This is a genomic window from Streptomyces sp. NPDC045470, assembly GCF_040646595.1.
Taxonomy (GTDB): Bacteria; Actinomycetota; Actinomycetes; order Streptomycetales; family Streptomycetaceae; genus Streptomyces.
On sequence record NZ_JBEZAN010000036.1, the window covers coordinates 1 to 42,744 of the forward strand.

Genomic DNA, 42,744 nt, shown 5'->3' on the forward strand with positions numbered 1-42,744 from the left:
GCACCGCCCTGGCCGGCACCGCACGACGGCACCTGACGGACGCGATCGCCGCGGTGAAGGCGAACACGCCCGGACCACCGAACTCACCTGCCCACAACAACACCACCCCCGGACAACGCACCGCCCCACCACCCCCGTAGCCGCCAGGCCCTCTCGGCATCGCCGTCTGCGGCACCCACTGAAACCGGGCCCGGCACACAGAAGTTCGCCGACGGCACGCTGGAAAGAGTCCATCGGCCTGGCCGAGGGAGATCGCGGGGCCGATGCCCCGGGGACCTGGCACACCAGCTCGGGGACCGGGCGCAGCAGGGGACGGGCACATGGCATCAGCTGGTGCTGGGGGGCGCGGCCGAAGGGATCGTGGCGCGAAAGTCTACGGCTGCGGCCTGCTCACCCTCGTACCTGCCCGCGCCACCTGATACCCAGACCTCTCACTTCAACGGAGGGCGGCCCACCGCCCACCACAGTTGATCAAGCACGCCGCCCGTCACGGCAAGGGGACCCGACACGGTGCCCAGCTCACCCGGCCCGGAACCCGCCTTACCATCAGCTGGTGTCCCAGCGGGGCCACCGGCACGCTGCCCGGTCGTCGCATCGCGTTCGCGGCCGCGGGCGGCCGCGAACGCCAGGACGTGCAACCTCTGCGTCGTCCGGGTCGACAAGCTCGGCCAGGCCGTTTCAAGTCGGAAGTCTGCGAAGTGGGCGCGGATGCGGTCTTGGGCATTGATCAATCATGAGGGTCCTCTGGGTGGGAGGTAGGCGATGCCGTGGGCGCCCTGCACATGTGCGGGGTCGCCGGGGTCGATGTCCAGGCGCCGCGTGTGGGCGCCGGTGGTGAGGTCGACGATGTCGAGCGTTCCGGAGCGCAGGTTCGCGACGAACGCACGGGAGCTGTCGGGGGTGGTGCGGATGGTGAGCGGCACTTTGCCGACCTCGGTGGTAAAGCGGTGGCTGAGCACGCCGGGCTCGGTGCCTGGCTGGAAGGTCTTCAGCAGGCCGTCGGCGGGAACGCCGGGTGCGCTGAAGCGGACGAGGCCGGTCAGGACCTGGCCGTCGGCTGTGACGTGCACCGGTGAGGCGGGGTGGTCCAGGGGCACCGTGTGCACGATCAGGTCGCGCTCGGTGTCGATCGTCTTCAGACAGGCCGGGTGCTGGTCGTCGTCCCCGCCGGTGTAGTCGATCATCGCGGCGGCCACGTAGGCGAAGCGCCCGTCCGGGGAGAGGGCCAGTTCCTCCGTTCCGTATGGCATCGGGATCTGCCGGGTGAGCTGTCCGCGTTCCAGTTCGATGACGGAGATGAACGGGGCCTCCTTGCCGGCGGTGTACGCCTTGGTCCCGTCCGGGGTGACGACAACCCAGTGGGGGCCCCTGGTGCTGACCTCGATCCGGCGGACCGGCTTGCGGGTGGTGGTGTCGATCCCGACGAGCGCGCCGCCACCGGCCGGACCGGCCTCGACGGTGACGTACAGCAGGCCGCCCCGGTGGTCCAGGGCGAGGCCGTGCGGGGCCTGTTCGGGCTCCAGGGGGATGACGTCGACCAGGTCGCGGCGGTACGGGTCGATGACGGAGATCTCGTGAGCCTTGGCGCCGGGGGCGGTGTAGACGCCGGAGCGGTAGGTGTGCGAGACGTACAGCAGACCACGTTCGGGGTCGGCGGCGATCTCGTGCGGCTGCGCGGCCACGGGCAGGTCGCCGAGCGGCTCGTAGCTGTGGCCGTCGAAGAACCGCAGGGCCTGTCCGGTGGACGTCACCACCGCCAGCACCGGGCGCCGGGTCGTGGCGGCACTCACTGGTTCTCCCCGGGGAAGTCGGGGCGGCGGAGGAACTCGATGACCTCGCCGTCCGGGCCGTAGACAAAAGCCATGCGGATCGTGACGTCGGGGCTTTCGTTCAGGCCGGTCTGGGGCAGGTCGGCGGGTGCCTGCATCTCGCGGGCGCCGTGCTGGAGGGCGTGGGCGTATGCCTTGTCGACGTCATCGGTGCGCAGGCAGATGTGCAGCAGCGCGTTGTGCGCGGCCCGCTGCTCGTCCGTGGGTGCCGGGGCGGCGTGCGCGTGCCGGTCGGGGCCGCCGGGGACGGTGTCGCCCGGGTCGAACAGTTCCAGGAACGTGCCGTTGCCGCAGTCGAGGAACGCCGAGCGGGACACCACGCCGGGGGAGGTCCATTCGTAGGCGACGGTGAAGCCGAGCGCCTCACGGTAGAAGCGGACGGTGGCTTCGAAGTCGTGGGCGCGGATTGCGAAGTGGTCGAAGCCCGAGTGCAGGCGGGAGGTGCTCATGGCGGGGGTGGTTCCTTCCGGGGTTCGTTTCGGTGCGCCCTCCACGCTAGGAACACTCCGGACATAGGGCAAAGACGAAAACTCACACGGCCCCATAGGCTTGCCCTATGTCTGCGTCTCTTCGGCAACTCGAATACCTCCTGGCCGTCGTCGAGACCGGCTCCATCACTGAGGCCGCCGCCCACCTGCACATCAGCCAGCCCACCCTGTCCCAGCAGCTCAAGGCCCTGGAAAAAACCGTCGGGACCCCGCTGCTCGAGCGCACCCCGCGCGGCGCCCACCTCACCCCCGCAGGCCGCGCGTTCCTGCCCGGCGCCCGTCACGCCCTCGCGGGAGCCGACCGCGCCACGGGAGCCGCACGGGCCGTCGCCGGAATGGCCCACGGCCAGTTGCACCTGGCCACGGTCCTGTCCGTCGCGATCGGCGTGGTCCCCTCCGTCCTGGCCGCCTGGCACAGGACACACCCACACGTCGATGTCGTCCTGCACGAGTACGGCGACCTCGACTCGTTCACCACATCCATCACCGGCGCCACCGCCGACGTCGCCCTCGGCCCCCTGCCCGACGGCTGGGACGGACCCCGCTGCCCGCTGGGCGCCGAGGAGTTCGTGGCCATCGTCCCGCCCGGTGACCGGCTGGCCGGACGCCGCACCGTCCGCCTCACCGAGTTCGCCGACCGCCGCTGGGTGCTGTACCGACCGTCACACGGCCTGTCCGCAGTCGTCAGTCACCTGTGCGCCGAGGCCGCCTTCACGCCGAGCGCCGCGATCCGCACCACCCAGACCGCCGTCCTCCCCCGCCTCGTCGCCGCCGGCCTGGGCGTTGCCGTCGTCCCCGCCAACATCCTCACCCCCGACTTCCCCGGCACGGTGCTACGCCTGAACCCGCGCTACCGGCGCCCCTTGGATGTGTTCTGCCGCCCCGCACCGCACCCGCTCATCAGCGAGTTCCTGGCCATCGCCCAACACAGCGCGCGCCTGCACCCCGAGCACCTGGCAGAACCGCTCACCTGACGCAGCCGCCGGCATCCCCCGACACAGCGCCAGCGGCCAAGGTTCACCCGTTTATTCACCGATCGTTTCGGAGGAACCGCAGGAAAAGCCAAGGATGCCGCCTACGAGATGATGACCACCGAAGTAGACCTGATCTCAGCGGTACGGACAGGCATCATTCAGGACAAGGTGAAGGGCGCGGCATTCCCCTCCGCACTACCCTCGGACAAACTTGTTGAATACTGTCAAGGATTCACTGACACGCTACAGGAGAGAGTCGGAACGGAGCAGAAGAACCCAGACCCTGAGGCGCAGTAGTTGCAGGCACTGAAGGTAATTGACGCCCCGAGGAGGCCCCTATCCTTGAAACAATGACGACGATGACCGCGTTGCTCGCCATCCCTCTCATAGCGCTAATTGCCATCATGTGGGTGTTCCGGTTCCTGATGCGATCCTGGGTGAGCGCACAGGTGAGCCGCTGGATCGAAGGCGCCCTTTACGCTCTGCTCGGCACACTCATTACCTATACCTGGGGCCTCTTCACCGGTTTCCCTTGGGATATCGAGGAGGCGTGCAAGCTGGATCACCAGCAGCACTGGGACCGCAGTTCCGCGGGATCAGCAAGCTATTTCCCGCTCTCCAACAAGTGCAACGCCGCTTTCGACCTGGTTCCCGGTTATATCAACCCGCTGGTGATCGCAGGGGTGAGCGTCATGGTGTTCTGCAGCGGCATGGCCGCATACCAGGCATTGAAACGAAGAAATCGGGTAGTGAGATGAATGGCACCGAGGCATACTCACTCGGCAAGGCCCGCCCGAAGACCGCACGGACTACGGGCGGCGACAGCACGAGGCGCATGGGACATGTGGTCTGCCATGGCCAGGGGGTGCGGCAAGGCCCGACCGGGACCTGGGATGCAACACCCGGCTCGTACGGCGCACCGCGCCGCTCAGCGGCTTGACGCGGATGGCCGGTAAGGGCCTGTTCCTGTCATCCGGGCGTGGCAGGCTGCTGACCGTCCTGCCCCCTCTGGACCGCAGGCCGCCACCAGGCGAGGGTGACCCGGGCGTGAGGGCGACTCCCCCGGACGACCTCACGCCCGCCTTCGGGCGCTGCTGTCAGCCGCAGCGAGGCTGCCGGCCACCCCGGCCGGCTTTCGGTCGGTGCTCAGCTTCGCCCGGACGGTCTTGCCGCCGCCCGGATCGAAGCGGACATCCAGCGTCTGGGCTATGGCGCCGACCAGGGCCAGGCCACGGCCGTCTTCCGCTTCCCCGCCGGCTGGCCGGGGCCGGAGCCGGGCCGGGCTGTCATCGTGCACTTCGACGCTCAGGTGCCCGCTGTAAAGGCATAAGCGCAGGCGGCAGGCGCCATGCGTATGGCGGACGGCGTTGGTGACCAGTTCGGAGACCACCACCGCAGCGTCACAGGTGTCGACGGGGTGCTGGTGGCCCATGCGGCGCCGTGGGCGGACGGCATGTGCGGCAAGAGGGGCCGGTACTGGCCCGTCGAGCATCCAAGCACACTTCCTGCTGTGGTCCGTGCGGGGACATCAGGGACAGTTCTTGGGTGCTCGACGGGCCGTCGAGGGGCACGGTGTGCCTGGTGTCGGCGGGTACGGAGCCGCCCGGGCTGATGTCAGTGGACGGTCGTGAGGTGGAGGGCGTCTTCGCCGGTTGCCGGTGCCGGTGCGGCGGGGAGAGGGCGGTGGTTGAGAAGGAGGGCTGCGAGAGCGGCGGCGAGGGTGAGGAAGCCGGCCGCCCACCATATGGCGGTGGCGTAGCCATGGACCGTGGCCTGCAGGTACAGGTGTCCGGTCGCTGCGGGGTCCGTGGCAACGTGCTGGTGTGTGTAAGTGGCGGTGGCGCTGGCGGCGATGGTGTTGAGCAGGGCGGTGCCGATGGCACCGCCGATCTGCTGGGAGGTGTTGACCATGGCGGAGGCGACGCCGGAGTCCTGGGACACCACGCCGTGGGTGGCCAGGCTCATGGCGGGCATCATGGCGGTGCCCATGCCGAGTCCCATGACGACCATGCCGGGCAGGACGACGGTGGTGTAGGAGCTGTCGGGGGTGATCTGGGCGAGGATGACCAGGCCAGCGGCGGCGACGAGGTAGCCGGGGGCCATCAGCGCGCGGGCGGGCAGGCGGGGGGCCAGGCGGGAGCCGATCTGGGTGGCGCCGATCATCATGCCGGCCGTCATCGGCAGGAACGCCAGTCCGCACTTGAGAGGGCTGAAACCCTGGACGGCCTGGAGGTAGAAGGTCAGGAACAGCAGCAGGCCGAACATGCCGATGACGGCGGTGGCCAGGCAGGCGAAGGCGCCGCCGCGGTTGCGGTCGAGGATTACGCGCAGGGGCAGCAGCGGGGCCCGCACACCGGCCTCCAGGATGACGAAGCCGATCAGTAGGACCGCACCGGCGCCGGTGAGGCTGAGGGTGGTGGCTGCGCTCCAGCCGTCGCTCTCGGCCCGGGTGAAGCCGTAGACCAGGCAGGCCAGGCCGCCGGAGGCCAGGGCGACGCCGGGCAGATCCAGGCGGCGGCCGTGAGGATGGCCGGTGCGAGCGTCGTGGACGTAGACGAGGGCTCCGAGGGCTGCTGCGGCGGCGAAGAAGATGTTGACCAGGAGGGTCCAGCGCCAGGTGAGGTACTCGGTCAGCACGCCGCCCAGGATCAGGCCGAGGGCGGCACCACCGCCGGCGATGGCCCCGTAGATGCCGAAGGCTTTGGCGCGTTCCTTGGCCTCGGTGAAGGTGACCGTCAGCAGGGACAGGGCGGCGGGGGCGAGCAGGGCGCCGAAGACGCCCTGCAGGGCGCGGGCTCCCATGAGCATGCCGGTGTTGGCGGCGACGCCGCCCAGGGCGGAGGCGGCGGCGAAGCCGATCACGCCGGTGACGAAGGCGCGCTTGCGGCCCCACAGGTCGGCGATGCGGCCGCCGAACAGCAGCAGGCTGCCGAAGGCCAGCGCGTAGGCGGTGACCACCCACTGCCGGTTGGCGTCGGAAAAGCCCAGGTCGTGCTGGGCGGAGGGCAGGGCGATGTTCACGATCGTGCCGTCGAGCACGACCATCAGCTGGGCCAGGCAGATGAAGACCAGGGCTTTCCAGCGTCCCGGATCCCGGGGCAGGGGTGTGGATATGGACATGAAACGTGCTGCCTCTTGTCTGGAGGGGATGGCGGCGGCGGCCGTTGCGGAAGGCAGCGGCCGCCGTGGTGCCTCGGCAGTGGACTGCCAGGCCGCCGACAATGTACTTCCATTTTCGAATGATTCCAAAATGGAACGTTAGGATGGTGCGAGGATGGCGGAGCAGAGTGCGGCCATCGCGGTCGGATGAAGGGATCAGGCAGTGACAGACCGGAGCGAGCAGGGCCTGGGGGCCCAGCACGAGAGGCTGCTGGAGAGCCTGGGGGCCTACGCGGCCGATTACGCGGAGTTCGGGCGGCGTTTCGCTGGCTGGCTGGGCCTGCACACCACCGACGGCACTGCTCTGGTCGAGATCATCAACAATGAACACCGCGGCGCGCCCCTTACGCCCGCCCGGCTGAGTCAGCGCATCCAGCTCTCCCCGGCCGCCACGACGGCTCTGCTCAACCGTCTGGAGAAGGCCGGCCACATCGTGCGCAGCCGCGAGCACAGCGACCGGCGCGTGGTCACCCTGCGCACCGGCGGACAGGCCCAGGCCCTCGCCGACGAGTACTTCACCCCCGTCGGCGTCCGTCTGGGCGCCATGATGGCCGACTACCCTCCCGAACTGCTCCAGCAGTTCGAAAGCTTTCTCGGACACCTGCACGACACCTTGCGCACCCACCTCGTCGAGGAGGCCCACAGCCGGGGCGGTCGCACGAACGGCGACGCCCGCAGCCCTCACGGATGAAGCGGAGGACAGTCGGGGCCGGTGAAGGCGGCATCGGACTGGCCGGTGCCGGTGAGCTGCAGCGGACCGGCGAGCACCTCCCGCCTGCCGCCGCCCCCGCCCACTGGGCGTCTCGACCATGAACAGGCGCCTGAGTACATCCGGCGTGGGTGGGACAACGGCTGGAGCGTGCGCGCCACTGCCGTCGGCGCTACGCGCAGCTCAGGTTACGTCGGCCACGTCTCCAAGCGGCTCGCCGCGCTCTCGGAAGGCGACAATCCGGCTGTCAGGCCCCCCAAGCCGCGGGCAGGAATCACGCGCACCTCGGGCAGACCGTGACCGCCTTCCGCCCCTTGCCAGGAGGGCCCCGTGGTGAGCGCCTCACCCTGCACTACGGTCCCGGCCGTGCTGCTGATCGATGTGGAGAACGTGATCGGCGCGAACGCCCAGCCGGCAACCGCGACCCTCCGGGTGGACGCCCTGCTGCGGCACACCGGCCCTTTGGACCAGACGATCGCCGGATGCGCCCGGGACCGCATCCGTTCCGTCGTCGCGAGCGGTCTGCAACACCCGGTGTACACCTGCTGCTGGTCGATGCCGGCAAGAACGCTGCCGACCGCCTGCTGCTCGATCAGGCGCATGCCGCTGCGGCCGCCGGCACCCGGCGCTTAGTCATCGCCTCCGCCGACGCCGCCTTCGCTGCCCTGGCCCCACTCGGACACGTGGAGATTCTGGTCTGGGAAGGGCAGCCCGTCGCCAAGACCTTGTCGAAAGCCGGAACCGTACGACGCCTGCCGCGCATCCGGCACCTCTGCGTGCCTGGCCCTGCGGCACCCACTGAAACCGGGCCCGGCACACAGAAGTTCGCCGACGGGACGCTGGAAGGAGTCCGTGGACCTGGCCGAGGAAGGATCGCGTCCGGCCCGCTGCACCGCGCCGTGCCCTGCCGGGCGGGCCTATCGCCGCTGCCGTTTCCCCGACGGCAGCGACCGCTCACCGCGGCCTGCCTGCCGGCTGCGGTGAACATTCCCCGACCTGGCGAAACCGATCAAGGTCATGGCCGAGTGCCCCCTTCCCCCGGCCGTGTACCCGCCGCCCTACGCCAGTCGCCCAACCGCACCCGATGCGTAGGCGATTTCATGCAGGCGATCTGGGATGCTGCTGTGGTGCAGGGGTATGCCAGGGGCACGGTGAGTGCGTCGGACACCGTGGAGCCGCGACGCTCCCGGGTTCGATGCGCCCGGCCCTGCGCGCGGAAAGGTCTCGTACCTCTCGTCCCGACTCGCTCAGGACCTGCTGTCGCTGCCGGACGGATCGTGGGAGACGGTGAGCTGCCTGGCATCGGTCATCCGGTGCCGCGCCACCACCCCCACCGTGATCGTCGATGTGCCGGCGGTGGAGCGGCTGACCATCGACGCCCTGTCGGTCCTGGTCCGCAAAGCCATGCGTCTGCGTTCGGCCGCCGGTGAACTGCTGCTCGCCGGCCCCGGCCCGGCCCTGCGCAAGGTCAAAGAACGCACGGGAACCGGACCTCTGCTGTCCGCCTTCCCCGACAGCGCGGCCGCGCTCCGCGCGCTCGCCGGCGACGGCCGCACCTGGCAGCGGGTGGGCCTGGCCCCGGGCGCAGTGCCCTGTTCACCGAGCCCCCGCCACCGTGACGCCACCGACCGTAACCATCTGGTGAAGGAACTGCAACGGTACGTGACCGACTGGGGGGGGCGGTTCGTTACTCCGTCCAGAAGACCGAGCGGGCCACGAAGGGACAGCCGGTGAAGCACGACGCACTGTCGGGGAACGGAGGCGAGACACGCCCCCGTGTACCGGTCCGGTGCCGGCCGGCCCCCGCACCCGAGGAGGAAAGCCCGCTTGGCGGCCCTGGGCCGGGAACTGCCAGGCGCGGCTTCTCACGCCGTACCGAAGACACCCTCATCAGGCGCGAAGGCTCCGCCACCGGCGCACGAGCGCCACGCCGCCGAGCAGCAGCACACCGCTCGCGGCAGCCGCGGCACCAAGATGCTCGCTGCCGGTGTGGGCCAGCGCCGGAACAGGGGCGGCCTGCCCGACCACCCGGCCCTCGCCGCCGGCGGTAGACGCGGCCGGCGGGACACGGGAGTCCACCTCTCCGGCGACATCCGTCGGCGGACGATGCCCCGGCCCCGGAGAACTGGGGACCTCATGCCCCGTCGGACGGTGACCAGGAGGCTTCTGGCCGGGAGGCTGGTGGCTCCCAGGCGGCTTGTGCCCCGGAGACTGGTGGCCGGGTGGGTGGTTCCCGGGTGGCTTGTGACCGGGAGGCTGGTGGCCGGGTGGGTGGTGGTGACCGCCGAGATCGGCGCAGTGGTTGCCGAAGACGGGGTCGAGCAGGCCGATGACGTTGACGGTGTTGCCGCACAGGCTCACCGGCAGATGGACGGGGGCCTGAAGCAGGTTGCCCGCGAGGACGCCGGGGACGGCCGCGGTGCGTCCTGCGGCACCTGAGTCGGCGTGCGCGCCCGCCTCCGCGCCGGCCAGTATCCCGGGCGCCGTCGCGGCGACCAGCACGCTGTGTTTCACCAGATGCTGCACGTGTGGTCCTTCACCTTGTCGAAGATGACGAACCGGGCACGTGGTGGGGACCAGGTGCCCGCATCCCGAAGAGATATCACCCAGCCCCTGCGGCGGGCGCCACCGCTCAAGCGGCGAACACCCCTTCAAAGCCACTCCGGTTGGACAACCACGACGGCAGCGGACCCGGACGCTGAGCGCGTCGTATCGATCCAAACGATCGTCACGCCAGGAGGAAACGCGCGGCGTTTCGGGATCCCCGCTGTCTGAACGGTACTGCGCCCACCCGCGGAATTCTCAAAGGCCACTTTCGGCATGAACATGCGTTCCCAGCAACCCACGGCCTGCGCACACCCGTACGCAGCACCATCCTCACAAGCCCATACCCCGGAAAATCCGCACTTCAGCGCCGTGTTCGGTGTGCTGTGCCGGGGGCGCGTGACCGATGGCTAGGCGCGGGGGCGTACACGGCGGATCGAGAAGGGTTGTGCAAATGTCTGTGTTCTGTAATGGACCGTCGCATCTTCAACCACGGCCTGAGCGGCGGGCGCACAGTGAGGGCGCCCGGCAGTCGTCCGGGCATCTCGTCCTACTGGCCCCGCCGCTGGCGGGGCCGTCCGCAGGAGGTTGTTCATGTCCCGTTCCGCCCGTCTCGCGGCCGTCACCCTCAGCTCGGCCGCGGTGGTCACCGCCGCCGCCCTGCCCGCCTCCGCCACCGGCGCCCACACCCTGCCGGCCCACCACCGCTCCCCCGTGGTCATCGGCGCGGTCCAGGCCGACTCCCCCGGGCGCGACGACGGCTCCAACCGGTCCCTGAACGCCGGGTCACCGTCAAGAACACCGGACTGCGCCCGGTCAACCTCAAGGGCTGGACCCTGACCAGCGAGCGCACCCACAAGACCTACCGCTTCAACCACCTGCGCCTGGGCAGCCGCCAGGAAGTGCGCGTGCGCACCGGCAACGGACGTGACACCTGGCACGACGTGTTCCAGGACCGCCGCAACTACGTCTGGGACAACCGGCGCGACACCGCCACCCTGCGCAACGACCGCCGCCACGTCGTCGACACCAAGCACTGGGGCCGCCGCTGACCGGGCCGGGCCGCCTCCCAGCGGCCCCGCCACCAGGCGCGCCGCAGCCCCGGGGAGAGCTGCGGCGCGCCGCCCTGCCCGCCCTGCTGCACTGCACGACGGCCGGTTATCGACATTCTGGCCCGCCGCCCGGCACCGGCACCGTGCCCCTGCTAGCCTGCGCCCAGCACGGCCGCAGGCCAGCAGGAGGGAACAACACGCTTCCGACCATGACCCTGCACGGGTGTGCTGTGCAGCACCACCGCACCCGCCTGGAGAACGGGATCACAGTCCGCCAGAAGTGTGCACGGCGCGGGTACCGGATCACCTACGAGGCCACCGGACGCGACCGCCGAGTCCTTCCTCCCAACCCGACTTCACTGCCGCCGGCTGGCACCCCGCGAACCTGCTCACGCCGCAGCCGGGCAGCGGCAGGACGGCCGCAGGCGGCCCGGGTGCGGGACGGCGCCTGAGTGCGCCGCCCCGCACAGGCTATGCGCCTGGCACCGTGCGCATTCCCGAGCAACATGAGCATCGCCGACCGGTGCCCCGAACGGGTAACCGCAGACGCCTCGGCCAGGCTCGGCCGTCCGGTGCGTGTTCAGTTACGACCGCCTCCGGCCCGGCCTGCCGGGCCCTTTCTCGCCGGTGGCAAGCCGCTGCGGTACGAGCGGTCGAGCTGCCCGCGCACCGGATGGGACCATGGACGGATGCCCAAGATATCCACTTGCGTGACAGCGCGATGGCCGCTGGCCCGTCCTCTGCAACCGACTGGCTCCATGAGCTGTGCGGGGACGACATCACCGGATTCATGCCACCGGCGATGCCCGACGCGGCCTGGGTCCTCAATGCCATGGACGAGCACGAACAGGGCCCGGCGGCAATCTCGCATCACGAGCACCACCAGGCTCAGCTGACAGAGGGAAGCGTCGAACCACACGTCGTGGCGGGCATCGACCTCCACGCCATAGGGGTCGCCACCGGTGGTGACCTGGGCCGCGCCGAGCACCCGGGCCCCGGCTGGCAGCGCCTGCGCTGGGCGGACCTCGCCCACCGCATCGGCGACCCGGTCGTCCCGGAGGGGCTGCTGCCCTCCTACCACTGCTTCCCATCGGCGAAGAAGGGCGGAAGCTAGCCGCGGAGCATCGTCCCGCCGACCGAAGGCAGCATGGACCGAGATACCTGGAACCGGCTGATCGCCCTTCTCGTCGAGTACAGCCCGGACGGCACAGACACCGCGTGCTTCGCCTACTACAACCCGCTGATGACCGCGGGCTGCGACTTCGAGAACCTGCACGTGCGTGCCGGCCGCCTCGGCGACGCCAAGCTGCTCTACGACAACCCCGAGATCGACTTCAGCCCGTCCAACCTGTGGGCCGCCGACCGCTCCTGGGTGCTGTGCACCGACTACGACCTGTGGGCCACCAAGGTCTGCGGCCCCGCCCCTCATCGACACCCTGCTGCACGACACTGAGAACGAAGCCGTACAACTGCCCAATGACCCCACTGAACCGGCAGGTCAGACGTTGTCTCCACTCACCTGAGCCCCGACCCGTCAGCACGTCCGGTCATGACCACCGCGTCCGTACGTCCGCCGCACCCGAGCAGCCTGCCGTCCTCGAGGTCGACGGCCACGATGTCGCCTCGTCGGTGGAGGCGTACCGGATCACCCGGACCGTGGACGAGGGCCCCGAGGTCACGCTGTACATAGCCAAGGGCTGGAGCGGCATGCGGTTCGAGGGCTTGGCGGACGTAGTGGTCGAGCCAACGGATGTGCGGCACGTCGTGGCCGGGTTCCTGGACGCGGTGGACTGGCGCAAGCTCGACGAAGCCGTCCTCGGACGTGATGGTCCCGACGGCGGACCTGGGGAGTTGACGCGCGGGGTGCTGGCGCAGCTTCGGGAGTGGGCGCTGAGTGCTTGATCTGCACGGTCTCGCCCGGTTCGCTGAGCGGCACCTGGTGCTGGGGCGAGGGGTGCTGGTGCTCAGCCCGAGGGCAGTTGTCGGAAACCGCCGAATCGCCGTCGCCTCTTTAAGACAGCGTTTCCTTTGGTGCTGGTGAGTCGTTGAGCCGCTCATGGTGGGCTTGGTGGAACGGCTGGTACCCGATGAGTTGTGGGAGTTGTTCCGGCGGGTGGTGCCGCCCACGGAGGTCAAGCGTCCGCAGGGCGGTGGCCGGCGGCAGTCCGGGGACCGTGAGGTGCTGGCCGCGGTCATCTTCGTGGCGACCTCGGGCTGCACCTGGCGGCAGCTACCGCCGGTCTTCGGTCCGGCCTGGCCGACCGTCTACCGGCGCTTCGCCCACTGGAGCCGGGGCCGTGTCTGGGCAAAGCTCCACCGGGTGCTCCTCGACGAGCTGGGCGCCCGCGGCGAGCTGGACTGGTCGCGGTGCGCGATCGACTCCGTCAGCCTCAGGGCGGCAAAAGGGGGCCGCTGACCGGACCGAATCCGACCGACCGTGGCAAGAGCGGATCGAAAATCCACCTGATCACCGACCGCAACGGGCTGCCGCTGTCGCTGGGCATCTCCGCCGCCAACACGCACGACAGCCTGGGCCTGCAGCCGCTGGTGCGTGGCATTCCGCCCATCCGTTCCCGCCGCGGGCCTCGCCGCCGACGGCCGGCCAAGCTGCACGCCGACAAGGGCTACGACTACCCTCACCTGCGAAGGTGGCTTCGTGAGCGGGGCATCCGTCACCGCATCGCCCGTAAGGGTGCCGAGTCTTCACAGCGGCTGGGCCGCCACCGTTGGGTGGTTGAGAGAACCGTGTCCTGGCTGGCCGGCTGCCGCCGCCTGCACTGCCGTTACGAGCGCAAGGCCGAGCACTTCCTCGCCTTCGTCGGCATCGCCGCAGCACTCATCAGCTATCGCAAGCTCACCAACTGAAACAACGTCTAAGAGGTCGTTTTCTGCTGCTTTGTTCCTCATCATGCGTCTCAGTGTTCACGGGTGTCGCTGGCTTCCCGGATCTGCCGTGATGGAGGAGGACGGAACGGTGCGTACTGCGCCTCTTTGAATGAGACAGACTCTGCGTGGCGAGACAGGCAATACGGTCCTCCCACGAAGCTCAAGAGCCGCTTACGCTCCTGACAGCTCCATAGTGCCGCGCCGTCACAAGGGCATGTTGGGATAAAACAGACTCTGCCGATGAAAACGACCTCTTAGAGGTCGTTTTCTCCTGTTTCATTGCAATAGACACGTTTTTGTGAACTGCGAGAACGTGATGCTGAGGGGATCTGAGGCGCGGTTGGTTCCTGGGAGCCGGAGGGGGTGACGCCTGGGGGGCGAGGCGGCTTGCGCCTGTCTCATCCCAGGACGCCCGTTCCGCGGCCGCGCTGCCACAGGTGCGGACGCGCGCCTGGGCGCGCGCCCGCACCGGCGGTACGCCCCAGTCATGAGCGCACGACGCCCCTACCCGAGCGATCTGTCCGATGCCCGCTGGAAGCTGATCGAGCCTGTCCTGACAGCCTGGCGCTTCGAGCGCCGCGGCCGGGCCCTGGACATCGGGCGACCACCCGAACACGACCTGCGCGAGATCATGAACGCGATCCTGTACGTCGACCGCACCGGCGTGCAGTGGCGCTACCTGCCGCACGACTTCCCGCCCTGGGAAACGATCTACGGCTACTTCGCCAAGTGGCAGAAGGACGGCGTCTTCGCCCAGCTCAACGGCCTGCTGCGGGACCTGGTACGCCAGCAGCAGGGCCGGAACGCGGAACCATCGGCCGGCGTGATCGACGCGCAGAGCGTCAAGACCGCCACCAGCGTCCCCGCCAGGAGCCAGGGCATGGACGCGGGCAAGAAGATCGTGGGCCGCAAACGGAGCATCATCACCGACACGCTCGGCCTCCTGTTTGCGGTGCTGGTCACCGCGGCCGGCGTCCAGGACTCCACCGCCGGCACTCAGCTGCTCGACCAGGTCGCCGCCGACCACCCGCGCCTGCGCAAGGTCTGGGTCGACGGCGGCTACCGCAAGCACCTCGTCGAGCACGCCGCCGCCCTCGGCATCGATATGGAAATCGTCGAACGCGCCCCCGGGGCCAGGGGGTTCACCCCGTTCCCGAAGCGGTGGGCGGTCGAGCGCACCTACGGCTGGCTGATGCTGCACCGCCGCCTGGGCCGCGACTACGAAACCCTCCCGGCCCGCTCCGAAGCCCTGATCCACCTGGCCATGACCGACCTCATGGCCCGCCGCCTCACCGGCGAGAACACCATCTCCTGGCGCGACCCGACATCACCGGATCAAACACGCATGACGGGATGAAACAACGGGAGAAAACGACCTCTAAGAGACGGTCTGCAGGGGGCGACGAAGACCTCATCGTTCTTCTTTCCTTCGCGTGGGCAGGTTTTCGCGTCGTCTTTCGGCTTGGCGTACAAGGGTGCTGTGCAGGTCGTGCACGGCTGTGCGTGCCGTGTGTGCGTGGCGTTGTTGCAGCATGACGCGGAATTCGGTGTTGTCGTCGGCGAGGGGGCGGTAGGTGATGGTGCCGCTTCGCTCCAGTGGGTCGCCGTGCACGCTGTAGTCAGGTAGGACGGTGGCGCCGAGCCCTTCTGCGACCATGAGTTTGCCCATTTCGGCGCCCTCGGCCGAGTAAGAGAAGGGCGGTGTGCTGCCGCTGAGAAGGCAGTGGATGTAACGGTGCATGACGTAGCCGGCTCGCATCGTGATCAGCGGGTGGGCCAGCAGGTCGGCGACGGTGACTGCTTTGAGTGCGGCCAGAGGACTGTCCTGACGGATGCATACAACGGGTCGTCCACGCAGCAGCTCAGTAGTGTGCAGGTCAGGCGGGAGGTCGTCATCGAGTAGGTAGCTGACGATTCCAAGATCCAATCCGCCCTCGATGAGGTCTTGTTGGATGCCGTCGTGCCGGTCAGCGACAACTTCCACCTGGGTCGATGGGTGGGTGGTGCGGAACTCGCGGATGGCTGGTGTCAGGAGGGCGACGGTGGCCGCGTTGACCGTGCCCAGCCGTAGCCTGCGGTTGGTGTGGGGCTGTTCGTCGGCTGCTTGGCGCAGACGGTCGACTGCGCCAAGCACCGCGGTGATGTGCGGCAGCAGTTCCAGCCCTTCGCGACTGATTTCGGCTCCCGAGCGTTTGCGCTCCATGAGCTCCACTCCAAGTTCGCGCTCCAGTTTGCGCAGCGTCTGGCCCAACGCTGGCTGAGACATATATAGCGACTCTGCAGCACGGCGCAGCGACCCGAGTCGTTTGACTGCCATCAGATATTCCAATTGTTCTACACGCATGGCAAGATGCCTCCGGCCCACATCGTAAGCTGTTCGCAAGAGATGGCGAGGTGAGAGTTATTCCCTACCACCATATCTGAAGTTCGAGGTAGGTCTCGATTTGAATTCTCTCGCGTGCAGCTTGAGCGAGGCTCGTTTGAACTGGCGCAGCGCTGGCTGTCCGCGCGGATAGGGGCGAAGGCCCACTAGGCTCTGTCTGGAAGTCCCGTAGTTTCAGGCCCTTGGTCCTCACCATTGAAACGTCAAGCCTTGTGACGTCGGGGTGAGGTAGACCAAATCCCCAGTGGAAGGGTGCTGTGCCCAACGCGGCGCAGGCGTCGATTCCATGGCGTGTACTTCTACCTCATTCCCTGCCGCTGACTCGATCTCCCGAACGCTTGTTCGTGCAGTTTTGATCTGGTCTGCCGCAGTTGGGACTCAGGATCGCCAAACTCATCTGGAATGTACGCCAGCTGTCATGGACCATGACGGGGCTGCATTGCTCACTTTGGAATCGGTACGAATGCAGTCGAGTGCACCACGGCACGAGCTCCATCCCAATCGCTCTTGAGGTTCAGCATCAGGGATGCCGTGACGAAATTCGGGACCATGCTGCAGCGCTCTGAGAAGAGCTGACGACTGGTGGTAAACCCTGCCACGGGCCCGACCGGCTGATTGTTAGCGGCCTGGCCTCCTTCTTGTTCGCGAGCTCGGCTCATCAGCTAGGTGCAGCATCAGTGAAGGGGGCACAGTCGTGTGGATCATCTTTCATCCGGCCATGCCTAAGCGCATTGCCGCTGCGTTATCGGTGTCATCGGTGTCGAGTTCATGGTGCGTGGATGACGATGGCGTCGGTCGGGGGTCTGGTGGGCTGCAGCTAGATGTTGCGTTCTATCTATTTGGGCCGATAGTTGGACATCTGGCGTTTGACGACACGGGGCCGGCTGCGAATCCGTCGGGGCGGCAGGAGCCGGGCGAGAAGGTCGTCCCGGAGCTGCGCGAGGGCGGCGACCAGCAGCTCAGGGGGAAAGGATATCCGGTGTGGTGGTGGCCGCTGGCCGGGGCGGTAGCAGGCCGAAGCGGCGATCGAAAATCGGTGCTGGGAACGTCCCCGGAGCCGGATGAGCGGCATATGCCGCGCCGGGCCCAGATGCGGCGTGTGGGCGGCGTCACCGAGAAGCCGACCTCGTCGTCGAAGCGCAGCCAGGCCCCGCGCGCCGCCGCACCGCTTAGGCTGCGGGCCACGTGCCCTTCACCCAGCCAGCCAGCGCATCCGAATCGCGTCCGGCGGCCGGCGGGCCGGCACCTGGTGGGACCAGCCGGGCCGCCTGAGCATCTTCGTGATGCCCGAGAGGGCGAAGCTCTTGTGGAACCGGCGTCCGATGAGCGTGCGCATCCGTGCGTGCCAGGGTCCAGGTCTGGACCGGCCAGCCATGTGCCACCGGCCCCCAGACCAGTTCCTGCTCCAGCACCGCGAAGAGGACCCCGTTCAGCCCCGGCCGGGCTGGCTGGCCCCTGCGAGCACAGACCCCGTCGCCCCGTGGCTTCCCAGGCCTGGTGCCACCGCTGCACCGAGCAGACGCTGACCCGCAGCCGCTTCGAGATCACGTCATTGCCCTGCCCGGCGGCGAACACCCTGCCGCTTCCACCCGAATGCGCTCGCGAGAACGCCCGCCGCTCAGCGGTCAGGCCACCGCCTCGCGGATATCTCATGACTCCGGCGTACTGCGACGATCACCAGACGTCAGCCCTCACGACACCACCCGGACAACGTCAGTAACTGGCCCTCTCCCGCGACGCGACGGCCCGTGCCGGAGACTCAGCGAGGAGCGGTACCCCGACGACCTGGGGGCCGGTCGGCCCGGAGCCGCTCATCCCCGTCCCGCGAACGGGATCTGCACGTCAGTCTCCGTCTCCGTTTCCCCCGGCCGCCGCCACAACTTCTCCTTCGCCAAGCGAGGCAGCACACCCTCCCCGAACCAGTACGCCTCCTCGACGTGCGGGTGGCCGGACAGGACGAACTCTTCGATGCCGAGCTGCCGGTACTCGACGATCCGCTCTGCCACCTCAGCGTGGCTGCCCACCAGGGCGGTGCCCGCGCCGCCGCGGACCAGCCCGATGCCCGCCCAGAGGTTGGGCGCGACCTCCAGCCCGTCCGTGCTGCCGCCGTGCAGCGCCAGCATCCGCCGCTGGCCCTCGGACTCGCTGCGGGCCAGCCCTTCCTGCACGGCGCGGATCGCCTCCGGCGCGAAGCCGTCCAGCAGGCGGCGCGCCTCCGCCCATGCCTGGTCGGCGGTGTCCCGTGTGATCACGTGCAGCCGTATCCCGAAGCGCACCGTGCGCCCGGCGTCGGCGGCCAGCTTCCGTATCCAGGTGATCTTCTCGGCCACCTGCGCGGGCGGCTCGCCCCAGGTCAGGTACACGTCGCTGAAGCGGGCGGCGACTTCCCCCGCCGCTGCCGAGGACCCGCCGAAGTAGACGGGTGGTACGGGGTCGGGGACGCGGGCCAGCCGCGCCTGCTCAACCCGCAGGTGCTCCCCGGCGAAGTCGACGGTCCGCCCCTGCCACAGGTCCCGCACGATGCCGAGGAACTCGCCGGTGCGGGCGTAGCGGGCTTCCTTGTCGAGGAAGTCGCCGTACGCGCGCTGCTCGTGGCTCTCGCCGCCGGTGACGATGTTGAGGAGCAGCCGGCCGGGTGCGTGCCGCTGGAAGGTGGCCGCCATCTGGGCGGCGAGTGTGGGCGCGATGACGCCGGGCCGCAGGGCGATCAGGAATTTCAGGCGCTCGGTCTCCCGGGCGAGCATCGCCGTGGTCAGCCAGGCGTCCTCGCACCAGGCTCCGGTGGGGGTCAGCGCGCCTTCGAAGCCGAGCTGCTCGGCGGCGCGGGCGATCTGGGTGAGGTAGCCGAGGGTGGCGGGGCGCTGCCCGCCCGCGGCTCCGGCGGGCAGGCCGTGGCCGCCGCCGACGATGTGCCGGCTGTCGCCGTAGGTCGGCAGGAACCAGTGGAACGTGAGGCTCACGAGGTCTCCGGAAGCAGGGGGAAGAACGGTGGAAATGGGGTCAGACGAGGCCGTGCCGGGGCGGCCTGGTGCCGTCGAGGACGTACCGGCCGAGGTGCTGCACCTTCCAGCGCACCGGGTCGTGCAGCGTGTGGGTCCGCGCATCACGCCAGTACCGGTGCAAGTTGAGCTCGTCCAAGGCGGCCCGGGCGCCGGCCACCTCGAAGAGCGCGCTCCCCGTGTCCACGGCCGTCTCCGCCGCATACGCCTTCGCCGCGGCGACCGCGATCGACGCTTCGGCGGCCGTGTCGTCGGTCAGGCGGGCGGTGGCGGTGTCCACGGCCCGTGCTGCGGCCTCCAGGAGAGCCCGTGCCGCCCGGACCCGCAGTTCGAGCCCGCCGAAGCGCTGGACGAGCAACGGGTCCTCGGCGGCCGTCTCGGAGCCGCTTTCGAACCAGGGGCGGCTCTTGGTCCGGACGAACCTCGCCGCTTCGGCCAGTGCTGCCCGGGCGATGCCGCTGTCGATGGCCGCGTGCAGCAACTGGGCGAAGGCACCGTGCAGTTGCGGCCCCTCGAAGGTCAGGTGATGCGGCAGGACGTGATCGGCCGGTACGACGACGCCCTCCAGGCGCACCGTGCCGCTGGCGGTGGTGCGCTGCCCCATGCCGTCCCAGTCGTCCACGACCATCATGCCGGGCGCGCCACGCGGTACGTACGCGACGTACAGCTTGTCCTCGGCGCCACGGGCCAGCACCGGAATCCAGTGGGCGAACAGGGCGCCCGTGGAGTAGTGCTTGGTCCCGGTCAGTACATGTCCGCCGATGCCGTCCGGCTCCAGGCGGGTGCGGATGTCCTGGGCGTGCTGGGTGCCCGCCTCCGCCTGCGCGTTGCCGAAGCGGCGCCCGGCCAGCACCTCGCGGAAGAAGAACTCCTGCTGGCCGGCGCTCCCTCGGGCGCGCAGGACGTTCACGTACACGAAGTGGCTCTGCGGGATCTGGGCGATGCTGGGGTCGGCGGTGGCCAGCAGCCGGAAGACCTCGGCCAGTGTTCCGGCGGTGACGTCGGCGCCGCCGTGCGCGCGTGGCACGGTGATGCCGAGAAGGCCGCTCGCTGAGAGCCGGCCGAGTTCCTCGCGCGGCAGCCGTCGCCGGGCGTCCCGTTCCGCCGCGCCGGGGCGGAAGGCATCCGCCAGTCCGGCCGCGACGGCGAGCGCTTCGGCGTCGTCGGCGATGACGTGGGCGGAGTCGGGTGAGAGGTCGGGGGCGGTGCCGGGTGCGGGGTGGTCCGGATGCGCCGGTGGGGTGGGGGCGGAGCTGGTCACGGAGGTTCCTTACGGTGGTGGCTCAGCTCGCGGCGGCGAGCAGCGGGGTGCGGCCGAGGGCGCCGGAGAACTGGTCGAGTACCTGGTGGAGGGCTTCGGCGGTGCCGGTCTCGATACCGAGCGTGCCGTCCTCCTGTACGTCGAGGTGGCGGTCCAGGACGAACCAGCCCTGGACGATGTGCGCAGCGCCCATGGAAGAGAGCACCGGACGCAGCGCGTAGTCGATGGCCAGGACGTGGGCGGTGCTGCCGCCGGTGGCCAGCGGCAACACGGTCTTGCCCGCCAGCGCGTACTGGGGCAGCAGGTCGAGCAGCGACTTCAGGAGCCCGGAGTAGGCGGCCTTGTAGACGGGCGTACCGATGACCACCCCGTCGGCCTGCGCGAACAGCCGGACGGCACGGACGATGTCGGGGTGCTGGAAGTCGGCGCCGAGCAGCGCTTCGGCGGACAGGGTGCGGACGTCGAGCTCGATGACGCGGTGGCCTTCGGCGGTGAGCCTGCTGTCCAGGTGACGCAGCAGGTGGGCCGTACGGGAGGTGGCGGAGGGGCTTCCGGAGACGGACAGAACGGTGGACATGACGGTCACCTCGGGTCGAGGGGGGGGCAGCGGTACCAGGCGGGTCGGCCGACGCGGCGGGCGGGCCGGTCAGGGCACGGCCGGGGCCGGGGGCCGCGCCTGCTCGTCGGACGCTTGGGCCTCCAGCTCGCGTACGAGCGGCAGGACGCGCTTGCCGAAGTACTCGACCTCCTCCAGGTAGTGCAGGAAGCCGAGCAGGAAGAGGTCCACTCCGAGCCGCTTGTAGGCGACAATGCGTTCGGCGATCTGTTCCGGGGTGCCGATCAGCCCCGTACGGAATCCGTCGTTGTACTGGACGAGGTCCTCGAACGACGAGTCCTGCCACATGCCCTTGCCGTCGGCGGTGGAACGGCCCGCCTGCTTCACGGCCTTCCCGAAGCCGTGTACGGCCTCGGTGTCCGCCTTGGCGACGATCTCCCGCAGCACCTCGCGGGCCTCCGCCTCGGTGTCCCGCGCGATCAGAAAGCCGTTCAGCCCGAAGCGGGGCGCGGGTCGCCCGGCCGCCGCGGCCGAGGCCCGCACGTCGGTGAGCTGTTCGGTGACGCCGGCGAAGTCAATGCCGTTGCTGAAGTACCAGTCGGAGGCCCGTCCCGCCATGGCGCGCGCTGCGGTGGAGTTGCCGCCCTGGAAGATCTCCGGGTGCGGGCGTGACGGTGAGGCGACCGGCTTGGGCTTTAGCGAGAAGTCGCGGATTCGATAGAAGTCGCCGGCCAACCGCGCATGGTCCTCGGTCCAGATGCTACGCAGCGCGGTGATGAACTCCTCGGCCCGCCGGTAGCGTTCATCGTGCTCCAGCCAGGGCTCACCGAGTGCCGTGAATTCGCCCTTGAACCAGCCGCTGACCACGTTGACCGCGAACCGGCCGCCGGACAGCTGGTCCGCGGTGGCTCCGAGCTTGGCCAGCACGCCGGGGTTCCAGAGGCCGGGGAGGACGGCGGCGATGACCTTCAGCCGCTCGGTGGCGAGCAGCAGCGCGAGGCTGAAGGAGGTGGATTCGTGCTGGTACTCGGCTCCGTAACTGGCCATGTACCGGACCTGGGTGAGCGCGTAGTCAAAACCGTTGTTCTCGGCCAGGACAGCGAGTTCACGGTTGTAGTCGTAGCCCCAGTCGGTGCGCTGCTCGACGGTGCTGGTGACCAGGCCACCACTGACGTTGGGCACCCAGTAGGCGAAACGCAGCGGATCGGAGAGGGAAGAGTCGGGCATGAGGTACTCCCAGTGGGTCTGTGAGGGCGGAGCCAGCGCCCCTATGGGCACACGGCCGCTCCACGGAAAGATCAAGCGAATACGGCACCTGTCCACATAAGTCCCGCATGCCTCCGGGATCGGAGAATCGGCGCACGAAAGCAGTGGACGGGCCAAGCCTTGAGGCAACCCTTCCGAAGGTGAGGCAGAGGGATTGCGGCAGGCAATGGGCGAGCCAGGAAAAAATAAGCCAGGTGGCTCGGGAGAAGCAGGGCCAGAGACTTCGCTACCGGCCGACGCGCCGACACAGAGCGCTGGAGACGCGTACGAGGTCCACATGACGCCTTTGAGTGAGCCGTTCGGGCTTCTTCATCAACACGTCACCTCCTCGCAACATTTGGACAGCGCGGGCGCCTCTGGTCGGCTGTTGCCCGCTACGTCTAGGACGAGCTTACCGAGGTTGCCCCCCAGGTCGGCAACTTATCCGCGAGACAGCGATAGGGTTCACCTTTCACCGCGTGGGAGCCAGGAATGCACCGGGTCCCGTCCCCACGAGGATGCGAGGGTGTCCCCGCCACCACCACAGGTCGGGCCCGGACAGCCTTTGGAGCTGCTCGAGTGTCTGGCCGTCATCGTCGACGGTGGTGGCTCCGTAGTGGTCGTCCAGAGTTTTGACCCGCGGGGCCCAGAGCTGGACGCGATGTGCTCGTCCAGCAAAAGCCACGCATCATGCAACCCGTTTCGGCAGTAGAGGTCGTTGGTGTACTCGTAGATGTCGTTGCCGTAACCACGCTCGATGACACTCACCAGAGCGGCCCACGCAAGCACTCTTTCAACGACCGTGAATGCCGTCCGCCAGCCGCGCTGGCGCAACGGCTCTCCCATCTCAGTCTCCGTAGCCGGAGTAATTGTCGCATTCTGCGGACGGCTTGGGTAGGCGGACAGGGTTGGGTTCGCGGTGAGTGTGTGGCGTCGTAATGGCGGTGGCTGTGGTTGATCTCCTGTCGGTGTGTAGTGGCCCATTCACCGAGGCTCACCATGGAGTCCAGGAGTGTTGTCCGCGTACTCGTCTGAGTGGCTCCGGCAAGCATTTCGCAGACGGAGATCAGGGTGAGACTCTGGCTATCGGGATGCAAGTCAGCGGGCACCCTCCCCTTGCGTGACAACGAACTGCCCGAGCTGTTACCGCACTTGGCGTCGGTGGTCGTCGACTCGGTGGATGCCACGGGCCCCACCATGGTCATCCAGGCCCGCACTCACGGCGATGTGTCCGCGTGCTGTACGGGTTGTGGTGTCGTGAGCGACTGGGTCCACAGCCGCTATGTGCGCCACCTCGCCGATACCGCTCTTGGCGGCCGGCCTGTCCGCATCGACTTGAGCGTACGGCGCTTGTACTGCGAGAACCCGACCTGCGTGAAGGTCACCTTCGCCGAGCAGATCGACGGACTGACCGTGCGCTACCAGCGCCGCACGCCGGTTACTTCAGCACCTGGTGGAGATTCTCGGCATTGTCCTGGCCGGCCGCGGCGGTACGAGGTTGCTGTGCATCCTGAACACGACGCTGTCGCGCACGAGTGTGCTGTTCCATCTGATGAGAGTGCCACTCCCGACCGCGATCACACCGCGGGCGCTTGGCGTGGACGACTTCGCCCTATACGCGGGCACCTACGGGACCCTGCTGGTCAACGTCGGCACCCGGCTCCCGGTCACCCTGTGGAAGGGCCGCGACGCCCAGACCCTCAGCACCTGGCTCAGCGAGAACCCCGGCGTGGAGATCGTGTGCCGGGACGGCTCGCCCTCCTACCGGCAGGGCATCACCGCCGGCGCACCGGACGCGCTGCAGGTCAGCGACCGCTTTCATTTGTGGCAGGGACTGTCCAGGCGGGTACGGGAGATAGCCACCGCACACCGGAGCTGCTTGCCCGCCGCGACGCCCGATCCCGAACCTGTCAGCTCTGAGCCTGCGGAGGCCAGGAATCCAGAGGCGGCCGATACGCCCGCCAGACGACACGCGAAGCGACTGTTCGAAGCGGTGCACGCGGTGACCGACACCGCCCGCGGCCGCAGCTACCACTCCATCGCCCGCGAACTCGGATTTAACCGGCGCACCGTCCGCAAGTACGCGCGGGCCACCACCTGGCAGGAGTGCGTCCGGTGTCACTACCCGCACAGGCCCACACCGCTCGACCCGTATCTCGGCTATCTGCGCCAACGCTGGGAGGAGGGCGAGCACAATGCCTTCGTCCTCCACCAGGAGATCGCCGCCAAGGGCTACCGGGGCCACTACCAGCAGGTGAAGCTCGCTGTTCAGCCCCTGCGTCGTGGGCTCCCCTTGGAAGAAGTGCACGATCGGGCAGCCACACCGCGAGAAGTCGCCCGCTGGATCGCCACCGCCCCTGACCAGCGTGGCCTTCACGTCCGTGAGCGGCTCTGCCGCCTCCTGGAACACTGCCCGGAACTACAGCACACTCACGAGCTGGTCCGCGAGTTCGACACCATGCTCGACGCCCAGGATGCCGCCCTGCTGCCCGCCTGGCTCGACCGGCTCACCGCCTCCGGCCTCCCGGCCCTGGCCAGCCTGGCCAAGTCCATCCGCGAAGACGAGGCAGCAGTCGTGCAGGGGATCACCACATGCTTCAGCTCGGGAGTCAACGAAGGGCGCATCACCGACGTGAAGCTCCAGAAGTGAATCATGGGAGGGCGAGCCGGTATCCCCCTGCTCCGGCAACGAGTCGTTCTGATCGCCCACCTCCGCCGCCGCTGCCCACGCTCCAACCCACCTACCTCGCCCTGATCTCCGTCTACGCAATTCTTGCCGGAGCCACTCAGACGAGTACGCGGACAACTCGCTCCTTCCGTCCCCGCAACTTTCCCAGGTCCGGGCCGCGGGACGGCGGGCGGCCCTGTGCGCTCACTGGTTACCGCTGGGCCGGGCCAGTGAACTGGCGCCGCAGGCGGTTGCGGGCCAGGGCCTGGACAACGGGCCAGTTGGTCGCGGTGTTCTCCAGGCTCCCGTGGGCGATGTGCAGGGCGTGCCGCAGTCCCAGCAGGGTGTGGAGGCTGGCGTTATCGCACCAGGTGACGGTGGACAGGTCCAGTCGTAGATGGGTGCGGATCCTTTGAAGTGATGGTCGGGATCAAGCGGTGAGGCTGTACTTCTGCTGGTCAGGGTTGGGGTAGAAACGTTGCTGTTCGCGGGCTGCGTGGAAGATCCAGTAGTCGTCGAAGCCGCCGTTCGTGATCAGTGCGCGGAGTTGGAGGACGGCTTCGGCGCCGGTCAGGCCCCAGCGGGCGCCGGTGATGTCGAGGCGGTCGGCGATCAGGCGCCTGCAGGCGCCTTCGACGGCGCCGGTGGCGATCGGCCAGCCGTTGTTCAGGGCGGTGTCGTAGTGGAGCTGATCGAGATGGCCGGTGAGGTAGCGGGCGCAGGTGGCGACGGCGTCCCGCCGGGTGGCGGACAGCTGTTCGGCCTCGGCCTGGGCGGTCATCTCCTGGGCTGCGCGTCCGGCGTGTCCGGCGAGGATCGCGGTGAGTTTGTCCGCGGCCCAGGTCTCGGCCTCGCGGCTGCGGACCGGGTGGAAGGCGTGCGCGGCCGACCAAATGTACTCGGCGACGTGCACGAAGTCGAGCAGAATATGCAGGTGGGTGCCGCGACGGGCGGCTTCGCTCTGGATCAGGTCGAGCTGGTTGCGGGCGCCGTCGACGAGCACGCAGTTCGCCCGACACTTGGAACAGGCTGGCGTGCGCACCGACGAGGCCGCCGTCCCGCAGCCGCACGGTCACCGTAAAGCAGCTGGTCACACTCGGATACGTGATCACGCCGCCGGTGCCACCTCCCTGACCTGACCCTCCGTGACCGTCGCGCGGTCGGGTGCCATCACGCCGCTCACCGCCGCGACCCCGCGCCGACGGGCCCCTAAGCCTGGGCCACGGTGCCGAGGCCGAGTTGCAGGGCCAGTAGTGCTGTCGGCAGGCCCACGGCGCACACCACGGCGCCCCTGCCCCTTCGAGCCGTCATCCCGACGACTGGCTGTTCGTTCACCGTGCTCAGACGGATGATCACTCAAGGAAGGTCATTTTGTTGCGGCCGCATTGCGAGTCCTACAGCGATGTTGCTGGTTCAACGACAACGTTGCGAGCTCATGGCGGAACCGGTCACAACCTGGCGTGACCGCTTAGTACGGACCAAACTGACATTCGCCCCTTCGCGGCACCGTTCCGTACTCGTACGACCCCAGAAAGCTCCACCAGCCATGCACTCGACCTGTCTCTCCGACGCCGTCGTACCGGCGCCCCTCACACGTGTGGTGAGGGGGTGGACCACCCCATGCGCTACGTAGTGCGCAAGGCGGGCGGCTGGCTCTTGATGATCGTGGTCGCGACCAACGCGACCTACTTCCTGTCCAGTTGGTTTCTGGACCCCCGGTCGAACTTCAAAGAGCTGCGTCCCGCCCGCAGCGAGGCACAGATCTCGCGGGCCCTCGCCCCGTACAACCTCGACCCCGGCGTGCCACTGGTGCGACGATGGTGGCACTGGCTCACCTCCGTGACCCTCGACTTCGACTGGGGGAAGTCGCCCACCGGTGTCTCCGTCAACGGCGAGGTGGGTTACCGCGCGCTGGTCAGCGCCCAGTTGGTCGTCACGGCGACCATCCTGTCCGTCGTCATCGGTGTCGCGCTGGCCGTCTACACCGCCGCGCGCCAGTACGGTCTTGCCGACCGCGTCTCCCAGGCCATCTCCATCGCCGTGTTCAACGTCCCGACGTCCGTCGCCGCACTCGCCGTCGTGTTCGTCGCCATCTGGCTCAACCAGCACGCCGGCCTCGACTTCCTCTACGTCGCCGGGGAGAGCTCCCTCAACGTCGAGGGGCTGCTCCCGACGATCGGTGACCGTCTCCTCCATCTGATCCTGCCGACACTCACCCTGACTCTGATGGGCTACGTGGGCTATCACCTGACGCAGCGTTCGCTGCTGCTCGACACCATCAACGCCGACTTCGTGCGCACGGCCCAGGCCACCGGTCTGACCCGCGGCCAGGCCGTCCGCAGGCATGCGCTGCGCGCCGCGCTGATCCCGACGGCGGCCTCCGTGGCGTTCAGCGTGCCCGCCATCTTCACCGGAGCCATCATCACCGAGACGATCTTCGGCTGGAACGGCATGGGCCGCTACTTCATCCAGACCATCAGCAAGAACGACGTGCACGGCACGGTCGCGACTGCCGCCTTCGCCGCGGTGCTCACCGCGATCGGCGCGATCCTCGCGGACATCGCCACCGTCTTCCTCGACCCGAGAGTGCGGGTGAACTGACATGGCGACAGGGATTGACACAGTGACCGATGCCGTCCAGCCGCGGACCGACCAGGCCCGGCCGCACGCCGAGCTCGGGCGCGGCCGGCTCTATCTGAGGCGCTTCCTGCGCAACCGCCTCGCCGTCGCCGGCGTCGTGATCTTCGCGCTGCTCGTGCTGTTCAGCGCCTTCGGCGGCCTGTTCACGTCCTACACCCACACCGACGCCGACTTCACCGCCCTCACCCAGCCACCCAGCGACGTGCACTGGTTCGGCACCAACCAGGGCGGCAACGACATCTACGCCAGCGCGGTGCACGGACTGCGGCGCTCGCTGGTGATCGCCGTGAGCGTGTCTGTCCTGACGGTCGTCGTCGCTGCGGTCATCGGCTCCAGCGCCGCATACTTCGGCGGCCGCGTGGAAAGGCTGACGCTCGCCGTCATCCACTTCCTGCTGATCGTCCCCTCGTTCCTCATCCTCGCCTTGGTCTCCAGCCGGCTGGCCGGCGACTGGCGCGTCCTCATCGTCGTCCTCACCGTGTTCGGTTGGATGTCCACCGCCCGGGTCATCTGGTCCGTCTCGACCTCGCTGCGCGAACGGGACTACGTGACAGCGGCGGAGTTCATGGGCGTCAGCCCGCTGCGCATCATCCTGCGCCACATCATCCCCAACCTCGGCTCCCTGCTCATCGTCAACCTGACGCTGGGTGTCGTCGCGACCGTACTCAGCGAAACCGCGCTGTCGTTCCTCGGCTTCGGCGTCCAGACCCCGGACGTCTCCCTCGGCACGATGCTCGCCGACGGGGCGACCACCGCGACCAGTGCCCCGTGGCTCTTCGCCTTCCCCGCGGCCCTCGTCGTCCTGCTCACCGTGTCGATGACCTTCATCGGCGACGGGCTGCGCGACGCCCTCGACCCCACCTCTGTGACCGGCGCGGCGGGAGGCCGACGATGACACTCACCACCACCCCTGTACGCGACGGCAAGGCCTCGCCCACCGGCGCCACCCCCGTGCTCTCCGTACGCGACCTGCGCGTCTCCTTCCCCTCCGAGGCGGGGCCCGTCGAGGCGGTGCGCGGCGTCAGCTTCGATCTGCTGCCGGGCCGCACCCTCGGCATCGTCGGCGAGTCCGGCTCAGGCAAGTCGGCCACCGCGATGGGCGTCATGGGCCTGCTGCCGCCCACCGCCGAGCTGCACGGTCAGGTGCTGCTCGGCGGTCAGAACCTGATCGGCCTCGACGACCGCGCGCTGTCGCGGGTACGGGGCAGGTCCATCGGCATGGTCTTCCAGGACCCCCTGTCCGCGCTCACCCCCATCTTCTCCGTGGGCCGACTGCTCTCCGACGCACTGCGGGTCCACCAGGGCCTGTCCAAGAAGGCTGCCTGGGAGCAGGCCGTCGAACTGCTCGACCTCGTCGGCATCCCCGACCCCCGCCACCGGTCCTCGGCCTTCCCCCACGAGTTCTCCGGCGGCATGCGCCAGCGCGTGGTCATCGCCCTGGCGATCGCCAACCGGCCGAGCGTCCTCGTGGCCGACGAGCCCACCACCGCGCTCGACGTCACCGTGCAGGCGCAGATCCTCGACGTCCTGCGCCTCGCACAGCGGGAGACCGGCGCCGGGCTCGTCCTCATCACCCACGACCTCGGCGTCGTAGCGGGCCACGCGGACGACGTCGCCGTCATGTACGCGGGCCGCTTCGTGGAGAAGACGGACGTGCACTCCCTCTTCCGCCGGCCGACGATGCCGTACACCGTGCGGCTCCTCGCCGCGGTGCCTACCGTGGACGGCGGGGTGCGCCGCCCCCTCGTCTCCATCGGCGGCGAGCCACCCGCCCTCGCGGACCTGTCCGACGGCTGCCCCTTCGCGAGCCGTTGCGCACTCGCGCTCGACGCTTGCCGCACCGAGGAGCCGGAGCTGCGCCATGTCACGGGACATGGGGACGTGGCGTGCCTGCGCGCGGCCGAGGTGGCCGATGGGACCCTGGACCCGGCCGGAGATGCCGCACCCGTCGACCGGCAACCGGGCACGGTGAGTGCCGGGCTCGGCGATGGCGATGGCAACGGCGATGTGGTGCTGCGCGTCGAGGACCTCGTCAAGACCTTCCCCGTCACCAAGGGCGCGTTCCTAAAACGCCGGGTCGGCACTCTGCACGCGGTCAACGGCGTCAGCTTCGAACTGCGTGCCGGGGAGACGCTGGGCCTGGTCGGCGAGTCGGGCAGCGGCAAGACGACGACGTTGATGGAGGTCCTGCGGCTCAGACGGCCGGAGGGCGGCCGGATCGAGATCGCGGGAGGGGAGGTCGGCGCGACTACGGCCACGGACGCCGGCACCGGTTCCAACACTCGTACCGGTACAGGCGCCGACCCTCGTACCGGAACCCGTACCGGAACCCGTACCGGCCCCGCAGCTGGGCGCGCTCGCAACCTGCGCCACGACGTACAGATCGTCATGCAGGACCCACTGGGCGCGCTGGACCCGCGCCTGCCCGTCCACGAACTGCTCGCCGAACCCCTGCGGGCCGTCGGCCGCGACCGCGACGCGATCCGCTCCCGCGTCAACGAACTGCTGACGCTCGTCGGGCTCGACCCCGCGGTGAGCGACCGCTTCCCTGCCGCGCTCTCGGGGGGCCAGCGCCAACGCGTCGGCATCGCCCGCGCCTTGGCCACGGGCCCAAGACTGCTCGCCCTCGACGAACCGCTGTCCGCACTGGACGTGTCGGTCCAGGCCGGGGTGATCAACCTCCTCGGCAGGCTCAAGCGTGAGCTGGGCCTCGCCTACCTCATGGTCGCGCACGACCTCGCCGTGGTCCGCTACATCTGCGACCGCATCGCGGTGATGTACCTGGGACACATCGTCGAGACCGGCGACACGGAGACACTCTTCTCCTACCCGAAGCACCCCTACACACGGGCGCTGTTGTCCGCGATCCCCATCCCCGACCCTGAGCGCGAGCGCACCCGCGAACGGATCGTCCTGAAGGGCGAGCAGCCCAGCGCCACGGACCTGCCACGCGGCTGCGTGTTCATCGACCGCTGCCCGCTGTACCGCCTCGCCGACGACGACGTCCGGGAGCGCTGCCGCACGGAGCGCCCCGAGCCCACGCCGGTGCCGGGGCAGCCAGGCCACACGTACGCCTGCCACGCCGCGTGAGCGGCACCCACTCCCCCTCCATGTTCCACCCCACCTTCAACACAAGGATGCTCTCCCATGCGTGCAAGACTGGCCCTGCCCGTCGCCCTCATAGCAGCCATCTCAGTCACCGCCACCGCCTGCCGGTCCTCGTCCGGTGGCTCCGCCGGGAAGGGCACCCCGTCCGCCGCGTCGGGAGCCGCCGACTACAACCCGACGGCGTACGACAAGCTCAAGGACGGCGGGACCTACACGACGGCGGGGACGTTCGACGATCAGGGCAACCCGTTCAACGTCAACGGCGGTCTGACGGCGTCCCGGGTGTGGGCCTGGTACAACGCGAACGCGATCACCTTCTCGCCGACCGGTGAAGTCCAGTACAACCCGGACTACTTCAGCGATGTGAAGGTGTCCGTCAAGGGCGGCAAGCAGAAGGTCGTCCTGACGATCAACAAGAAGGCCACTTTCAACGACGGAACACCCATCGACTGGACCGCGATCAAGGCCACGTGGAAGGCCAACAACGGTTCCGACAAGGACTACGCGGCCTCGAACACGGACGGCTACGACCAGATCACCGAGGTCGCGCGGGGCAAGGACGACAAGCAGGCCGTCATCACCTTCAAGGGCGTCAACGCCTCCTGGCCGAGCCTGTTCTCCACGTTCCTGCATCCCCAGGCCGCGAAGGTCGACAACTTCAACAAGGCGTACGTGAAGAAGGCGCATCCCGAGTGGGGTGCGGGCCCGTACACGGTCGGCAAGTGGGACACCCACTCGGGCGACATCACCTTCGTCCGCAACCCGAAGTGGTGGGGCAGGAAGGGCAAGCTCGACAAACGTGTCTACGTGAACCTGGAGTCGACCGCGGCGGTCAACGCCTTCAAGAACGGTCAGCTCGACGACGTCCCCGCGGCCGACGCCGAGAGTCTGAAGCAGGTGAAGGGAATCAAGGGCACCGAGATCCGAAGCGGTGGCAGCCCGTTCGTGTATTCGCTCTACTTCAACACCAAGACGTCGGTTCTCGGGGACAAGGCGGTGCGCAAGGCGATCCAGGAGAGCGTCGACCGCAGCCAGATCGCGAAGATCCAGTTCCAGGGGCTCGACTACAAGGAGCCGCTGCCCGGCTCGGCGCTGCTCTACAGCTTCCAGAAGGGGTACGAGGACAATGTCTCGGCCGTCCTGAAGTACGGGCCCGACCAGGCGAAGAAGGACCTCGACGCGGCGGGCTGGAAGCTCGGGAGCGACGGGATCCGGGAGAAGGGCGGCAAGAAGCTGGAGGTCGGCTACACGCTGCCGGGCGACGACCCGCTGGGCAAGGCCACGGCCGGCGCCCTGACCGCGATGCTGAAGTCGGTCGGCGTACGCCTCACCGTCAAGAAGGTTGGCCAGGCGGACTTCGGCGGCATCCTCAACGAGCGGAAGTTCGACCTGATCCTCTCGGGCAACCGCTCCATGGACCCCTTCGGGGCCCGCTACTTGTGCGAGACGTACTGCTCGGACCGTGACTCCAACCGCACCGGGGCCGGGTCCCCGGCGCTGGACAAGGAGATGCGCGCCACGGCGGACATCGCCGACCCGGACAAGCAGGCAGCGGCGGCGAACAAGGTGGAGCAGAAGGCCCTGCAGGACTACGCCCGGCTCCCGATGTTCAGCGGCCCCTCGACGTACGGCGTGAAGAAGGGCCTGGCGAACGTGGGCGCGACCATCTTCCACAACCCGCTGCCGGAGACGGTGGGCTGGGAGAAGTAACCGAGGGACGTCGGCGGCGCCGCCATTCACCCGGTCTACGGCGCCACGGCCGCAGCCGACCTGTACCTCAAGAACGCCTGATCCCCGCAACCATGACCCGTTACCTCCTCAGGAGGGGCGCGCAGGCCGTGGCAGTGCTCATCGCCATCACCGCCCTGGCCTTCGCGCTCTTCTACGCCGCCCCCTCCGATCCGGCGCTGATCGCCTGCGGCCCCAAGTGCGACACCGCGCAGATCGAGGCGGTCCGCGTGAGCATGGGGCTCGACCGACCGCTCCTTACCCAGTTCCTCGACTACGTCGGCGGCATCGTGACCGGCCGCACCATCGCGGACGTCGACGGCACCCCGATCCCCTGCCCGGCCCCCTGCCTCGGCTACTCCTACCCCCTCCACCAGCCCGTGCTCGCCGCCATCGCCGACCGTCTGCCGGTGACCGCCTCCCTCGCGGCCGGCGCCCTGGCGGTGATCATCGTCCTCGGCGTCGGCTCGGGCCTGGCGGCGGCACTGCGCCGGGGCCGGACGACGGACCGTCTGCTGTCCGGCTTCAGCCTGCTGGGCGCGAGCGTCCAGATCTACTTCCTCGGCTACGTGCTCCAGTTCCTGCTCGTCTACACAACGGGCCTGTTCCCGCCGCCCCGCTACGTCCCCTTCGCCACCCACCCCGCCCAATGGGCCCTGGGCCTGCTCCTGCCGTGGCTGGTCCTCGGTTTCGTCAACGCGGCCATCTTCGCCCGCCTCACCCGCTCACAGCTGCTGGAGACCATGCACCACGGGTATGTGCGCACGGCCCGCGCGAAGGGCCTGGGCACCTGGCGCACCCATCTGAAGTACACCACGCGCGGAGCGGCCGGCCCGCTGGTGCAGCTGCTCGGCCTGGAGGTCGGGGCGCTGCTCGGTGGCGCGTTCATCACGGAGACCGTGTTCGGTCTGGGCGGCGTCGGCAAGCTGGCCGTCGACGCGGTGAACGGCAACGACCTGCCCACGGCCGTCGGCACCGTGCTCCTGGCCGCGTTCTTCGTCGTCGTGTTCGTCGCCGTCGCCGATGTGGTGGTGGCCTGGCTTGATCCCCGAGTGAGGCTCGCATGAGCAGACAACCCGCGCTGCGTATCACCAACTTGACGGTCACCTTCGGCACGGAACTCGCACCGGTGCCGGCGGTCCGGAACATCTCCTTCGACGTGGCACCGGGTGAGGTGCTGGGACTCGTCGGGGAGTCCGGCTCGGGCAAGTCGACGATCGGCCTGGCGGCACTGGGCCTGCACGATCCGGCGCGCACCCGTGTCGAGGGGAGCATCCGGCTGGGCTACGACGGAACGGAGTTGGTGGGTGCGCCGGAATCGGTCCTGAAGCGGATCCGGGGCGCCAAGGCCGCGATGGTCTTCCAGGACGCCCTGGACGCCCTGTCGCCATACCACACCATCGGTGCGCAGATCGCCGAGGCCTACCGCGTCCACCACCCGAAGGCGGGCCGCAAGGCGGCGCTGCGACGGGCGACGGCGATGCTGGAGCGGGTGGGCATCCCGGCCGCCCGGGCCTCGGACCACCCCCACCACCTCTCGGGCGGCATGCGCCAACGCGTGGTCATCGCCATGGCGTTGATCAACAACCCGGACGTGCTGATCGCCGACGAACCGACCACGGCGCTCGACGCCAGGGTCCAGCGCCAGGTCCTCGACCTGATCCGCGAACTCCAGGCGGAAACCGGTACCGCCATGGTTCTCATCACACATGACGTGGGCGTGGTGGCGGCGACGTGCCACCGCATGCTGGTGCTGCGCGCCGGCGAGGCCCTGGAGGAAGGCCCCACGACGCGCCTGCTGACCTCCGCCGCGCACCCCTACACCCGGGCCCTGGTACAGGCGGCCCCCACCCTGCGCACCCCGCCCGGCAGCCGACTGCCCACAGTCGACGATCCGGAGCCGAAGCCCCGTGCCGCGAAGGCCCGGCCTGGCACGGCCCCTGCCCCCGGTGTGCTGGCCGAGCTGCGCGACCTGTGCGTGGACTACCCGGGCCGTCGCCGCTCCCGCCCGCACACCGCGGTCGACGGCGTGAGCCTCCACGTCAGCCGCGGCGAGACCCTGGGCCTGGTCGGCGAGTCCGGCTCGGGCAAGTCCACGATCGCGAGGGTCCTGGCCGGCCTGCGCAGCCCCACGGCCGGGGAGGTCCTCTTCGACGGCCGGAACATCTCGCGCGCGTCGACGAACGCGCGGCTTCGCCGCGAGCTGAGCCGGGACGTCCAACTGGTCTTCCAGGACCCGTACGCGTCGCTGAACCCGCGCCAGACGGTGGAGCAGTTCGTCACGACACCACTGCGTATCCACACGGACCTGGACCCGGAACGGCGCAGGGTCAGGGCGGCGGAACTCCTGGAGCTGGTGGGCCTGACCACATCGCACCTCTCCCGCCACCCACACGAGTTCTCCGGCGGCCAGCGCCAGCGCATCGGCATCGCCCGCGCGCTGGCCGTCCGGCCGCGCCTGCTCATCGCCGACGAACCGGTCTCCGCGCTGGACGTCTCCGTGCAAGCGCAGGTCCTCAACCTCCTCATGGACCTGCGCGAGCAACTGGGCCTGTCACTGCTCTTCATCTCCCACGACCTCGCGGTGGTAAGGCACTTCTGCGACCGGGTCGCAGTGCTGAAAGCCGGCCGGCTGGTGGAAGCGGGGCCTCGGGACACGCTCTTCGACACACCGGGCGCGCCCTATACGAAGGAACTCTTGGCAGCCGTCCTGTAACTGGGCGGCGCCCTTGGCCGTCCCCTAGTACTGCAGTCGTGTTTCTCCATTTGGCCTGATCATAGGGCCTTTGGGGAGTCTATCGAGCTGACTTGCCGTCAGGGTGACGGTGGTTCGTGACTCACCCGTTCGAGGTGCGTTGAACTCGGTATGGAGACGAAGAGTGATGTCGAAGTTGGCCTTTGGGACACCGAGTTGGACGCGTTGCTGCTACGGGTGGGAGAGCGGTTCGGCCGGGTGGAGCCACGGCGACGGATGCGGGACTACGTGCGCGGTCTATTGGGTCCGGTGGGGCGCAAGAACAGCTGGCAGCTGGCCGAGCACGCCGGCCGCTGCACCCCGTACGGGCTGCAGCGGCTGCTGTCGTGGTGCCAGTGGGGTCCGGACGAGGTCCGCGAGGACCTGCAGGAATACGTGGCCGAGCGGCTCGGCCGACCGGACGGTGTGCTGATCGTCGACGACACAGGTTTCCTGAAGAAGGGCACGGTCTCTGCCGGGGTGGAACGGCAATATTCGGGCACCGCTGGACGGACGGAGAATTGCCAGATCGGGGTCTTCGCCGCCTACGCCTCCGCCAAGGGCCGGGCGCTGGTGGACCGCGAGCTGTATCTGCCCAGGTCCTGGACCGAGGATCCGGAACGCTGTCGTGCCGCACGCATCCCGTAGGACAGTTCCTTTGCGACCAAGCCAGAGCTTGCACGCGCCATGGTCCGACGGGCCCTGAACTCCGTGCTGCCGATCGCCTGGGTGACCGCCGATGCGGCCTACGGGCAGGAGTGGCACTTCCGGCGGATGCTGGAGGAGGCTGGTGTCGGTTACGTCCTGGCGGTGCCCAAGTCGCAGCAGGTCAAATCCCCCTTGGGCAGCTGGCGCATCGACCATGTCCTGACCGGCGCCCCGGCCGATGCCTGGGAGCGGATCTCTTGCGGGGACGGCGCGAAGGGGCCACGGGTCTACGACTGGGCAGCCGCCAAACTCCCCACCATCGACGGTACATCTCCCACCCACTACCGGTGGGTGCTGGCCCGCCGCAGCCTGGCACATCCCGACGAGATCGCCTACTACCTCGCCTTCGCCCCGACGCAGACCACCGTCGTCGAGCTGGTGAGGGTGGCCGGCACCCGGTGGGCCATCGAGGAGTGCTTCCAGGCCGCGAAGAACGAATGCGGCCTGGACCAATACGAAGTCCGCCGTTACGTCGGCTGGTACCGCCACATCACCCTGGCCATGCTCGCGCACGCCTTCCTCGCGGCGATGGCCGCCCACGCATTCGAAAGGGGGGACGCGGAAACGGTTCGAGCAGCCTCGCTCCCCTCACTGTGGCAGAAATCCGACGGCTCTTGGACCTTGCCCACCCGCCGGCATTCCGGCACCAGCCGCCCGCCCGTCGGCTCCGCTGGTCATGCTGGCGCCGCCGTCACCAGGCCGTCGCGCGCCACTGCCACTACCAGCGACGCACCAACCTCGAACGGGTGAGTCACGAACCACCGCCGCCCTGACGGCAAGTCAGCTCGATAGACTCCTCAAAGGCCCTATGACCAGGCCAAATGGAGAAACACGACTGCAGTACTAGAGACAATGCCGTTGCTTTATGGGCCTGCTGGTTGCGGTCGGTGGATGCGTACGGCTCTGACACCGGTGCGGGGGGGGCTGGGGCCAGGTATGGTGTCCGATCCGTTTGAGCCGGTAGTTGGTCTTCTTGCGTTTGACGACGCGGGGCTGGCTGCGCGGGCGTCTTGCGGGCAGAGTCGTTCCAGCAGATCGTGCTGCAACAGGTGGAGTGCTCTGACCAGCAGGTCAGGGGGAAAAGCCGCCCGGTGTGACGGTCACGCTGCGCCGGGCGGAGCGCAGGGTTTCGGTGAAGGAGATCCGGTCGGGATCAAGGCGGCGGGCAACGGCCGTTTCGAGCATCAGCTCGCGCAGGGCCCGGTGGACCAGCAGTTGTGCCAAGATCTGCTGGCACACACCATCTGGGGACTTGCTGGCGAGCACGACTCGGGCACCGCGCTGGCAGGTCTTGAGTTCGGCGAAGACCGCCTCGGCCTCCCAGCGCTCACGGTAGAGCACGGCCAGCTGGCGGGCGGGATGACGGCGGGCGTCGAGCAGGCTGGTCACCGGCCGGTAATCGACGGCCGCCCGGCCGGTGCCGGCGAGCTGGTAGGCCACCACCCGGACGGTGACCGGATCCTGGTGGCCGGGATCGGTGCAGGCATGGATACGGGACAGCCAGGACCCGTCCGTAAGGCGCTTGTCGACGGGCAGGACACGGTTGCCCGGCACCCGCCACAGCAGATCGGCGCCGGTGGCGGTGAAAGCCCGCCACAACGGCACCCCGAGGAACTCCCGGTCGGCCAGGACGAGCTGGCCCGGGCCGCAGGAACGGGGCAGGCGCCCGACCAAGGTGACTTCTCCGGTTCGGCAGCCGGCCAGCTCCGCGTCCAGCACCAGATGCGTGCCGGTCTCCACCAGGCAGGCCATCCGCACCTGCGGAAACGAGCTCTTCTCGGTGCCGCAGGCCTTGGCTTCTCCGGCCCTCGACCAAGTGCCGCATCACCTCCAGATACGGAGCCGGCGAGAACAGCGCCAGCCCCAACACGAAGTACATCACCAGCCGGGCCGGCAGAAGACGTCTGCGCTGTTCCACCCGCCCGCAGGCGGCCACCACCCGGTCCACCAGCCCCGGCGGATACATCCAGGTCACCAGCCCCAGACCCGATAACTCCGACACGCTCGCAGACACCCGAACCACTCACGGCGGCCATCAAGCAGCCTACCCCGTCAGCAAAGGCAACGGCATTGCATTTGGCGTTCGTACGGATGGTGCGCGCGTCACCCACGCGTGCCGGTCGGTCGACACCTGTACACCGTCCCACTCGACGTCGGTGTAGGCGGAGCAGGACGGCCGGGATCCCGCATCCGGGAACGCCACGTAGACGAGGTGGCAGGCGCCGACGAGCGTGAAGAAGTGGTAAGAACGCGTGACGACACCTCAACAAGGGTGACCGCGCCTCACCCTGATCGTGTTGCGACCGCTACGGGCGTCGCTGTGTGATGGCGCTTCCCCCACCTTGGGCTGATCGCCCTGCGCCGAGACTGGCTGGCTTTAGGCCAGCCCCGGCCATACGGCGGCCCCGCAGCCGAAGATGTCCGCGCGTAACGGGCTGACCACATACCTCGCACGCCGCTTCCGGGGAGGAGGAGTCCTCCTGCCGGACTTAGGGATACGTGTCATCCCCAAGTATGACAGGCCGACCTCAAGTCCGACTGGAGACGGCCCCGGGAACCGGAACAGCGGCTTACTACAGGGCGGTGATCGGCCAGGACGATGGAGCACGTCCCCACTCGTCGTCCGACAGGAGCACCGTCCCGTGACCACCATCCACTTCGCCGGCCGCGCCACCAGCGTGGCCGCGCGCGCCACAGATCTCTCGAAGGTGTACGGACAGGGCGAGACCCAGGTGGTCGCCCTGGACCACGTCTCCGTCGACTTCGGGCGGGGAAAGTTCACCGCGATCATGGGCCCCTCGGGCTCCGGCAAATCGACGCTGATGCACTGCGTCGCGGGCCTGGACAGCTTCAGCTCTGGCTCCGTGCGCATCGGCGAAATGGAACTGTCCTCGCTCAAGGACAAGCAGCTCACCAAGCTCCGCCGGGACAAGATCGGCTTCATCTTCCAGGCGTTCAACCTGCTGCCGACGCTGACGGCGCTGGAGAACATCACGCTGCCGATGGACATCGCGGGCCGCAAGCCGGACAAGCGGTGGCTGGAGCAGGTCATCGAGATGGTCGGGCTCTCCGGGCGGCTCAGCCACCGGCCGACCGAGCTCTCCGGCGGCCAGCAGCAGCGTGTGGCCGTGGCCCGCGCGCTCGCCTCCCAGCCAGAGATCATCTTCGGTGACGAGCCGACCGGAAACCTCGACTCGCGCTCAGGCGCGGAGGTCCTCGGCTTCCTCCGCAACTCCGTGCGGGAACTCGGGCAGACCATCGTGATGGTCACACACGACCCCGTGGCCGCGTCGTACGCGGACCGTGTGATCTTCCTCGCGGACGGGCGGGTCGTCGACGAGATGCACCAGCCGAGGCCGGACCAGGTGCTCGACCGGATGAAGCACCTCGACGCCAAGGGCCGGACGAGCTAGCCCTCCGGGCGACGTCCGCTGTTCTTCCCCGCGCGTACGCCGTGGCCTTCCGCGCAGTCCCCCGCACCCCTGAGAAGGCCCCTTCGGGGCACGTCTCCCGCCTTCACCTCACCCTGGATCCACACCCATGTTCCGTACCGCCCTGCGCAACGTGCTCGCGCACAAGGCCAGGCTGTTGATGACCGTGCTCGCCGTCATGCTCGGCGTCGCGTTCGTCTCCGGCACGCTGGTCTTCACCGACACCTTCGGCAACGCCTACAAGAACAAGTCGGCGAAGAGTTTCGACCACGTCTCCGTCGCCATCAAGTCCGACGGTTCCTCCTCCGAGGACGGCAAGTCCAAGCGGCCCGCACGCCTCACCGACGGCCTTCTGAAGAAGGCCGCGTCCCTGCCCGGCGCCGACTCCGCCATCGGCTCCGTCTCAGGCTTCACCGCGCTCGCCGACAAGGACGGCAAGCTGTTCGGCAGCAATCTGGGCACCACCGGCGCCAACTACTATCAGGGCAAGGGCGGCAAGGACCCCCGGTACGCCTTCACCAAGGGCGGCGCCCCGAAGTCCGCCGGTGACATCGCGCTGGACTCCCGCACGGCGGAGCGCACCGGCTACCAGGTCGGCGACACCGTCCGCTACTCCACCGACGGCCCCGTCCGCACCGCCAAGGTCTCCGGCGTCTTCGACACCGACAACGGGAGCGTCGTCGCGGGCGGCAGCCTCGTCGTCCTAGACAACAAGACCGCGCTGAAGGCGCTGAACAAGACCGAGTACGACGAGATCGACGTCAAGGCCGCCGCGGGCACCTCCGAGTCGGCGCTCAAGAGCTCGGTCGACAAGATCCTGCCGAAGGGCACGGACGCCGTCACCGGCGGTCAGCTCTCGGACGACCAGAAGCGGATGATCGAGCTGAATAACAGCTTGATGAGCCGGTTCCTGCTGATCTTCGCCGGCATCGCGCTCTTCGTCGGCATCTTCATCATCGCCAACACCTTCACCATGCTGGTCGCCCAGCGCACCAAGGACCTCGCGCTGATGCGGGCGGTCGGCGCCTCGCGCCGCCAAGTGACGCGGTCCGTGCTCATCGAGGCGTTCCTCGTCGGCCTGGTCGCCGCCGTGGCCGGCTTCGGGCTCGGCCTCGGTATCTCCGTCGGCCTGGAGTCCCTGATGAACTCCCGCGGCGCCTCCCTGCCCGACGGTCCCCTCGTCATCGCCCCGATCACGATCGTGGTGGCACTACTGATCGGCGTGGTCGTGACCATGCTGGCCGCCTGGCTGCCGGGCCGCCGGGCTGCGAAGATCCCGCCGGTCGCCGCGATGAACAGCGTCCACGCGACGCCCACCACGCGCGGCCTGGTCGTCCGCAACACCATCGGCTCGCTGATCGTCGCCCTCGGCACGGTCCTGCTGTTCGCGGACAACAACTACGCGATGGCGGGCGGCGCGGGCATCATCCTCGTCGGCGTCATCGTACTCACTCCGCTGCTGTCCCGGCCGTTCATCGCCGCCTCCGCGCCGCTCCTGAAGCCGTTCGGCGTCACCGGCAAGCTGTCCCGCCTCAACTCGGTGCGCAACCCGCGCCGCACGGCGGCGACCGCCGCGGCCCTGATGATCGGCCTCACCCTCATCACCGCGATGACGGTCATCGCGACCTCCATGAGCAGTGCCATCGACAAGATGGCCGCCGGCGCCATGAAGGCCGACTACAGCGTCTCCATGGCGAACTTCCAGGAGCTGGCCCCCGAGGTCCGCGAGAAGATCGACAAGCTGCCGGACGTCGAGGCGAGCAGCCCGATCCGCAGCGTCCACGGCGAGGCGGACGGTTCATTCACCACCATCTCTGGCGTCGACCCCAAGGCCATCGACAAGCTGATCGGGCTCGACTTCGACAACGGCTCGATCGAGGGCCTGGGCGGTGACTCGGTGCTCATCGACCGTGAGATGGCCAAGGGCAAGGGCCTGAAGACGGGTGACACCGTTCCGGTGCAGTTCAAGGACGACAACAAGACGGTCCGGCTGAAGGTCGGCGGCGTCTACGAGGCCAACATGATGTTCAAGGGCGTCTTCGCCGCCACCTCCGTCGTCGATCCGCACCTCTCCAAGCTCGTCGACACGCAGGTCCTGGTGAAGATGAAGGACGGCACGTCGGACCGCGCCGAGAAGGCCATCGTCGACGCCCTCGGCGAGAACCCGGCCATCACCGTCCAGGACAAGGACGCGATCAGCAAGCAGTACGGCGGCTTCATCTACACGATGCTGGACATGCTCTACGGCCTCCTCGCGATGGCCATCCTGATCGCGGTGCTCGGCGTCATCAACACGCTGGCCATGTCGGTCTTCGAGCGCAAGCACGAGATCGGCATGCTGCGGGCCATCGGCCTCGACCGCGCGAAGGTCAAGCAGATGGTGCGCCTGGAGTCGGTCGTGATCTCGCTGTTCGGCGCGGTGCTCGGCATCGGTCTCGGTCTCTTCATGGGCTGGGCCGTGGGCGGCAGCATCGCCGGGAAGGTCGCCACGTACTCGATGGAGATCCCGGTCGGCCGGATCGTGATCTTCCTGGCGACCGCCGCGGTGGTCGGCGTCATGGCGGCGGTCTGGCCGGCGCGGAGCGCAGCTCGCCTGAACCCGCTGCAGGCCATTAAGAGCGAGTAGCCGCGCAGGCTGGAGCGGTACGTAGGTGGGGCCCCGGACGCCGACGTGTCCGGGGCCCCACTCGTATCGTCCTCAAACGCCGGACGGCTTGGCCCTCACCGCCAGTCCCTCGCCCTCAGCGGCATCCCTGAAGCCTTGCCCTCCGGCGTTTTCACCGCGAGGACCTGGTTGACGCCGATGCGGTTGCGTTGCGTTCGAAGGCGAGTGCGGAGGCGGCCATGTAGAGCCGCCAGACGCGCGCCCGGCCGGGCGAGGTGGACACACTTCAGAGCCCGCCTCGCCAGCAGCCCCGTCACCCCGCGCCCCTCCGGCGCACACAGCAGCACCCGCTCGGTCTCCGCACCCGCCAGCACCGATACCGTCGCCTGCTCATAGATGGCGGCCAGAGCGTTGACCAGGCGCCGGTCCAGATCGGCCAAGGTCAGCGCCCACTCCTCACTGGGCGCCGGGCGGCCGGCCTCCTCCAGATAAGAAATCATCAGTGCGCCCCAGCCCGCGCAGTGCTCCCATGTCCACTCCGGCGCCCGCCCCGAGCCCCTGCTCCCCCGGCTGCTCCGGGTCCCGACCCGGCCCCCAGCCCTGCTCCCCACCTGTCATGCCACACACGGTAGACCGCACATTCACTGAACGCGTACGTACGGCTATGCCTGCTCGGCGGCGAGCAGAGAGCGGGCGGCGCCGGTACGATCCGCGGTGCGCGTCGCGTCGGCGGTCAGTGAAGAGGACGTCGCGCCGATGCGGCCGCTTCACACGACGGCGCGCAGGCCCACAGTTCGGCATCGATCTCCTGGCCGCAGGAGAGGATCCGGTGGATGCCCAGGGAGCGGTCGGCGTACAGCCGGGCACCGCACAGTGCGCAGTGTCAGCCCTCCTGCTGCGGGCCTGTCAGGCGTACTACTGGGGTTGTCTGCGCGTTGTCGTGAGTGCGAGTCTGGTTGCGGCGAGGCAGCTGTCGATGAGGTTGCTTCGGTACTGGAGTTGGCGGAGGCCGCGGCGGAGGGCTGCCAGTAGTTGGT

Annotated in this window: 32 protein-coding genes and 6 pseudogenes; 22 read left to right on the forward strand and 16 right to left on the reverse strand. The window is 68.8% G+C overall.

Annotated elements, in window-relative coordinates; translation table 11 throughout:
- Positions 1-731: 731 nt before the first annotated feature.
- Positions 732-1,790 carry a YncE family protein gene (locus AB0A97_RS40300; RefSeq protein ID WP_361160688.1) on the reverse strand — a complete coding sequence of 353 codons (1,059 nt, stop codon included), beginning with the start codon at positions 1,788-1,790 and terminating at the stop codon, positions 732-734.
- A complete protein-coding gene (locus AB0A97_RS40305) occupies positions 1,787-2,278 on the reverse strand; it encodes a VOC family protein (protein ID WP_361160691.1) in 492 nt (163 codons plus the stop codon). The genes AB0A97_RS40300 and AB0A97_RS40305 overlap by 4 nt, the downstream gene beginning before the upstream one ends.
- Before the next feature lie 107 nt (positions 2,279-2,385).
- Here AB0A97_RS40305 and AB0A97_RS40310 point away from each other — a divergent pair, with 107 nt between their 5' ends.
- The gene (locus AB0A97_RS40310; RefSeq protein ID WP_361160694.1) at positions 2,386-3,291 is read left to right on the forward strand and encodes a LysR family transcriptional regulator; all 906 of its coding nucleotides are present in this window, start codon (positions 2,386-2,388) and stop codon (positions 3,289-3,291) included.
- 350 nt (positions 3,292-3,641) lie between these two features.
- Complete coding sequence (locus AB0A97_RS40315; RefSeq protein ID WP_361160697.1) at positions 3,642-4,049, forward strand: hypothetical protein; 408 nt, start codon at positions 3,642-3,644, stop codon at positions 4,047-4,049.
- A gap of 314 nt (positions 4,050-4,363) precedes the next feature.
- Here AB0A97_RS40315 and AB0A97_RS40320 read toward each other — a convergent pair whose 3' ends face one another.
- Positions 4,364-4,681 (reverse strand): ATP-binding protein, encoded by a 318-nt coding sequence (locus AB0A97_RS40320; protein ID WP_361160700.1) that lies wholly within the window; start codon positions 4,679-4,681, stop codon positions 4,364-4,366.
- Between the two features lie 224 nt (positions 4,682-4,905).
- The gene (locus tag AB0A97_RS40325) at positions 4,906-6,411 is read right to left on the reverse strand and encodes an MFS transporter (RefSeq protein WP_361160703.1); all 1,506 of its coding nucleotides are present in this window, start codon (positions 6,409-6,411) and stop codon (positions 4,906-4,908) included.
- A gap of 202 nt (positions 6,412-6,613) precedes the next feature.
- Here AB0A97_RS40325 and AB0A97_RS40330 point away from each other — a divergent pair, with 202 nt between their 5' ends.
- From AB0A97_RS40330 to AB0A97_RS40340, 3 genes are all read left to right on the forward strand, one after another.
- On the forward strand, positions 6,614-7,141 hold the full coding sequence (locus AB0A97_RS40330; protein WP_361160706.1) for a MarR family transcriptional regulator: 528 nt from the start codon (positions 6,614-6,616) through the stop codon (positions 7,139-7,141).
- Positions 7,142-7,525: 384 nt separating this feature from the next.
- A complete protein-coding gene (locus AB0A97_RS40335; RefSeq protein WP_361160709.1) occupies positions 7,526-7,792 on the forward strand; it encodes a hypothetical protein in 267 nt (88 codons plus the stop codon).
- Positions 7,793-8,446: 654 nt separating this feature from the next.
- A complete protein-coding gene (locus AB0A97_RS40340; protein WP_361160712.1) occupies positions 8,447-8,893 on the forward strand; it encodes a hypothetical protein in 447 nt (148 codons plus the stop codon).
- Between the two features lie 156 nt (positions 8,894-9,049).
- Here AB0A97_RS40340 and AB0A97_RS40345 read toward each other — a convergent pair whose 3' ends face one another.
- Positions 9,050-9,685, reverse strand: a complete 636-nt coding sequence (locus AB0A97_RS40345) for a chaplin family protein (protein WP_361160715.1) — start codon at positions 9,683-9,685, stop codon at positions 9,050-9,052.
- Positions 9,686-10,297: 612 nt separating this feature from the next.
- On the opposite strand from AB0A97_RS40345, the pseudogene AB0A97_RS40350 reads away from it, so the two are divergent.
- The 6 genes and pseudogenes from AB0A97_RS40350 (at position 10,298) to AB0A97_RS40375 (ending at position 14,998) form a co-directional block, all read left to right on the forward strand.
- Positions 10,298-10,755 (forward strand): annotated as a pseudogene (locus AB0A97_RS40350) (lamin tail domain-containing protein).
- Between the two features lie 706 nt (positions 10,756-11,461).
- Positions 11,462-11,869, forward strand: coding sequence for a hypothetical protein (locus AB0A97_RS40355; protein ID WP_361160718.1), 408 nt, complete (start codon positions 11,462-11,464; stop codon positions 11,867-11,869).
- Positions 11,870-11,902: 33 nt separating this feature from the next.
- Positions 11,903-12,208 carry a hypothetical protein gene (locus AB0A97_RS40360; RefSeq protein WP_361160721.1) on the forward strand — a complete coding sequence of 102 codons (306 nt, stop codon included), beginning with the start codon at positions 11,903-11,905 and terminating at the stop codon, positions 12,206-12,208.
- A gap of 23 nt (positions 12,209-12,231) precedes the next feature.
- Positions 12,232-12,657, forward strand: coding sequence for a hypothetical protein (locus AB0A97_RS40365; RefSeq protein WP_361160724.1), 426 nt, complete (start codon positions 12,232-12,234; stop codon positions 12,655-12,657).
- Between the two features lie 154 nt (positions 12,658-12,811).
- A protein-coding gene (locus AB0A97_RS40370; RefSeq protein ID WP_361160727.1) for an IS5 family transposase occupies positions 12,812-13,620 on the forward strand; the annotation gives its coding sequence in 2 pieces (ribosomal slippage) (positions 12,812-13,159 and positions 13,162-13,620; 807 coding nt in all).
- 508 nt (positions 13,621-14,128) lie between these two features.
- Positions 14,129-14,998: an IS5 family transposase gene (locus AB0A97_RS40375; protein ID WP_361160730.1), complete on the forward strand. Its 870-nt coding sequence runs from the start codon at positions 14,129-14,131 to the stop codon at positions 14,996-14,998.
- 54 nt (positions 14,999-15,052) lie between these two features.
- On the opposite strand, the gene AB0A97_RS40380 is transcribed toward AB0A97_RS40375, so the two are convergent.
- The 7 genes from AB0A97_RS40380 to AB0A97_RS40410 form a co-directional block, all read right to left on the reverse strand.
- Positions 15,053-15,985: a LysR family transcriptional regulator gene (locus tag AB0A97_RS40380; protein WP_361160733.1), complete on the reverse strand. Its 933-nt coding sequence runs from the start codon at positions 15,983-15,985 to the stop codon at positions 15,053-15,055.
- Positions 15,986-17,216: 1,231 nt separating this feature from the next.
- Positions 17,217-17,399 carry a winged helix-turn-helix domain-containing protein gene (locus AB0A97_RS40385; protein WP_361160736.1) on the reverse strand — a complete coding sequence of 61 codons (183 nt, stop codon included), beginning with the start codon at positions 17,397-17,399 and terminating at the stop codon, positions 17,217-17,219.
- A 436-nt stretch (positions 17,400-17,835) separates the two neighbouring features.
- Complete coding sequence (locus AB0A97_RS40390; protein WP_361160739.1) at positions 17,836-18,984, reverse strand: LLM class flavin-dependent oxidoreductase; 1,149 nt, start codon at positions 18,982-18,984, stop codon at positions 17,836-17,838.
- Between the two features lie 40 nt (positions 18,985-19,024).
- The gene (locus tag AB0A97_RS40395; protein ID WP_361160781.1) at positions 19,025-20,194 is read right to left on the reverse strand and encodes an SfnB family sulfur acquisition oxidoreductase; all 1,170 of its coding nucleotides are present in this window, start codon (positions 20,192-20,194) and stop codon (positions 19,025-19,027) included.
- Between the two features lie 112 nt (positions 20,195-20,306).
- Positions 20,307-20,861, reverse strand: a complete 555-nt coding sequence (gene ssuE, locus AB0A97_RS40400) for an NADPH-dependent FMN reductase (RefSeq protein WP_361160742.1) — start codon at positions 20,859-20,861, stop codon at positions 20,307-20,309.
- Positions 20,862-20,930: 69 nt separating this feature from the next.
- Positions 20,931-22,067 (reverse strand): dimethylsulfone monooxygenase SfnG, encoded by a 1,137-nt coding sequence (gene sfnG, locus AB0A97_RS40405; protein WP_361160745.1) that lies wholly within the window; start codon positions 22,065-22,067, stop codon positions 20,931-20,933.
- Positions 22,068-22,332: 265 nt separating this feature from the next.
- Positions 22,333-22,443: a putative leader peptide gene (locus AB0A97_RS40410; RefSeq protein ID WP_361160748.1), complete on the reverse strand. Its 111-nt coding sequence runs from the start codon at positions 22,441-22,443 to the stop codon at positions 22,333-22,335.
- 839 nt (positions 22,444-23,282) lie between these two features.
- Between AB0A97_RS40410 and AB0A97_RS40415 the strand changes: the two are divergent.
- A pseudogene (locus tag AB0A97_RS40415) lies at positions 23,283-23,390 on the forward strand (hypothetical protein); the annotation flags it as partial.
- Positions 23,391-23,682: 292 nt separating this feature from the next.
- Complete coding sequence (locus AB0A97_RS40420) at positions 23,683-24,735, forward strand: transposase (protein ID WP_361160751.1); 1,053 nt, start codon at positions 23,683-23,685, stop codon at positions 24,733-24,735.
- Between the two features lie 448 nt (positions 24,736-25,183).
- On the opposite strand, the pseudogene AB0A97_RS40425 reads toward AB0A97_RS40420, so the two are convergent.
- Positions 25,184-25,756: pseudogene (locus tag AB0A97_RS40425) on the reverse strand (ISKra4 family transposase); the annotation flags it as partial.
- Between the two features lie 617 nt (positions 25,757-26,373).
- On the opposite strand from AB0A97_RS40425, the gene AB0A97_RS40430 reads away from it, so the two are divergent.
- The 7 genes and pseudogenes from AB0A97_RS40430 to AB0A97_RS40460 form a co-directional block, all read left to right on the forward strand.
- Positions 26,374-27,354 carry an ABC transporter permease gene (locus tag AB0A97_RS40430; RefSeq protein WP_361160754.1) on the forward strand — a complete coding sequence of 327 codons (981 nt, stop codon included), beginning with the start codon at positions 26,374-26,376 and terminating at the stop codon, positions 27,352-27,354.
- A gap of 22 nt (positions 27,355-27,376) precedes the next feature.
- Positions 27,377-28,288, forward strand: coding sequence for an ABC transporter permease (locus AB0A97_RS40435; protein ID WP_361160757.1), 912 nt, complete (start codon positions 27,377-27,379; stop codon positions 28,286-28,288).
- Positions 28,285-30,483: an ABC transporter ATP-binding protein gene (locus AB0A97_RS40440; RefSeq protein WP_361160760.1), complete on the forward strand. Its 2,199-nt coding sequence runs from the start codon at positions 28,285-28,287 to the stop codon at positions 30,481-30,483. Before AB0A97_RS40435 ends, AB0A97_RS40440 begins: the two co-directional genes overlap by 4 nt.
- Before the next feature lie 57 nt (positions 30,484-30,540).
- On the forward strand, positions 30,541-32,211 hold the full coding sequence (locus AB0A97_RS40445; protein WP_361160763.1) for an ABC transporter family substrate-binding protein: 1,671 nt from the start codon (positions 30,541-30,543) through the stop codon (positions 32,209-32,211).
- Between the two features lie 92 nt (positions 32,212-32,303).
- Entirely contained in the window at positions 32,304-33,296 is a 993-nt protein-coding gene (locus AB0A97_RS40450; protein WP_361160766.1) for an ABC transporter permease, read from the forward strand.
- Positions 33,293-34,945 carry an ABC transporter ATP-binding protein gene (locus AB0A97_RS40455; RefSeq protein ID WP_361160769.1) on the forward strand — a complete coding sequence of 551 codons (1,653 nt, stop codon included), beginning with the start codon at positions 33,293-33,295 and terminating at the stop codon, positions 34,943-34,945. Before AB0A97_RS40450 ends, AB0A97_RS40455 begins: the two co-directional genes overlap by 4 nt.
- A gap of 150 nt (positions 34,946-35,095) precedes the next feature.
- Positions 35,096-36,196 (forward strand): annotated as a pseudogene (locus tag AB0A97_RS40460) (IS701 family transposase); the annotation flags it as partial.
- Between the two features lie 546 nt (positions 36,197-36,742).
- Here AB0A97_RS40460 and AB0A97_RS40465 read toward each other — a convergent pair.
- Complete coding sequence (locus tag AB0A97_RS40465; RefSeq protein WP_361160772.1) at positions 36,743-37,423, reverse strand: transposase; 681 nt, start codon at positions 37,421-37,423, stop codon at positions 36,743-36,745.
- A gap of 88 nt (positions 37,424-37,511) precedes the next feature.
- Positions 37,512-37,637: pseudogene (locus AB0A97_RS40470) on the reverse strand (transposase domain-containing protein); the annotation flags it as partial.
- 676 nt (positions 37,638-38,313) lie between these two features.
- On the opposite strand from AB0A97_RS40470, the gene AB0A97_RS40475 reads away from it, so the two are divergent.
- Positions 38,314-39,084 (forward strand): ABC transporter ATP-binding protein, encoded by a 771-nt coding sequence (locus AB0A97_RS40475; RefSeq protein WP_361160775.1) that lies wholly within the window; start codon positions 38,314-38,316, stop codon positions 39,082-39,084.
- 127 nt (positions 39,085-39,211) lie between these two features.
- Positions 39,212-41,728 carry an FtsX-like permease family protein gene (locus tag AB0A97_RS40480; RefSeq protein ID WP_361160778.1) on the forward strand — a complete coding sequence of 839 codons (2,517 nt, stop codon included), beginning with the start codon at positions 39,212-39,214 and terminating at the stop codon, positions 41,726-41,728.
- A gap of 95 nt (positions 41,729-41,823) precedes the next feature.
- On the opposite strand, the pseudogene AB0A97_RS40485 reads toward AB0A97_RS40480, so the two are convergent.
- Positions 41,824-41,984, reverse strand: a pseudogene (locus tag AB0A97_RS40485) (SAM-dependent methyltransferase); the annotation flags it as partial.
- Positions 41,985-42,744 lie beyond the last annotated feature (760 nt).

Excerpts from the sequence above, each read along its gene's own strand:
- AB0A97_RS40380 (WP_361160733.1), bottom strand. The coding sequence starts at position 15,985 with ATGCGTGTAGAACAATTGGAATATCTGATGGCAGTCAAACGACTCGGG.
- AB0A97_RS40365 (WP_361160724.1), top strand. The coding sequence starts at position 12,232 with ATGACCCCACTGAACCGGCAGGTCAGACGTTGTCTCCACTCACCTGAG.
- AB0A97_RS40310 (WP_361160694.1), top strand. The coding sequence starts at position 2,386 with ATGTCTGCGTCTCTTCGGCAACTCGAATACCTCCTGGCCGTCGTCGAG.
- AB0A97_RS40455 (WP_361160769.1), top strand. The coding sequence starts at position 33,293 with ATGAGCAGACAACCCGCGCTGCGTATCACCAACTTGACGGTCACCTTC.
- AB0A97_RS40430 (WP_361160754.1), top strand. The coding sequence starts at position 26,374 with ATGCGCTACGTAGTGCGCAAGGCGGGCGGCTGGCTCTTGATGATCGTG.
- AB0A97_RS40445 (WP_361160763.1), top strand. The coding sequence starts at position 30,541 with ATGCGTGCAAGACTGGCCCTGCCCGTCGCCCTCATAGCAGCCATCTCA.
- AB0A97_RS40315 (WP_361160697.1), top strand. The coding sequence starts at position 3,642 with ATGACGACGATGACCGCGTTGCTCGCCATCCCTCTCATAGCGCTAATT.
- AB0A97_RS40450 (WP_361160766.1), top strand. The coding sequence starts at position 32,304 with ATGACCCGTTACCTCCTCAGGAGGGGCGCGCAGGCCGTGGCAGTGCTC.
- AB0A97_RS40440 (WP_361160760.1), top strand. The coding sequence starts at position 28,285 with ATGACACTCACCACCACCCCTGTACGCGACGGCAAGGCCTCGCCCACC.
- AB0A97_RS40410 (WP_361160748.1), bottom strand. The coding sequence starts at position 22,443 with ATGTTGCGAGGAGGTGACGTGTTGATGAAGAAGCCCGAACGGCTCACT.
- AB0A97_RS40305 (WP_361160691.1), bottom strand. The coding sequence starts at position 2,278 with ATGAGCACCTCCCGCCTGCACTCGGGCTTCGACCACTTCGCAATCCGC.
- AB0A97_RS40325 (WP_361160703.1), bottom strand. The coding sequence starts at position 6,411 with ATGTCCATATCCACACCCCTGCCCCGGGATCCGGGACGCTGGAAAGCC.
- AB0A97_RS40360 (WP_361160721.1), top strand. The coding sequence starts at position 11,903 with ATGGACCGAGATACCTGGAACCGGCTGATCGCCCTTCTCGTCGAGTAC.
- AB0A97_RS40385 (WP_361160736.1), bottom strand. The coding sequence starts at position 17,399 with ATGGCTGGCCGGTCCAGACCTGGACCCTGGCACGCACGGATGCGCACG.
- sfnG (WP_361160745.1), bottom strand. The coding sequence starts at position 22,067 with ATGCCCGACTCTTCCCTCTCCGATCCGCTGCGTTTCGCCTACTGGGTG.
- ssuE (WP_361160742.1), bottom strand. The coding sequence starts at position 20,861 with ATGTCCACCGTTCTGTCCGTCTCCGGAAGCCCCTCCGCCACCTCCCGT.
- AB0A97_RS40465 (WP_361160772.1), bottom strand. The coding sequence starts at position 37,423 with ATGGCCTGCCTGGTGGAGACCGGCACGCATCTGGTGCTGGACGCGGAG.
- AB0A97_RS40375 (WP_361160730.1), top strand. The coding sequence starts at position 14,129 with ATGAGCGCACGACGCCCCTACCCGAGCGATCTGTCCGATGCCCGCTGG.
- AB0A97_RS40480 (WP_361160778.1), top strand. The coding sequence starts at position 39,212 with ATGTTCCGTACCGCCCTGCGCAACGTGCTCGCGCACAAGGCCAGGCTG.